Source organism: Nitrospirota bacterium, from assembly GCA_040757335.1.
Lineage (GTDB): Bacteria > Nitrospirota > Nitrospiria > 2-01-FULL-66-17 > 2-01-FULL-66-17 > JBFLXB01.
Window position 1 is genome coordinate 1 of sequence record JBFLXB010000005.1, and the last position, 57,671, is coordinate 57,671.

51 protein-coding genes and 1 pseudogene (1 of these 52 running past the window's edge) are annotated in these 57,671 nt (G+C 61.1%); 44 read left to right on the forward strand and 8 right to left on the reverse strand.

Features of this window, described 5'->3' with window-relative positions:
- Positions 1-185: 185 nt before the first annotated feature.
- The 14 genes from AB1451_04310 to AB1451_04375 all read left to right on the forward strand — a co-directional run bounded on the left by AB1451_04310 (position 186) and on the right by AB1451_04375 (position 17,795).
- Positions 186-1,499, forward strand: a complete 1,314-nt coding sequence (locus AB1451_04310) for a hypothetical protein (protein ID MEW6682135.1) — start codon at positions 186-188, stop codon at positions 1,497-1,499.
- Complete coding sequence (locus tag AB1451_04315) at positions 1,496-3,274, forward strand: carbamoyltransferase C-terminal domain-containing protein (protein ID MEW6682136.1); 1,779 nt, start codon at positions 1,496-1,498, stop codon at positions 3,272-3,274. Before AB1451_04310 ends, AB1451_04315 begins: the two co-directional genes overlap by 4 nt.
- A gap of 486 nt (positions 3,275-3,760) precedes the next feature.
- The gene (locus AB1451_04320; protein MEW6682137.1) at positions 3,761-4,984 is read left to right on the forward strand and encodes a hypothetical protein; all 1,224 of its coding nucleotides are present in this window, start codon (positions 3,761-3,763) and stop codon (positions 4,982-4,984) included.
- 176 nt (positions 4,985-5,160) lie between these two features.
- Positions 5,161-6,084, forward strand: coding sequence for a glycosyltransferase family 4 protein (locus AB1451_04325; protein ID MEW6682138.1), 924 nt, complete (start codon positions 5,161-5,163; stop codon positions 6,082-6,084).
- Positions 6,081-7,022: a glycosyltransferase family A protein gene (locus AB1451_04330; GenBank protein ID MEW6682139.1), complete on the forward strand. Its 942-nt coding sequence runs from the start codon at positions 6,081-6,083 to the stop codon at positions 7,020-7,022. Before AB1451_04325 ends, AB1451_04330 begins: the two co-directional genes overlap by 4 nt.
- A gap of 233 nt (positions 7,023-7,255) precedes the next feature.
- Positions 7,256-8,089, forward strand: a complete 834-nt coding sequence (locus tag AB1451_04335) for a class I SAM-dependent methyltransferase (GenBank protein MEW6682140.1) — start codon at positions 7,256-7,258, stop codon at positions 8,087-8,089.
- Positions 8,052-9,155: a glycosyltransferase gene (locus tag AB1451_04340; protein MEW6682141.1), complete on the forward strand. Its 1,104-nt coding sequence runs from the start codon at positions 8,052-8,054 to the stop codon at positions 9,153-9,155. The genes AB1451_04335 and AB1451_04340 overlap by 38 nt, the downstream gene beginning before the upstream one ends.
- A 426-nt stretch (positions 9,156-9,581) precedes the next feature.
- Complete coding sequence (asnB, locus tag AB1451_04345; GenBank protein MEW6682142.1) at positions 9,582-11,546, forward strand: asparagine synthase (glutamine-hydrolyzing); 1,965 nt, start codon at positions 9,582-9,584, stop codon at positions 11,544-11,546.
- Positions 11,525-12,679, forward strand: coding sequence for a glycosyltransferase family 4 protein (locus AB1451_04350; protein MEW6682143.1), 1,155 nt, complete (start codon positions 11,525-11,527; stop codon positions 12,677-12,679). Before asnB ends, AB1451_04350 begins: the two co-directional genes overlap by 22 nt.
- Positions 12,680-12,706: 27 nt before the next feature.
- Entirely contained in the window at positions 12,707-13,702 is a 996-nt protein-coding gene (locus AB1451_04355; GenBank protein MEW6682144.1) for an NAD-dependent epimerase/dehydratase family protein, read from the forward strand.
- Positions 13,703-13,911: 209 nt separating this feature from the next.
- On the forward strand, positions 13,912-14,709 hold the full coding sequence (locus AB1451_04360; protein MEW6682145.1) for a glycosyltransferase family 4 protein: 798 nt from the start codon (positions 13,912-13,914) through the stop codon (positions 14,707-14,709).
- Between the two features lie 49 nt (positions 14,710-14,758).
- Positions 14,759-16,786 (forward strand): nucleoside-diphosphate sugar epimerase/dehydratase, encoded by a 2,028-nt coding sequence (locus AB1451_04365; GenBank protein MEW6682146.1) that lies wholly within the window; start codon positions 14,759-14,761, stop codon positions 16,784-16,786.
- Between the two features lie 117 nt (positions 16,787-16,903).
- Entirely contained in the window at positions 16,904-17,335 is a 432-nt protein-coding gene (locus AB1451_04370) for a nucleotidyltransferase domain-containing protein (protein MEW6682147.1), read from the forward strand.
- Between the two features lie 187 nt (positions 17,336-17,522).
- Positions 17,523-17,795: a prevent-host-death protein gene (locus AB1451_04375; GenBank protein ID MEW6682148.1), complete on the forward strand. Its 273-nt coding sequence runs from the start codon at positions 17,523-17,525 to the stop codon at positions 17,793-17,795.
- 191 nt (positions 17,796-17,986) lie between these two features.
- Here AB1451_04375 and AB1451_04380 read toward each other — a convergent pair whose 3' ends face one another.
- Both AB1451_04380 and AB1451_04385 read right to left on the reverse strand, forming a co-directional pair.
- Entirely contained in the window at positions 17,987-18,418 is a 432-nt protein-coding gene (locus tag AB1451_04380; protein ID MEW6682149.1) for a type II toxin-antitoxin system VapC family toxin, read from the reverse strand.
- Positions 18,415-18,675, reverse strand: coding sequence for a type II toxin-antitoxin system prevent-host-death family antitoxin (locus tag AB1451_04385; protein ID MEW6682150.1), 261 nt, complete (start codon positions 18,673-18,675; stop codon positions 18,415-18,417). Before AB1451_04385 ends, AB1451_04380 begins: the two co-directional genes overlap by 4 nt.
- Before the next feature lie 266 nt (positions 18,676-18,941).
- On the opposite strand from AB1451_04385, the gene AB1451_04390 reads away from it, so the two are divergent.
- From AB1451_04390 to AB1451_04445, 12 genes are all read left to right on the forward strand, one after another.
- Positions 18,942-19,172: a type II toxin-antitoxin system VapB family antitoxin gene (locus AB1451_04390; protein MEW6682151.1), complete on the forward strand. Its 231-nt coding sequence runs from the start codon at positions 18,942-18,944 to the stop codon at positions 19,170-19,172.
- A complete protein-coding gene (locus AB1451_04395) occupies positions 19,159-19,587 on the forward strand; it encodes a PIN domain-containing protein (protein ID MEW6682152.1) in 429 nt (142 codons plus the stop codon). Before AB1451_04390 ends, AB1451_04395 begins: the two co-directional genes overlap by 14 nt.
- 480 nt (positions 19,588-20,067) lie before the next feature.
- Positions 20,068-20,301 (forward strand): type II toxin-antitoxin system Phd/YefM family antitoxin, encoded by a 234-nt coding sequence (locus tag AB1451_04400; protein ID MEW6682153.1) that lies wholly within the window; start codon positions 20,068-20,070, stop codon positions 20,299-20,301.
- On the forward strand, positions 20,298-20,693 hold the full coding sequence (locus AB1451_04405) for a type II toxin-antitoxin system VapC family toxin (protein MEW6682154.1): 396 nt from the start codon (positions 20,298-20,300) through the stop codon (positions 20,691-20,693). Before AB1451_04400 ends, AB1451_04405 begins: the two co-directional genes overlap by 4 nt.
- A gap of 173 nt (positions 20,694-20,866) precedes the next feature.
- Positions 20,867-21,502: a carbon monoxide dehydrogenase beta subunit family protein gene (locus AB1451_04410; protein ID MEW6682155.1), complete on the forward strand. Its 636-nt coding sequence runs from the start codon at positions 20,867-20,869 to the stop codon at positions 21,500-21,502.
- 507 nt (positions 21,503-22,009) lie between these two features.
- Complete coding sequence (locus tag AB1451_04415) at positions 22,010-22,408, forward strand: hypothetical protein (GenBank protein ID MEW6682156.1); 399 nt, start codon at positions 22,010-22,012, stop codon at positions 22,406-22,408.
- Positions 22,405-23,151 (forward strand): hypothetical protein, encoded by a 747-nt coding sequence (locus AB1451_04420; protein ID MEW6682157.1) that lies wholly within the window; start codon positions 22,405-22,407, stop codon positions 23,149-23,151. The genes AB1451_04415 and AB1451_04420 overlap by 4 nt, the downstream gene beginning before the upstream one ends.
- A 34-nt stretch (positions 23,152-23,185) precedes the next feature.
- Positions 23,186-23,626, forward strand: a complete 441-nt coding sequence (locus tag AB1451_04425; GenBank protein ID MEW6682158.1) for a hypothetical protein — start codon at positions 23,186-23,188, stop codon at positions 23,624-23,626.
- A 334-nt stretch (positions 23,627-23,960) separates the two neighbouring features.
- Positions 23,961-25,163: an ATP citrate lyase citrate-binding domain-containing protein gene (locus AB1451_04430; GenBank protein MEW6682159.1), complete on the forward strand. Its 1,203-nt coding sequence runs from the start codon at positions 23,961-23,963 to the stop codon at positions 25,161-25,163.
- Positions 25,160-26,986: a citrate/2-methylcitrate synthase gene (locus AB1451_04435; GenBank protein ID MEW6682160.1), complete on the forward strand. Its 1,827-nt coding sequence runs from the start codon at positions 25,160-25,162 to the stop codon at positions 26,984-26,986. Before AB1451_04430 ends, AB1451_04435 begins: the two co-directional genes overlap by 4 nt.
- A gap of 177 nt (positions 26,987-27,163) precedes the next feature.
- Positions 27,164-27,832, forward strand: coding sequence for a 2Fe-2S iron-sulfur cluster-binding protein (locus tag AB1451_04440; GenBank protein MEW6682161.1), 669 nt, complete (start codon positions 27,164-27,166; stop codon positions 27,830-27,832).
- Between the two features lie 4 nt (positions 27,833-27,836).
- Entirely contained in the window at positions 27,837-29,447 is a 1,611-nt protein-coding gene (locus AB1451_04445) for an FAD-binding protein (protein MEW6682162.1), read from the forward strand.
- 205 nt (positions 29,448-29,652) lie between these two features.
- Here AB1451_04445 and AB1451_04450 read toward each other — a convergent pair whose 3' ends face one another.
- From AB1451_04450 to AB1451_04465, 4 genes are read right to left on the reverse strand one after another with little or no spacing between them, the layout of a single operon-like run.
- Positions 29,653-30,399 carry a proteasome-type protease gene (locus tag AB1451_04450; protein MEW6682163.1) on the reverse strand — a complete coding sequence of 249 codons (747 nt, stop codon included), beginning with the start codon at positions 30,397-30,399 and terminating at the stop codon, positions 29,653-29,655.
- A gap of 19 nt (positions 30,400-30,418) precedes the next feature.
- Complete coding sequence (locus tag AB1451_04455; GenBank protein MEW6682164.1) at positions 30,419-31,231, reverse strand: transglutaminase family protein; 813 nt, start codon at positions 31,229-31,231, stop codon at positions 30,419-30,421.
- Positions 31,222-32,169, reverse strand: coding sequence for an alpha-E domain-containing protein (locus AB1451_04460; GenBank protein ID MEW6682165.1), 948 nt, complete (start codon positions 32,167-32,169; stop codon positions 31,222-31,224). Before AB1451_04460 ends, AB1451_04455 begins: the two co-directional genes overlap by 10 nt.
- A gap of 2 nt (positions 32,170-32,171) precedes the next feature.
- The gene (locus AB1451_04465; protein MEW6682166.1) at positions 32,172-33,560 is read right to left on the reverse strand and encodes a circularly permuted type 2 ATP-grasp protein; all 1,389 of its coding nucleotides are present in this window, start codon (positions 33,558-33,560) and stop codon (positions 32,172-32,174) included.
- A 207-nt stretch (positions 33,561-33,767) separates the two neighbouring features.
- Here AB1451_04465 and sucC point away from each other — a divergent pair, with 207 nt between their 5' ends.
- The 14 genes from sucC (at position 33,768) to AB1451_04535 (ending at position 51,506) form a co-directional block, all read left to right on the forward strand.
- Positions 33,768-34,940, forward strand: a complete 1,173-nt coding sequence (sucC, locus tag AB1451_04470) for an ADP-forming succinate--CoA ligase subunit beta (GenBank protein MEW6682167.1) — start codon at positions 33,768-33,770, stop codon at positions 34,938-34,940.
- The gene (gene sucD, locus AB1451_04475; protein ID MEW6682168.1) at positions 34,937-35,947 is read left to right on the forward strand and encodes a succinate--CoA ligase subunit alpha; all 1,011 of its coding nucleotides are present in this window, start codon (positions 34,937-34,939) and stop codon (positions 35,945-35,947) included. Before sucC ends, sucD begins: the two co-directional genes overlap by 4 nt.
- Positions 35,944-36,513, forward strand: a complete 570-nt coding sequence (locus AB1451_04480; protein ID MEW6682169.1) for a peroxiredoxin — start codon at positions 35,944-35,946, stop codon at positions 36,511-36,513. Before sucD ends, AB1451_04480 begins: the two co-directional genes overlap by 4 nt.
- 268 nt (positions 36,514-36,781) lie before the next feature.
- Positions 36,782-37,948 carry an anhydro-N-acetylmuramic acid kinase gene (locus AB1451_04485; GenBank protein MEW6682170.1) on the forward strand — a complete coding sequence of 389 codons (1,167 nt, stop codon included), beginning with the start codon at positions 36,782-36,784 and terminating at the stop codon, positions 37,946-37,948.
- Between the two features lie 117 nt (positions 37,949-38,065).
- A complete protein-coding gene (locus AB1451_04490) occupies positions 38,066-40,495 on the forward strand; it encodes an ATP-dependent Clp protease ATP-binding subunit (GenBank protein ID MEW6682171.1) in 2,430 nt (809 codons plus the stop codon).
- A gap of 69 nt (positions 40,496-40,564) precedes the next feature.
- Positions 40,565-41,578, forward strand: coding sequence for a tRNA (adenosine(37)-N6)-threonylcarbamoyltransferase complex transferase subunit TsaD (gene tsaD, locus AB1451_04495; GenBank protein MEW6682172.1), 1,014 nt, complete (start codon positions 40,565-40,567; stop codon positions 41,576-41,578).
- A 12-nt stretch (positions 41,579-41,590) separates the two neighbouring features.
- Complete coding sequence (locus AB1451_04500) at positions 41,591-42,379, forward strand: SDR family oxidoreductase (protein ID MEW6682173.1); 789 nt, start codon at positions 41,591-41,593, stop codon at positions 42,377-42,379.
- Between the two features lie 114 nt (positions 42,380-42,493).
- Positions 42,494-43,666 (forward strand): hypothetical protein, encoded by a 1,173-nt coding sequence (locus tag AB1451_04505; GenBank protein ID MEW6682174.1) that lies wholly within the window; start codon positions 42,494-42,496, stop codon positions 43,664-43,666.
- A gap of 18 nt (positions 43,667-43,684) precedes the next feature.
- Positions 43,685-44,125, forward strand: coding sequence for a hypothetical protein (locus tag AB1451_04510; GenBank protein ID MEW6682175.1), 441 nt, complete (start codon positions 43,685-43,687; stop codon positions 44,123-44,125).
- 24 nt (positions 44,126-44,149) lie between these two features.
- Positions 44,150-45,658: a hypothetical protein gene (locus AB1451_04515; protein ID MEW6682176.1), complete on the forward strand. Its 1,509-nt coding sequence runs from the start codon at positions 44,150-44,152 to the stop codon at positions 45,656-45,658.
- Between the two features lie 130 nt (positions 45,659-45,788).
- A complete protein-coding gene (locus tag AB1451_04520) occupies positions 45,789-47,783 on the forward strand; it encodes a hypothetical protein (protein MEW6682177.1) in 1,995 nt (664 codons plus the stop codon).
- Positions 47,784-47,837: 54 nt separating this feature from the next.
- Positions 47,838-48,764: a hypothetical protein gene (locus tag AB1451_04525; protein ID MEW6682178.1), complete on the forward strand. Its 927-nt coding sequence runs from the start codon at positions 47,838-47,840 to the stop codon at positions 48,762-48,764.
- Between the two features lie 130 nt (positions 48,765-48,894).
- Positions 48,895-51,126: an NADP-dependent isocitrate dehydrogenase gene (locus AB1451_04530; GenBank protein ID MEW6682179.1), complete on the forward strand. Its 2,232-nt coding sequence runs from the start codon at positions 48,895-48,897 to the stop codon at positions 51,124-51,126.
- A gap of 257 nt (positions 51,127-51,383) precedes the next feature.
- A complete protein-coding gene (locus AB1451_04535; protein ID MEW6682180.1) occupies positions 51,384-51,506 on the forward strand; it encodes a hypothetical protein in 123 nt (40 codons plus the stop codon).
- Positions 51,507-51,683: 177 nt separating this feature from the next.
- Here the strand turns inward: AB1451_04535 and AB1451_04540 are convergent.
- Positions 51,684-51,875: pseudogene (locus AB1451_04540) on the reverse strand (alkaline phosphatase PhoX).
- A 158-nt stretch (positions 51,876-52,033) separates the two neighbouring features.
- On the opposite strand from AB1451_04540, the gene typA reads away from it, so the two are divergent.
- From typA to guaA, 3 genes are all read left to right on the forward strand, one after another.
- Positions 52,034-53,893 carry a translational GTPase TypA gene (gene typA / locus AB1451_04545; GenBank protein ID MEW6682181.1) on the forward strand — a complete coding sequence of 620 codons (1,860 nt, stop codon included), beginning with the start codon at positions 52,034-52,036 and terminating at the stop codon, positions 53,891-53,893.
- 61 nt (positions 53,894-53,954) lie between these two features.
- Complete coding sequence (guaB, locus tag AB1451_04550; GenBank protein MEW6682182.1) at positions 53,955-55,427, forward strand: IMP dehydrogenase; 1,473 nt, start codon at positions 53,955-53,957, stop codon at positions 55,425-55,427.
- Positions 55,415-57,082, forward strand: a complete 1,668-nt coding sequence (gene guaA, locus AB1451_04555; GenBank protein ID MEW6682183.1) for a glutamine-hydrolyzing GMP synthase — start codon at positions 55,415-55,417, stop codon at positions 57,080-57,082. Before guaB ends, guaA begins: the two co-directional genes overlap by 13 nt.
- Before the next feature lie 45 nt (positions 57,083-57,127).
- Here the strand turns inward: guaA and AB1451_04560 are convergent, their stop codons facing one another.
- On the reverse strand, positions 57,128-57,328 hold the full coding sequence (locus AB1451_04560) for a cold-shock protein (GenBank protein MEW6682184.1): 201 nt from the start codon (positions 57,326-57,328) through the stop codon (positions 57,128-57,130).
- A 259-nt stretch (positions 57,329-57,587) separates the two neighbouring features.
- Here AB1451_04560 and AB1451_04565 point away from each other — a divergent pair, with 259 nt between their 5' ends.
- Positions 57,588-57,671 carry the beginning of an HD domain-containing phosphohydrolase gene (locus tag AB1451_04565; protein MEW6682185.1) on the forward strand. The gene runs 1,101 nt beyond the window's last position, so 84 of the gene's 1,185 nt are visible here — the first part of the coding sequence; the start codon lies at positions 57,588-57,590; its stop codon lies off the right edge, out of view.

Consider the following 57,671-nt stretch of genomic DNA (forward strand, 5'->3'; position numbering starts at 1 on the left):
AAGATCCAAACCATCAAGAAACGGGCGTATGGCTTTCGCAACCCCGAGCACTTCAAGACCGCCATCTACTTCCACTGCGGAGGCCTCGACCTCTACCCCGTGACCCACGGAATTCCCGGATGAACCATTAAACATGGCAAGTGATTGTTCCCTGCTGCAGATGACTCATGAAGTAAGGACTTCACATGAGGCGTGACATTCTTGGTGCCATAGGCAGCGGCTACGGCCTGATGGCACTGACCATTGCCATCCAGTTTGTACTGGTGCCGCTATACCTTCACCATCTCGGAAAAGAGACATTTGGTGTTCTAACGATGATTCTTGCCGCAATCAACTATGGGGGCATTGGCATTACATGGGTTTCAGGGGGAATGGCTCGTATCCTCGGTGAGCGCGGCGCGGTGGGGGACACCGCTGGGTTCGCCGATGCTTATTCGCTTTCGAAACTTGTTTACACAGGCTACGCGGCAATAACAATCACTGTATTTTGGATGGTTTCGACTTGGATTTTGGCTGGTACTTTGGACAACCCCGAGAATCTGCAAGCTGTGATCCTCGCCAGTCTCTATTTCCTGGTTATGTACGAATACAACACAGATCGCCTAGCTTTCATCGCACTCTGTCGCCAAACCACGGGGAATATCATCGATGCGGCAGGACAGATTGTATTTGCTTGTGGCGCGGTGGCAGGGCTCTACTGGGGTGGAGGGCTCGCCTCGATCATGGCCTCGCAAATTGGCGGCGTTTTAGTTACTCGTAGTCTGGCATGGCTTTATTGGCACCATGAAGGCATGGCCCTGCGCTGGAACTGGCCGTTGGCCGATCCTGGCCCCATGTGGCAACGGATGAGTGGCAAAATGGGTCAGCATTACGTTGTATACGGAGCGCTACTGCTCACCCTTCAGGCCGATGTGTTGATCATTGGGTGGATCGCCGGTCCGGCGGTTGCTGCGACCTTCTACTTGCTGTGGCGTATCCCCGAAGTGTGCATCCTTTTGCTGGGGCGTATTCCCGGCGCCGTTGCGCCCCACCTTATCCAGATGGACACGCGTGGAGATATGGAGCGAATTCAACGCACCTACCGCAAGGGTTCGCGCATCATGCTGGGACTAGCCGCTCTTGCAGGAGGGGCTTATGCGGTAGCAGGAAGGTGGTTTGTTGAGCTTTGGGTGGGTAACAATGCTCCTGACGGATACATACCCTATGTGCTCGCTGGGGCTGCTCTGTTTTTTCTCGGGGCGTCTTGGTGGCCAGCAGGCGTTGCCTACGCTCTGGTGAAGACTGGACCGTTGGTCAAGGTGACGGCGTTGCATCTGACAGCCAAGCTAGTATTGATTGCGCTGTTGTTTGGCCGAATGGACTATTTGGCTCCGCTAACTGCAATCATCATAACTCACGTGCTTGGAGTCTTCTTTTTGTATATAAAAATAGGTGAAGATGCCTGTAGAGCGCCACAGATGGCGGTTGGGCAGAAATATACGGAGAGTAGAGTTGTATGATCATTTTGTCGATACACCCCGGGCATAATTCCACCGTTGGTTTGCTTGAGCAGGGCCGACTGGTAGGCTTGCTAAGTCAAGAGAAGATAGACAACATCAAGAATTCCGCCGCCTTTCCAAAGGATGCAATAGCCGTTCTGCTCGACGAATGTGGAATAGAGCCGAGGCAAATCGAAGCTATTGCCATCGCTGGTAATGATGTGTTCCCGTCCTATTGCTATGAATATCTCTTCGACCCGAAAAACAGAGTTAAGGAAAGCTCTGCGCTTCGCAAGGCTGCTAAGAGTATGGAACGAGGTGTGTTAGGTAGCATTATGCCCGGAATCTTTAAGATTGCACGGCGAAACCGCAAAGCAGATCTTGTGGCTGAGGGACGCCTGGAACTTGCGGAGAGGCTTTCGAAAACTCCATTGAGCGGCAAGCCTGTGACACACATTGACCACCATCAATGCCACGCGTACTCCGCTTACTACGGATTGGCTCAAGACGATGAGCCAGCGCTCGTTTTCACGGCCGACGGTAGCGGCGATGAAGCATGTGCAACGGTTTGGGTAGCTCGTAATAGGAAGCTCGAAAGAATTGCTAGGACGCCGCCGAATGCCTCTCTCGGCGGCATTTACTCCAACACAACACGTTTCCTTGGCATGAAAATTCTTGAGCACGAATATAAGGTGATGGGGTTGGCGGCATACTGCAAGGGATATCAGAAGGAAACTTACGAGCGCATCTTTGCGCCGGTAATTGATCTTGACCCAGCAAATCAGTTGGTCTTCCGCTCCAGTGTCGACGCGTCCACCTTTTATGACTATCTCGTCCGCCATGCTGTCGGGGAACGATTCGACAACATCGCTGGCGCTGTCCAACAGCTGCTCGAAGAGCGTATTACCGCATGGATACTTGCCGCCATCAAGCAGACCGGTATCCGAAATATTTATACTGGAGGCGGTGTGTTCATGAATGTGAAGCTCAACATGCGTATTCAGGAGATGGAAGAAGTCGAGCGCGTTCACTTTCTGCCCTCCTGTGGCGACGAATCGAACCCGATTGGTGCCGCGTATACCCTCGCGATTCAACGAGGGCTTTCAGTGAAGCCCCTCGACAGTCTTTACTTGGGCATCTCCTTCGAACGGGATGAGTTGAAACGGTTTATCTCGGATAACCGACTGGCGGACCGCTATTCCGTGACCGAGCCATCAGATGTAGAAGAGGCCATTGCCGACTTGCTCGCGCTGCGTGAGGTGGTGGCGCGTTTTTCCGGGCGATGCGAATGGGGCGCTCGCTCACTCGGTAACCGGGCAATCCTCGCCCACCCCAGCCATCTGGAAAGCTTTTACACGGTCAATGACCTGATCAAATCCCGGGACTTTTGGATGCCATTCGCGCCGACGGTTTTGGATACCCATGCCCACAAGTATTTTGAAAACTACAACCCTTCCAAGGTCAAGGCACCCTATATGATTACCGCCTTTAAGGCGTCACCATTGGGTGTCGAGAACCTGCGTGCCGGGATGCACCAAGGGGATCGCACCATTCGGCCACAGGTATTGACGGAACAGGCTAATCGGGCCTACTACCATCTTCTGAATGTCTTTCACGCCAAGACAGGTGTAGGTGCCGTCATGAACACCAGCTTCAATTTGCATGGTTCTCCTTTGGTGGCGACGCCCGAGCAAGCACTGATGACCTTCGAGAAGTCTGGCCTATGCTATTTGGCGCTCGGGCCATTCCTGATTGCGAAGAAAAATCGACGTCCGGTTCGTATTGGGCAAGAGTAGCGGCGGAGACAATTGAGCTTTCCGATTCGAAAGCATTGAGCAAGAAGTTGTGTCGTGAAGGGAGTTGCTCCGAAACAACTAGCGCCAAAGAGGATTGGCGATGTCGTAAGGGTTGGCGCTGCCGCTGTTGTGACTCGAGGTGTCCGAGTCCGTGACGAGTAGATTCGTAAGGAGCATATGCTTGTGGGATTGACCCGTGGTTGATAGGAGACTGCATTGAGCGCGCACTCGGGCCCGGAAGACCAGACTCCGCGTTTATCGCGTAGTGCGGAGTGCTGCGACAATCACCTATAGAAGTGAGCCTTTTAAAGGCGATTGGTAATGGTTCTCATAATTCTTCTAACAACTGCTGCCGTCATTTGCTGTGGATGGGCAAATGAGCTAATCCGCAAAGGGACTCTTCGTGGAACATTGAACCACTTCTGGTACTTCTCATTCTTGTGGGTGGTGTTTTTCCCCTTACGAGGATACCTGATAGCGGAGGATATGATTGATCTACAGGTTGATAGATCATGGGAAGAACACCAATTGGTCACATCCTTGTTGATAGCTTTTTGTTTCTGGTTAGTGGCTTTTGTAGGCTATTTGTCGTTCAGCGACAGGTCTAACGAGCGTGAAATGAGAACAGTCGTTACGGTCGATCATAGAACTGGAGCGGCAGTTGTGGCTTTGTGCGTTGGGCTTGCATGGGTATTTCTATTAAGTACCGTGTTTGCGGGCGAAGGGTTTCGCCCGTTTCTCGGCAATCAGCAGAATGAGGCGCGTTTCGGAGCTGGGCATTTCTTTATCTTACAAGACCTTTACATGTATGCATTTGTTGCTTATGCAGGTGCCATGTCTTCGCAAAGACCATCGGGCAGTATGGGGCTGTCGTTCAAAGTGACTGTGGTCGCAATTGTAGCGACGGCTCTTATTATGACTATTGCGGCTTCTTCGCGGAGACATGCTTCAACAGCCATCTTCGTATTAGTGTGTTTATTCTTATTGCGCCGGAGGCGTGGTGGGGCATTGGCTATTCTGGCTATTGTCGGAACCATATTTGCAGCACCGTTGCTAGACGCTTTTCGTTACATCGACATTTCCCAGGTAGACGGCAGCTTGTTGTCTATCGCAAACGTGTTTTCGCCCGTTCTTGAGGCAAGGCGGTTTTGGACGAGTTTGTCCTCGTCATTTGAAGGCGTAGACCACCTCGGGGCCTTCATGGAAACCGCCGGAATGGGAGGCCTGTTGATCGGAGTAGACGGCGGAGTGGCATGGAGTTTTAATACTGTTTTGGCGCTTGTTCCTCGGTTCCTTTGGGAATCGAAGCCGGAACTTTATGGAAGTGTGGCGGAGCAGTTCTATCTATATCCCTGGATGTATTCCTCCGGGCCAGCCACAACGACTTTGCCGCCAAGCTTCGTTGTCGATCTTAGTTATGGGTTCGGTATAATCGTCGGATTAATGTTGGCATTCATTCTCGGTCGTGCGTTAAGAGTTCTATCAGTGCAGCTCTGGAGCCTGAATCGGAATGTTGCTGTTCGTGCAATCCCATTGTTCGTCTTTGTGAACACATTTAATGTTGTCAGGGGCGGGACCGGTTTTCTACAGTCCGTGGTTATATTCGTGATCGTTGCTTGTTTCGTAATCGGGTTCAGGCCGATGGGCGGAGAAGTAGCTCGCTTAGTTCGCTTGGTGGTGCTCCCGATGAGAGCGAGAGAGCGAAAGTGAAAGTGTTCTTTTACCCCCATAGCTATCTCCGCGACAGGCAACTGGATACAATCCGTCGTTGGCCTGCGAACGAGGCTATCAATCGCGAGCTGCTTCAGGTTCGCACGGGGGCACAGGTAAGCGCAGTTGACGCGACTGCACCTAAGCTAGGGCGGTCATGGAAGCAGAAGCTCCCCTTGGTCAATGTCAAGGTGCGGCCCAAGGGGACGCCGAGGGATGCAGTGGTCTATGTATGGGGCGGGATTATCGCCACTGGAGATTTCATCGTCGACCTGGACAGTCCGTGGGCACTTGTCGGCTATAACCTCCTGGCAATGCCGATATATCGACGATTCCTTAAACGCGTTCTTCTCTCGGACCGATGCCGTCAAATTCGATGCATGAGTGAGGCCTGTAGGAAAAGCTTGAGGAGCCTGTTTGGAGAGCGCGTCTACCAAAAGGCGAGCGTTCATTATCCCTGTATTCCACAAGTGGTTCAATCGGTAGATGGTTTGGCTCAAGATGGATGTCGCTTTCTTTTCGTTGGTACTCAGTTTGATATCAAGGGCGGTGTGGCGCTACTTAAAGCATTTCAGCGGGTGTATGAACGAGCACCGACGGCGACATTGGACGTCGTCACGCACCTCCCGTCACAACACGTCGAACTTGCTTCGCGCTGTCCAGGAAGTCGGGTACACCGTGCGCAGTTTACCAGGGAACAGATCCACGAACAGTTCATGCGCAAGGCCGATGTGCTGGTACTGCCAAGTTATGTAGAGTCCTTTGGGATGGTGGTGCTTGAAGCGTTGGCTTACGGCCTAGGGGTGATTGCTACTGATGTCTATGCATTGGGGGAGATGGTCATAGATGGTCGGAATGGAAGTCTTATTAAGCCTCCTATATCGGTCTGGGATGATGTAATGCCTTCCCCCTACTTTTATGATCTAGAGAATATCAAGGCGCACATAGTGAAGACCGACACCTCGGCCTTTGAAGATACCCTTGTGAGTGCCATGCTTCGGTTCGCGATTGACGCTGACTGGCGTGCCTCAGCTCGAAGGGAGAGCGTCCGTCTTATGAAGACTCGGTTTGATTGTAGGCCACAAGGCATCTTACGATGAAGAACGTTTCAACTGAACTAACCGAACTAGATGAGGGGAAATGTGCCCCGGTGTTCTCTATCATAATTCCGGTTCTTAACCGGGTCCGCTATTTGCCGGGCTGCCTAAAGAGTGTTCAATCGCAAACTTATAGCGATTATGAAATAGTTGTTATCGACAATGGCAGCACGGACGGCAGCTATGAGCTCGCAATGTCGTTGGCTCAAGAAGACGCGCGTATTAAGTTGGTGAGAGAGCCGCGAAGAGGACTTGCATTTGCCAGAAATCGTGGAATCGTGTCCGCAGGGGGTAAATGGTTAATCCTGTTGGATTCGGACAATCAGCTTTTCGATAAATTTACGCTCTCGAGAATATCTAGCATTATCGCAGATAGGCCGGAGGCTATTGGGTTGCTGACAAATTCTGTTGACCAGAACGGTGTTGTGATAAGTGGTGGTAAGTTCTCTGAAGAAGCAGTGTCGCTCAAGGATTATCTGTCACATTTCGGTGAAATGGCGCATGTTGTGTCAGGGTCGTGGTTTAGAAAGAACCTTTATCCGGAAGTTGAAGGTGCGGTCACCGAGTTCCCGTGGTTGGTGTGGATACCGATGGTTCTAACTAAGAAGGTCTATGCGGAATCGGTGTCGCTTATTCGGTATTCTACGGCTACGGAGGGGTCAATAGGTAATAGTCGGACGTCGGTCAAATGGGCAAGGGATATGACCAGATACTACTCTGAGATTCTCAAGAGACATGGTAAACAGATACTGCTCGCGAAACCAAGTGTGGCCATCAAGTGCTTACTAAAGCTACTCTTGTATGCCCGCGCGGCCGGAGCGAAGGCTGAGGGTGGCGTCGTACTCTCCCCCGCCGAGAATGTATTATCGAAGGTCGTTTTCGTTGTCCCGCCTCAGGTGGCAATAGGGATTATTGATAGATGGAGAGGGGTAGCCGCTTGAAGAGGGCCGTTTCCAAAAACACGGGACCTGAGCGCCATACCGGAGTGCCGTTTCTGAGGGCGAGTCAAAACTCGATACGGGAGGACTGGCTTTAAAGCGATGTGGGAAATGGCCGCTTGAAAAGGTAAGGCAGGGGCGCCTTTCAATCCGAAACGCGAGTATCGCCGGTGTGTAAGCCGATCTAGATTTTCTACAGATGCTTGAGCAAACCGCACTGGTTGTGAGAGAGGGAAATGGCACATAGGGAGGAAATCGAGCGTGGTGACAGATTCGGATTCGGCGCCAATTGGTCTAAATTTGTAGGTTTATTGAGTCAGGATAGGATCAATGCCGCAGAAAAGTCGCTATGCGAACTGCTCAATGTGAACACGTTGAGAGGTAAATCGCTACTGGATATTGGCTCTGGAAGCGGGTTGTTCAGTCTAGCTGCCAAGCGGCTTGGTGCGAAGGTCCATTCGTTTGACTATGATTGTCAATCTGTTAGATGCACACAAGAGCTGAAGTGGCGATTCTTTAAGGAAGACCGCGAATGGGCGATTGAGGAAGGTTCTGTTCTAGACGTGGAGTTCTTGGAACGGTTGGGCAGCTTTGACGTTGTTTACTCATGGGGAGTTCTGCACCATACGGGGGAAATGTGGCGCGCTCTCGATAATGTCGTGCGAAGCGTTCGATTAGATGGTGCTTTGTGCTTGGCGATATATAACGATCAGGGATGGATTAGTAAATACTGGCTGGTTGTTAAGCGCATATATAATCGGAGTACGGTTGGTCGTACGGCAATTATTATGTTGCATGCGCCATATCTCTTTGGACTACGTTATCTGATCCGAGCCTTGACAGGTCGCCTTTCTGGTGAGAGAGGAATGTCTCTCTGGTATGACATGATTGACTGGCTTGGCGGATATCCATTTGAGGTGGCTAAGCCGGAGGCAATTTATAAGTTTGTCGAAGGGAAGGGGTTTGTTCTGGAAAAACTGAAAACATGTCGCGGCCGTCATGGATGTAACGAATTTGTATTCAGGAAGAGTAATGCATCGGCGTGTTCTACTTCTCTTCTCCAGCAGTGAACTTGGTGGCGCCGAGCGCAGCCTAACGCGCATGGCCGTGGTGCCTTCAAGCGTAGAGTATCACCTCTCGACGCTGGACGGCGAGGGGCCATGGTGCGAGTGGGTGCGGGGCATGGGGCGAGAGCCTGTTGTCTTTGGGCGTCGTCAAGGCGCGGGCGGGCACGGCAAATTCGGCTGGCGGGCGCTTGTTGCCCTGTGGCGTTACGTTCGGCGCGAGCGAATCGCAGTGATTTACGTTTGCGGCATCCGTGCCGCATTCATGCTTAGGTGGCTGAAGACTGTTATGCCGGGGGTGCGGCTCATTCAAGGTGTGCGCTGGAACCCGGATTCTGATTCTCGACTCGACCGGGGATTCAGACTTGCGGAGCGATGGCTTCATGGGTTGGTGGATGGTTATATCACGAACTCGAAAATTGCCGCCGATACGCTGATCAGGAGGTGCAAGGTTCCTGCGGGGCGGGTTCGGGTAATTTACAACGGACTTGCAGGTCTGCCGGAAGCGATTTGCCCAATGGCCGAGCGCCCCCTGGAAGTGCTGACGGTGGCGAACTTCAGTCCGCGTAAGGGCCATCGAGAGTATCTGGAAGCCGTTCGGTTGGTGCTTGATGCCGTACCTGATGCCCGGTTTGTGTTCGTTGGCCGTGATGACATGAACGGGGCGATTCAGCGTGCTATTGAGGTAGCCGGACTGTCCTATGCGGTTCGGTGTGAAGGTTTTCAGGTCGATGTTTCTGCTTATTTCCTGCGAGCCAGGGTGTTTGTGCTGCCATCCCTTTGGGATGAAGGGTGCCCAACGGCATTGCTTGAGAGTTTTGCATGGAGCTGCCCGGTTGTAGCCTACGGGATCGATGGTATTCCCGAATTAGTCAACAACGCTGAAGATGGGTTCATAGTGCCGGTGCGAGATGCGCATGGACTAGCGTCGCGCATCGTTGACCTTCTCAAGAACACGAAGTCTGCAGAACTGTATGGTCTGTCAGGTAGAGAAAAGGTGGCCAAAGCATTTAGTTTGGCTACTAGCGCGAAATTACATGGAGAAGTGTTTTCGCAAGTGACGCAAGGTTGAACCTGGAAGGTTCTCATGAAGAAGGCGGATCCGAAGCCTAAAGTAGTTGGGGATAGTGTAGTTAATGCTCTGTGCGGGTGTCGCTGCGACATCGGGTCGGGCTTGGCGGAGGCGCATCTGACGATACTCACGGCGGCGGTGGCGATGGTTGAACCATCTTGGTCCGCGGACAATCAGGATGTGCCCACGGAGATATGGTCATCGGATATGTCCGATTACGGCGACACCCGAGTGACTCCAGGGGTCGGAGTGGGGTTGGGCAGAGTCTTTGCGAGGAGCTGCGGACCTGGAGGCGGTGGGATTGAGCCGTGGCGTGGTAACGATCGCGGGACACGAGCACTTGGTAGGGTGGGATAGCCTTCCTCGGCTGTTAATAGGTCTTAGGTATCTCGAGTGGCGGCAAAACTGGGATAAAGGGCGCAAGACATGTGTGGCCTAGCCGGTATGTTGGGGCTCAAAGCACTTGACAAGCCGAATGTCTCGTCAGTGACGAGACAGATGATTGGTCAATTGCACCACCGAGGCCCGGACGATCAGGGGGTATGGTGCGACACAGACGCCGGCATTGCTTTGGGCCATCGGCGGCTTTCTATCCTCGATCTTTCCCCTGAAGGGCATCAGCCGATGCATTCCGCCTGTGGGCGGTATGTGATTGCGTTCAACGGCGAGGTCTATAACTTTGGGGAAATCAAGGCGGCCCTGGAGAAGCAAGGCGCTGATCCCAAATGGCGCGGGCACTCAGATACCGAGGTGGTACTGGCCGCAATCAGTGCATGGGGGCTGAAGCAGGCGCTGGCGCGGTTCGTCGGCATGTTCGCGTTCGCCATCTGGGATCGGCTCGAACACTGTCTGTATCTCAGCCGCGATCGTTTGGGCGAAAAGCCGATTTACTATGGGTGGTGCGGAAATGTGTTTCTCTTCGGTTCTGAGCTCAAGGCCCTCCGCGCTCATCCTGCTTGGCGGGGAGAAATCGACCGCGATGCCCTGGCCCTCTATTTCCGGCACAATTACGTTCCCACCCCTTATTCCATCTATCGGGGCGTCTTCAAACTTGTGCCGGGAACGTATCTTCAGTTGACTGCAGAAGACGCGCTCAAACAGGATCTGCCGCAGCCAGTGACCTACTGGTCAGCGAAGCATGTGGCCGAAGAGGGCACGCGCCGTCTCTTCCAAGGCGACGAACGTGAGGCGATTTCGCAGCTTGAGCATCTCTTGCGTGAAGTGGTGGCGGGGAAGATGGTGGCGGATGTGCCGCTCGGTGCGTTCCTCTCAGGCGGGATCGACTCCTCGACTGTTGTGGCTCTGATGCAGGCGCAGAGCCGTCGGCCCGTCAAAACCTTTACGATTGGTTTTTATGAGCAAGGCTATAACGAAGCCGAATACGCCCGAGAGGTGGCCAAACATCTGGGGACCGATCACACCGAACTCTATGTGACTCCGGAAGAGGTGATGGATGTGATCCTGAGGTTGCCCGACCTTTACGATGAACCATTTTCGGATTCGTCCCAGATTCCGACGTTTCTGATTTCTCAACTGGCCCGCCGGCACGTGACCGTGAGCCTTTCAGGAGATGGCGGCGATGAGCTGTTCGCCGGTTACAACCGGTATTTCTGGGGACGGAATATCTGGAAGACGGTTGGGTGGATGCCGCGGGGGATGCGTGAGATGGCGGCCCGAGCCGTAACAGCGGTCTCGCCACAAGGCTGGGATCGGCTTTTCGATTCCTTGGGACCGCTCTTGCCTTCTAGGATCAAGCAACAAGCCCCGGGCGATAAGCTTCACAAACTGGCCGACATCCTATCCGTCGATTCTCCGGAAGCGATGTACCACGGTTTGGTATCCCATTGGAGGAACCCAGCCTCGGTCGTGTTATGTGCCGGCGAGCCGCCGACGATCTTGACGGACAAGGCGCAGTGGGCCAATTTGTCGGACTTTACGCAACGCATGATGTATCTGGACACCGTGAGCTATTTGCCGGATGACATCCTCGTCAAAGTAGATCGGGCCAGTATGGCCGTGAGCCTGGAGGCGCGTGTGCCGTTTTTGGATCATCGCGTCGTGGAGTTTGCGTGGAGGATTCCCTTGTCGATGAAAATCCGCCAGGGCCAAGGGAAGTGGCTCTTGCGGCAGGTGCTCTATTGCTACGTTCCGAAGGCGCTGATTGAGCGGCCCAAGACGGGTTTCGGGATTCCGCTTGATCGTTGGTTACGCGGGCCGTTGCGGGAGTGGGCGGAAGAGTTGCTGGATGAAAAACGGCTAAAGGATGAAGGGTTCTTCAATCCCGCGCCCATCCGGGAGAAATGGTTGGAACACCTGTCTGGAAAGCGGAGTTGGCAATACCATCTTTGGGATGTCTTGATGTTTCAGGCGTGGAAAGAACGCTGGTGTTAGAGCGGCCTCGTTTACTTTTTCTGATCAACGAAGACTTTTACTTCTGGTCACACCGTTTGGATCTTGCTCGAGCCGCGCGAGATTCCGGATTCGAAGTTCTCGTTGCGACTCGCGTTTGTGACCACGGTCAGCGCATTCAAGACGAGGGATTTAGGCTGTTACCGATTCGCTTTCGGCGAGGGACCCAAAATCCACTCCGGGAGTTGGCGGCAATCGCGGAGTTGGTCCGTATTTATCGCCGTGAGCGCCCCGACATCGTCCACCATGTTGCGTTGAAGCACGTATTGTATGGTTCGTTGGCAGCGCGTCTTTCAGGGATTCCTGCAATGGTCAATGCATTTACGGGCTTGGGATACGTCTTTATTGCGAGCGGACCCTGGACAAGGCTGCTTCGATCATCTGTCTCGGGGTTGCTACGCTGGGCGCTTGCGGTACCAAATTGTCGAGTGATTTTTCAGAATCGGGAAGACCTCGAGCATCTGGTCGAGTCCGGGATTGTGAAACGAGATCGGTCCGTGATCATTCGGGGGGCGGGCGTCGATTTGTCTCGGTTCGTAGCGCTTCCCGAAGCGACTGGCGAGCTGGTCATTGTCCTCGCTGCTCGGATGCTTTGGGACAAGGGAATTGGGGAGTTTGTCAAAGCAGCTAGATTGTTGAAAGAATCAGGTGCGCGTGCAAGGTATGTCCTGGTTGGGATGTTGGATGAGGCAAATCCAGCGAATATCTCGAAGAGCCAACTTTTGGGATGGGAAGAAGAAGGGGTGATTGAGTGGTGGGGGCATAGAGAGGATATGCCTCAGATATTGGCTTCTGCTCACATTGTCGTTCTTCCCTCATACAGAGAAGGGCTCCCCAAGGTCCTGCTAGAGGCGGCGGCTTGTGGCCGGCCTATCGTGTCCACGGATGTTCCAGGCTGTCGAGAAATCGTTAAACATGGTCACAATGGATTTTTGGTGGCTCCCAGGGATTGCTTTGCACTGGCCAAGGCCATTGGAGAGCTCATAGGAGACCCCGCATTGCGAACTCGGATGGGAGCGCGAGGGCGAGATATGGTTGTCTCCGAGTTTTCTTCGGAGAAGGTCGCCAGAGAGACGATTGCGCTCTATCGGACACTCCTTAGAAACCGATCGTAGTTGCAGATAAGATATGCGGCCTTAGCGATGAAACATGTTCTGGTTACTGGGGCTGGTGGGTTCGTTGGGGACCATCTGGCGAACCAGCTTCGTGAGCGGGGGTGTTCTGTGCGGATGCTGATACACCGGCGTCCGGATCGCTGTGCGGAAGTAAACGGTGAGCTAGTCTACGGAGACATTCGGGACGCACGTATCGTTCGCCTCGCTACAGCCGGTGCAGACACCGTAATTCACTTGGCCAGTAAAGTGCATGATTTAAAGGAGCTTAAGGATGGGGGCGAACACGACGACGTCACAGTCGGTGGAACAAGAGGTTTGATGGCTGCGGTCCGCAGCGAGGGGACTAAGTCGTTTGTGTTCTTGAGCAGTCTGTCCGTGTATGGCACAGATACGGATTGCCGAAGGGATGAAGAGGCGACTTGTGTCCCGACTTCGGCATACGGCCGCGCAAAGCTTCGGGCGGAAGGAATCGTCTTTGAGGAAGGGAGAAAGATCGGAATCCATATCTGTTGTTTAAGACCGGCGATGATTTATGGTCCGGGGTGCAAAGGCAACCTCCCTCGAATGATCGAAATGATTGATCGTGGATTTTTCCCTCCGTTGCCAGAGGTGAAGAATCGTCGGAGCATGGTCCACGTTTCGGATGTAGTGGAAGCGGCGATCCTGGCGGCCACCCACCCGGCGGCGAATGGCCAATGCTACATTGTGACGGATGGACGGTCCTATTCGGCTCGGGAGCTGTACGAGATGATCTGCCGTGCGTTGGGGAAGTCGATTCGGCGATGGCACGTCCCGCTTGGCGCATTCAAGGCGTTGGCGGGTGCTGGCGATGTCATCGGGCGTCTTCGGGGACGGCGATTTGTCTTTGATTCTGATGCGCTCGACAAGCTTACGGGCAATGCATGGTTTAGCTCCGAAAAAATTTCCCGTGAGCTTGGCTATCGGCCTCGCATGACCTTTGAGGACGCGCTGCCGGAGATGATCGCCTGGTACAGAGGGACACAGGCCCGACCGACTTGTTGACGATTCTGCTTGTCGTCGGCTCGTTTCTGATTTCTCTCTCAGTTACCACCGTTGTCCGTCGGTACGCTCTTCGCCATTCGTTGATCGACATTCCCAACACCCGGAGCTCGCATTCCGAGCCGACCCCACGGGGTGGCGGACTCGCCATTGTTCTGACCTGGTTCCTGGCCCTCGCAATTTTGCTTGTCCTTGGACGGCTCGATCCATGGGTGGGGGCCGCGTTGCTGGCCGGCGGTGCGCTGGTTGCAGGTGTCGGGTGGCTGGATGATCGGCGTGGAGTGTCGGCAGGCTTGAGAGCTTCCATACATGTGATTGCCGCTGTCTGGGCCGTGTGGTGCTTGGGCGGATTTCAATCGTTTGATTTCGGCGTGACGGTGTTGCCACTGGGCATGGCTGGCGACTTCCTGGCGGTTGTCGGTATCGCGTGGTTGGTCAATCTCTATAATTTCATGGACGGCATTGACGGACTCGCCGGCGGCGAGGCGGTCAGTGTTGCATTGGTCGGGTCGGGGCTCCTCGCATTCGCAGGTGGAGGCGGGATGGGGTTGGCCGTCCTCTCGCTGGCTGCTGCTGCAGGCGGATTCTTAGTGGTGAACTGGCCTCCGGCGAAGATTTTTATGGGCGATGTGGGAAGCGGTCTCCTCGGATACGCGTTCGGCGTGTTGGCCTTGGCTTCCGAACGAGCGGGAACAGTCCCTCTCATAGTTTGGATCATTCTGCTCGGAGTGTTTATCGTGGATGCGACCGCCACGTTGATCTTTCGGGTGATGAAGGGCGAGCGGTGGTACGAGGCTCACCGATCTCACGCATATCAGCGCGCTGTCCAGGCGGGCTACTCACATCGGACCGTCACGCTCGCCGTGCTCGGATTAAACGCTGTGTTGGCACTTGCGGCCGTTGGAGCAAGCGTGGAGCCGACCCTGCTTCCAGTGGCGCTCGCCGCGACCGTCGGCGGCCTCTCCCTGATCTGGTTTGGCGTCTTTCGCCTCGCGCCGCGCCCGGATTGACTTTGACAGCGTAGCTCATTATAGTCAGCCCCGACCTTCGGAGGCTTCTATGGGACAGGGACGGTCTCCTCGTACCGGTCGCTCCTCGCGCGTTCTCGATTCGTTCCTCCACCTTCCGAGTAGTTTCCGCCGCCTCCTCGTTACCGGTGTATTCCTTTTCGAGCTTGCGATTGCCACCTTCCTGGCGTTTTACGTGCGGTTCGACGGGGCTGTCGGGGAGCCGCTGGCTCAGGTGGGCACGCGGGCGTTGATCGCGGCCGGGGCTCCGTTTTTCTTGTTCTATTTCCTATTTGGCGCGCACCGGGGACTCTGGGCGTTTTCCAGTATTCACGACTTCATCAAGATTTCAGCCGTGGCATTGGCCGGCGGTACGGGCTCTTACGCGGTGGTCCATCACGCCATTGGGTGGTTTTACCCGCGGTCGATTTTCATTTTGACGGCCTCATTCTTGTTCATCTTGATGTCCCTCAACCGCGGTGGAATCCGGCTTTTCCAGCAGTGGGCCCGGAGTCGCGGGAAAGAGCGGATTCCGGTGGTGATCGTGGGCGCGGGACGCGCCGGGGAGATGCTGGTTCGCGACATGCAGCACAGCGCGGACTACGCGTACCGGCCGGTCGCGTTCATTGACCGCGACCTGTCCAAGGCGGGCTCGACCATCCACGGGATTCCGGTGGTGGGTGATCACCGGGCGTGGCCCAAGGTGATCAAGCGCTACGGCCCCCAGGAATTGATCATTGCGATTCCGTCGGCGTCTCCCGCCGCGATGCGAAATATCGTCAAGGAATGCGAGCCCAGCGGGTTGCCGATCAAGGTGCTGCCGAGCGTCCGCGCCATTCTGCACGGTCACGTCACCGTCAACAGCATCCGGCCGCTCGCGCTCGTGGACCTCTTGTCTCGGGAGCCGGTGCCCTCCGACGGCAATGGTCTGGAATCGCTGATCCGCGGCAAACGCGTCTTGGTCACCGGCGCCGGCGGCTCGATCGGGTCTGAGTTGTGTCGGCAGATCGCGGTCCATGCTCCGGACCGGTTGGTGCTGGTCGAACGCTACGAGAACAACCTGCATGCGGTCAGCAACGCGCTTGCCGACCTCAAGCTGGTTGAGCCGATCAATGTCCGGGCATGTCTTGCGGACGTGCTGGACGGCGAACGCATGGAGCAGATTTTTGCCGAGCATCGACCGGATCTGGTCTTTCACGCTGCCGCGCACAAACACGTGCCGATCGTGGAAGAGAACCCGTGCGAGGGCGCGCTGAACAACGTGATCGGGACGCACCGCATCGCCACGTTGGCCAAGGCTTTCGCGGTGGAGCGGATGATCCTGATTTCCACGGACAAGGCGGTCAATCCCACCAATGTCATGGGAGCGACCAAACGGTTTGCGGAGTACATTGTCCGGTCGTTCAGCGGGGAGGACCGGACCCGCTTCATCACGGTGCGGTTCGGCAATGTGCTGGGCAGCAACGGCAGCGTGGTCCCGCGATTTCAAGAGCAGATTCATCGCGGTGGACCCGTGACCGTCACGCATCCCCAGATCGAGCGCTACTTCATGCTCATTCCCGAAGCCGTCAATCTGGTGCTGGAGGCGGCGCGGCGGGGAGAGGGCGGCGAGGTGTTTGTGTTGGACATGGGGGATCCGATCAAGATCGTGGACCTGGCCCACAACATGATCCGGTTGGCCGGGTACGTGCCGAACGAAGACATTGCGGTCACGTTCAGCGGGCTGCGTCCGGGTGAAAAGCTGTTCGAGGAACTGTTCGACAAGGAAGAGCGCGTCGAACCCACCTCGCATCCCAAGCTCAGAAAAGCGGTGCTCAGCTCGGTGTGGGCTGAGCACGAAGTCGAGGAGGCGATGAACGCTCTTTCGAGCGCCATCCGATCTCGGGACGGCTCCACACTCAAGGAGACGTTCCAACACCTCATCCCGTCCTACCGGCCCGACAACGCCACGGTTTCCGAACCCGCCCGCAACGGCGCTGCCAATGGTGCGGTCCGCGAGATCGACACCGAGGTCCTGCCCCCGCTCGTGGTCTCCAACGGTTCGGTCGACGAGACCCGCCGGGCTCGTTCTGGCTCATAGCTGATCGTTTATAGCTACCGGGAAATCGAACGCAGCGTGACGGCCTGAGACGTCGCACGCCATTTCCTTTGTGCAGGCGCCTTGCGTCCCACGCGGGGATTCTGCTACGGTGGCCTTGTGTCTCGATCGCTGCAAGCCGCTCTCGCCGACCTTGCTGGTCGGCATGGCCTCGACGCCGTGTACGCGTTCGGCAGTCGATCCCAGGAGGTTGCGGCGCTCGTTCGAGGTGAGCCGGCCGTGTCGAAGTCTCCACGGTCGGACGTGGACATTGGTGTCTTGCCAAAGCCCGGGATCGAGCTATCGGCCCGCGACCGTGTCCGGTTGATGGCCGCGTTCGAAGATCGCTTTCATGCCCCCCGGGTCGATCTTGTCGTCCTGCCGGAGGCCTCGGCATTTCTGGCTGCGGAAGTGGTTGACGGGGCGTTGCTCTACGACGCCTCCCCGGACCGCACCGCCGAGTTCGAACTGTATGTACTCCGACGGGCCGGCGATCTCGTCGGTTTCGAGCGGGAGCGCCAGCAGTTGATTCTACGAGCGGGCGGGCGGTGACGCTGGGTCGGATTCGCGCCAAGGTTGTCGCTGATCGGGCGTCATGGGTCCGTCGCATGCTCGACGGGCAATTGGCCTGGATGCAGGTGCATTCGGACGCGATCGACCAGTCGTAGTCTTGTCTATGGCACGCACCAAAACTCGGAGGTTCCTTGACGCCGCTCAGGGATACGGAAAGGCGGAGGCCATGGAAAAGACCATCAGTGCGACGGAGGCGGTCAGGACATTCTCGGAGATCTTGAATTCGATTAAGTACCGGGGGGATCGGTACACGGTCGTGCGGGGCGGCAAACCGGTCGCGCTCATCGGTCCGGTGGAGACGGCGGTTCGGGAACGAACCCTGGGCGAACTGGACGCGCTGCTCCGCCACGTGCCTCGACTCGGAGCGGAAGCGGAGCGGTTTGATAAGGACCTCCGGGAAATCATCACCCATCAACTCGCCCTGCCGGAGCCGGCATAGTCTACGCCAGCCTCTGGGCCGGCTTGGCCAAGCGCGGCGTCCAGATGGGGGCCCACGACCTCATCATCGGCTCGACGGCGATCTCGCTCGGGTTTTCGGTCCTGACCACGGATCTCCGAGACTACCGCAAAATCAAGGGGCTCACCGTCGAGACCATCGGGTGACCAGCCCCGGGAAGGCTTCCGCGGACGTTATTCAGCGTGGGCGTCGAGCACCGGGAGGCCTTCTGCGGCGGCAGCTTGGTTGAGCCGCACATCGAAGGACGAAAAGGCGACCCTGGCGTCGGGTGACGCGTGCCGCAAGTCCAACGCGGCGGCGAGGGGGATCGCATCGAGGCCGCGCAGCCCGTGCTTGATCGCCAAGTCTCCTGCGTGTATTTCGGCGAGGTCGAGCACGGCAACGTCCGGCCACTGCTGCTTGAGTGCCCGCAACACCCGTTGGAATGCGTCGGCGTCCAGGTCGCCCTCTCGGCGTCGGCGCGCCAATGCCGCCACCGCTTCCGGATAAGCCACCCGCGAGGTCGCCAAGACCTCGGCGTTCTGCGCCCAGCGGCGGACTGAGTCCGCGTGGGGTTCGTCAAGGTACAGTTTGACGAAACCGCTGGTGTCGAGGTACAGGATCACCGGCGCTCTTCAAGCACGGTTTCGCTCAGGGGTTTGCCGTGCACCGCGACCCCGTCCAGTCCCGCGGGTTTGCCTCCGGACCACGTGAGTTTGCCCTGCGAGGCGAGCCGCAACACGCCCTCTCGCTCCGAGCTTAACGGGACGAGTTCCGCGATCTCCTTGCCCCGTTCGGTAATGATGACTCGCTCACCCCGCTGCGCTTTTCGTACGTAGCGACTCAGATGCGCCTTGAGCTGCTTGATGCCCACCGTTGTCATGACAGACCCCTTCTGATTGTCGAAAGTAGTTACTTTGACAGTATAATCGTGGTCTCTATGAAATACAACAGTGTGTCAGGTGCTGCAAGACTTCTATCTCGGAAAATTGTTGGCTCGTTCGCCAGTGTGCCGGTTCGCCGGTTGACCACAACTCCGCAGTACACGATTTGCCGTGGCTTGGGTCCGCCGCATGCTCGACGGGATCCGCGGCTTGCCCGCTGGTTGCATTCTTTACGCGCACCAAAAGTCATGTTAAAGTGGTGCCTATGGGAGACACCATCATACGGCTCTCGGTTACACTGGACCGCGACACCCTTGACGAGGCCATGCGTCTGACGGGTTCGCGGACCAAGCGTGAGACGATCGCGCGAGCGCTGGACGAGTTGGTCCGTGCCGAGCGTCGCCGCACCCTTGCGGACGCCGTCGGGACCGGCGTCTTCGGGCTGACGGAGCGTCAGCTTCGTCGGATGCGCTCGCGCACACATGCCCGAGTCTGATCGGACGCTGCGGCTCGTCGATACGAGCGTCTGGATCAGAGCGGACCGGCCCGGGCACGAGTCGGTCCGCTCTCGCTTGCGGCGTCTGTTGGGGGAGGGGCGCGTCGCGATCTGCTGGCCCATCCGGGTGGAGTTGCTCGTCGGCGTCAAAATCAGAGAACGATGGGTGGCCTTGGACGAGCAGTTGTCCGCTCTCGACCATCTTCCGGTCACCGATGCAACGTGGCATCAAGCGGCCCGTATTGGGCATGACCTGGCACGGCGGGGTCAAACCGTTCCCCTCCCAGATCTCGTGATCGGAGCTGCTGCGATCGAACACGGGGTTGCGCTCTGGACCGTCGATGGCGACTTCCGGCGGATCGCCAAGGTGGCGTCGCTGACCCTCGACGGATGGGAAGCCGAAGGGACGGCGTGAGTGCGGTGGGAGGTCGTGGTCTCCAACAGCTCGGTCAGCAACCCCGCCAGGCTCGTTCTAGCTCATAGCTGATCGCTCAGAGGGCACGGCGGCTCCGACAACAGTGGGTCGGTTTGCGAGAGGAACCGCACGCGTCCTCGCCTCGGCAAAAGCCGACTTTATTTTTGGGCGATAAAGATAAACCGACATTGTCTCTGGATGTGAGCCGTGTACGTGTATAGCCGCTGTGCTCAGGCAATGCGACGTCGTCTCTGCGGGCGCTTGAGCGCGCGGCGCAGGGGCGAGTGGAGGAGAAAATGATCGTGTGCCGGACGAACGCCGCCTACAAGCTGGCGGATGGCACCTGGGTAGTGAACGTCGCGCACGCGTTGGAGCGCCTGGCCTCGCGATGAAGGAGGTTGTCCGTTCGCCGTCGCTCCATTGACACGCTGTTTGTGACCGTGGTACCGTGACCATGGTCATAATAAAGGAGCGTGTCCCATGGCTCGTGTCGTCTCCAAAGCCCAGTTTAAGCCGCGATCACTCCAGTACTTTCGAGAAATTGAGAAGAGCGGAAAAGAGTTGATCATCACGGATCGCGGCCGGCCCGTGTTGAAGATCGTTCCGTACTCGGTCGATCCGCGTGAAGCGCTTCGCCCGCTTCATGGTTCCGTTGTGAAGTATGATCGGCCGCTGGAACCGGTCGGCGTCGAGGACTGGGAATCCCTCCGGTGATTGTTCTGGATACCCATTGCTGGCTCTGGTGGGCCAGCGATCCGGAGCGTCTTTCTTCACGGGCACGCGCGACCATCGATCAAGCCGTGGAAGATGGGACGGTGTACATCTCGGCGATCAGTACGTGGGAGATCGCGATGTTGGTGTCGGTCGGGCGGCTCGAGCTCACGATGGAGGTCGCCGACTGGGTTGCAAAATTCGACGCGCTCCCCTTTGTCCATTTCGTTCCCGTCGACAACCACGTGGCGATCCGATCCGTCCACCTTCCCAGGCCGTTTCACAGCGATCCCGCCGATCGAATCATCGTGGCCACGGCCGTGATCGTCGGTGCGACTCTGATCACGAAGGACGAAAAGATCCGTGGCTACCGAGGCGTCAAGTCGGTCTGGTGAGCGAGCCGGCAGGTCCTCGTTACTCGCTGGTTCCCTGGTTCGTCGGGCTCATGTGTGCGGACGTTCTATAGGTCTTTCGCGGAGGATACTGAGTCCTCCGGCTCGATTGACGCCTCCTGCGCTTGCGTGGTACAGTCTGGCGTTTTCCTTCCACCCGTGTCGAGGAGCGTCACATGAGCACAACGTATCGGGTCCGTCCCGGACCAGAAGCCTTTCTCCCCCCGGCGGCGGCGTGTATGGGCGTGACGCTGCCTGATCCGGGGCAAGCGCACATCGAAGGCGTCATCGTCGACGAGGCCACGGCCTACGAGGAAGCCGCGCGCCGGTTCCTCACCGCCAAGGTGCCCACGATCTTCCCCGGCCCGCTCGTGCTCTGGCGATGGAACGAGAACTCCAAGAAGAAGGCCACGGCCATCAAGCGGCTGTTCGACACCCTGAAGGAGTGCGCGCCGCCTGGCAGCACCCCGATGCTGATTCCCATGGCCGATTACCGGCCCAAGTACCCCAAGATCAACCCCGAGATCGAGATCAACCCCAACCACCCGAACCTGACCATTTGGCACAATCGCATCGACGTGTGCATGTTCGTGGGGGTGCACTGCCATCAGGCCAATCTCGCGCTCAAGATCATCCGCGGCGGGACGAACTGTTTCACGATCGCGATGTGCGCGCAGGCCGGGCACGAGGACGCGAACCTGTCGTTCCGCGACGCGAGCCCGGAGAAGATCAGCCGGTTGGCTGACACGGTGAAGCGGTTGGCGGGGCAGGGGGTTGGTCAGCCGGCTGGGGGCAACGGCGGCCCTCCTTAGCTGGTTGCTGAAAAAGTCCATCCGCTGCGTTCTCGCTCGTCGGAAATCCTCACGTACGACCCAGTACGCTCCGGTTTCCTCCTCGCTGCGGCCTTGCGGCTGGAGCTTTTTGAGCAACCAGCGAATTCGTAGGGGCGTATTGCAAGACGCTTCGACAGGGCGGTCGCGCGCACGTAGTACGTAGTACGCGCGGACTCGCGGGCTTCGCCCAGCGAATAAAAAAAACCCCTCTCGCTCTCGATTCTCATGGCCCTGTTACCTTTCTCCCGTTCTCCCCATCTCCCAGCCGCCCCCTCGTCCCACCACCCCATCTCCGCGTACCCGGCCGCCTCACCGTCTCGGCGGCGCTCGTAGCCCGGCGCTCCTTCTTCGTCGCGCCACTCGCCCCCTCGTCTTGAGTATTGCTCGCGCTTATTCGTCTGAGCGAGGCGCGGTAGTTCCTTCGGTGCATTGATATTCAGCGGGGGGGCGTGGTTCAATTCGGCTGTTCACTGGCGAGCCTCGAACATGAAGATGAGCGTGTGGTCGCGCTGGGTATTGGCGGGAGTGGTGGTTGGGTTGACGAGCATGGGATGCGCGCCGTCGCCGCCCATGATGGAGCGGGAGCGGCCGGCGGATGTGATTGATTTGCGCCTCGCGTATCCCGAGGCGTTCGACCGGGTCGTCAAAGCGTTGGAGGGCGCGGGGTACAAGATCGACGTGGCGGATGAGCGGGTGGGCTTGATCCGGACCGCGCCCAAGGCGCATGAAGGGACGGGCGGCGGGGTGACCTACGAAACCGTGGTCATCGTCCGCATGGGCGGGACGGATCGCGAGAGTTGGCTGGCGATGGATCACCTGGCGATTCCGTCGTTTCCCGACGAAGAGCGCAAGACCCGAGAGCTGTTGAAGGGGCTCGCGCCGTGAAGCGACTCGCGGGCGCGGTGCTGCTGGTGTTGGGCTTGGCGGCTCCCGCGGCCGCGGCGCCCCCTGCGTCATTCGGGGTCGAGTTGGACCTGGCGTCGCGAGACATCCGCGAGGAAGACGGGAACATTGAGGAAGTGAAAGGCACGGCGGATACCACCAGCATCGTGGGCCAGTTCGCGGTCGGGATCGTCCGGGGCGTGTCGGTGTACGGCGAGGTGGGCGCGGTGGACGTGTCGGTCGATGAGTTCGACGGCTACCAATCGGCGTTTAACCCGTTATACGGCGGAGGCATCCGGCTCTCGGCCCCGGCCAACCGCTACGCCGGCAGCGTGGTATTTTTCTCCGACCTTCGCGCACGCCACGTGTCCAGCAGCGACCGGGTGACCACGCTGGTCTGCACCGCGAATTGCGGCGACCCCCTGACCGAGGTCGTGGTGTCGGACACGGTGGACGAAGACCTGAAGTGGTGGGAGTACACGCTCAAGTTCGGAGCGAGCGGGCGCTACACCGATGTCCGTCCCTTCGGGGGGATCGAGTTGTCCAAGCTCGACGGCACGGATACGGTTCGGTCGGTCTCGTCCGGCCTGCTCGATCAAGAGTTGGACGTGCGCGAGGAAAACAGCATCGGATTTTTCTTTGGGGCGGACTTTCTGCTCGACCCGCAGGGACAGTCGGCGGTCACGGTCGAGCTGGACGCCATTGACCGATATGCGTTCAAAGTCGGCTTCACGGTCGGTTTCTAGCGCCCCGCGGTCCGGGCGCCTGTGCGCACTGGCAGTGGCAGCCGCGTTGGCTGCGCTGTCGGCCGGCTGCCAGTACGGGTACAGTCGCAGCGCGCTGCAAGGCGAGGCCTATGCGCCGTCCTCGAGTTACGTGGGAATCGGCTACGGGATGGGTTGGGGCGCGCCGGGCTCGTACGTCTCATTCTCGTATCGCTACTCGTATCCCTATGGCTATCCCTATTACCCGTACCCGTATTATTCCCCGTACGACCCCTGGTGGTACCCGCCGCCCTACGTCTACTATTACGATCCCTGGTGGTATTACCCGAGCTTTTACTACCACTATCCGTACTATCCCTATTACCCCTACTACCCGTACGTGGGATCGGCTCCGCGACGAACCTTCCGGGTCAACTCCGGGTCCAGTACGTCGACACCGCCGCCGTCTTCGTCCACCGCCCCCAAGTCGTCGGGCCGTCAGTTCAGAACGCCGTAGCCTCCCAGGTTTGCTTTGGAGTGCTTTCCGAAGTAGTTGCCGGGGCCGAAGTGCCTAGGGGCGCTTAGGCCCATTTTCCCTCCGAGTTTCGGGGCCTTTCGGGGCTTGCGCGCCCGAATCGATCTTCATATAATGAAGCTCTTTTTTCTTCAGACCCAACAGGTTAAACCGTCGGAAAATAGTGGGCCGCTACGCGCTGGCCGTCGAGAAGGCGGCGGATGCAAGGCGGAGCGAGTTTTCACCCCGGAGCGTACTCGGTGCGTACGTGAGGAGCGAAAACGAGACGACAACGCAGCAAACGCCGCCTTCTCGGCGGATCAGCGAGGAGTGGGATATGGCGAAGGTACTCGAAGGCCCGGGGATGGATTTGTTTAAGAAGTGGGGCATGGCCGTGCCCAACCACGTGGTGCTCACGTCGCTCGATCAGTTCGACGCCCTGGCCCAGGCCAACGCGTGGATGCGCGAGAGCAAGCTGGTGGTCAAGGCGCACGAGGCGATCGGATCGCGGATGAAGCTGGGCCTGGTCAAGGTCGATCTGGACTTGGCGGGCGCGAAGAAGGCCGTGACCGACATGCTGGGCAAAGACGTGGGGTCCGGGCTCACCGTGAGTCAGGTGATCGTCTCGGAGATGGTGCCCCACAGCGCCGAGTACTACCTGGCGGTCAAGTCGGTTCGCGAGGGCGCGGACCTGATGATGGCCAGCGTGGGTGGCATCGAGATCGAGTCGCAGTGGGACAAGGTGCAGCACGTCCCGATCGAGGTCGGTGAGCCGGCGTCGGCCCCAGCGCTCGAAGCCGCGGCCAAGAAGGCCGGATTTTCCAAGGACCTCGTCCCCAAGGTCGTGGAGTTCGCCCGGAAGCTCCATCAGTGCTACGACCAGGAAGACGCGCAGTACCTGGAGATCAATCCGCTCGTGCTCGACAAGCAGGGCGAGCTGGTGGCGCTCGACGCCGTGACGCTGCTGGACGGCGACGCGCGCTTCCGGCATCCGGACTGGAACTTCACGTTCGCGTCCGAGTTCGGCCGGCCCTACACCAGCGACGAGCGCGCGATCATGGAGATCGACAGCCGCGTCAAGGGATCGGTCAAGTTCATTGAGATTCCGGGCGGTGATACCGCGTTGCTGCCGGCGGGCGGCGGGGCGAGCGTGTTCTACTCCGACGCGGTGGTGGCGCGCGGCGGCAAGATCGCCAACTACGCCGAATACTCGGGCGACCCGCCGGACTGGGCGGTCGAAGCCTTGACCGACAAGATCTGCAGCCTGCCCGGCATCAAACGCATCATCGTGGGCGGGGCCATCGCCAATTTCACCGACGTGAAGAAGACCTTCACCGGCATCATCGCCGGATTCCGTCGCGCCAAGGCCGACGGCAAACTGGACAACGTGCAGATCTGGGTGCGCCGCGGCGGGCCCAAGGAGGCCGAGGGGCTGGCTGCGATGCGGGCGCTGGCGGACGAGGGCTTCAACATCCAGGTCTATGATCGGTACACGCCGCTGACCGACATCGTGGACTTCGCGTTGAAAGGAAAGTCATGAGTATCGTTGCCAACGCCGACACTCGGGTAGTCATCATGGGCGGCCCCGCGGGCGTGAACGCCGCCCGACGAATGGGGGAGTTCTGCCACCTCGTCAAAAAACCGCTGAACGTGGTCGCGTTCGTGTTTCCGCCGGACGCGGGCAAGACCGTTGAGGTCCCGTACGGCAGCCAGCTCATATCGCTGCCCGTGTACCGCACGGTGGCGGAAGCCACCGCGGCGCACCCCGAGATCAACGCGACGCTGATCTACGTGGGCGCGGACCGCGCGACCAAGGCCGCGCAGGACGCGTTGGCCGACCCCAAGATCATGCTGGTCTCCATGATTACCGAGGGCGTGCCGGAAAAAGACGCGAAGCTGCTGGCCAAAGAAGCCAAGAAGCGCGGCAAAACCTTCAACGGCCCGTCGTCGATCGGCATTCTCTCGGCCGGCGAGGCGCGGCTCGGCGTGATCGGCGGCGAGTTCAACAACCTGGTGCTCAGCAAGCTCTACCGGCCGGGCTCGTTCGGGGTGATCACCAAGTCCGGCGGGCTGTCCAACGAGATCATGTGGATTTGCAGCCAGTTCGCGGACGGCGTGACCACCGCGATCGGCATCGGCGGGGACGCGTATCCGGGAACGGACTTCGTGTCGTACCTGGAGATGTTCGAGCAGGACCCGCAGACCAAGGCGGTGGTCATCGTCGGGGAGATGGGCGGGAATCTCGAAGAGCAGGCCGCGGCGTGGTACGGCGCCAAGAAGCGGCGGATCAAGCTGATCGGCGTCATTTCAGGGTTCTGTCAAGAACACCTGCCGAAAGGCATGAAGTTCGGCCACGCCGGCGCCAAGGAAGGCTTGCGCGGCGAGGGCAGCGCTCGGTCCAAGACCGACGCGCTGCGCAAGGCCGGCGCGATCGTGCCGGACACGTTCGGCGCGCTGGGGCCCGCGATCGAAAAGGTCTACCGAGAGATGGTCGAGTCCAAAGCCATCTCGCCCATACCGGAAGCGGATGCCGCGGCGCTGCCCAAGCTGCCCAAGAGCGTGGACCAGGCGATCAAGAGCGGCGATGTGATGATCGAGCCCTTGATCAAGACCACGATCTCGGACGACCGCGGCGACGAGCCGTGTTACGACGGGTATCCCGCGTCCGAGTTGATCAAGAAGGGCTACCAGATCCCGCACGTGATCGGCCTCTTGTGGAACAAGAAGCTGATGTCCGCGCAGGAAGCCGAGATCATCAAGCGCATCATCATGCTGTCTGCCGATCACGGGCCGTGCGTGTCGGGCGCACTGGTCACGATCATCGCGGCCGGCGCCGGGATCAACATGGCCCAGGCGGTGGCGGCGGGCATGATGATGATCGGCCCGCGCTTCGGCGGCGCGGTCACGGACGCGGGCAAGTGGTTCAAATACGCGATCGATCAGAAACTGACGCCCGAGGCGTTTCTGGACTACATGAAGGCGAACGTGGGGCCGGTCCCGGGCATCGGCCATCGCGTGAAGAGCGTGAAGAACCCGGACAAACGCGTGGCCGAGCTGGTCTCGTACGTGAAGAGCCTGGCAATTGCGACCCCGCACCTGGACTTCGCCCTGCAGGTCGAGAAGATCACCACCGCCAAGAAGGACACCCTGATCCTCAACGTGGACGGCACGATCGCGGCGATCCTCGTTGATCTCGGGTATCCGGTCGAGAGCCTCAACGGGTTCTTCATCCTGGCGCGCACCATCGGATTCATCGGTCACTGGATCGACCAGAAGCGTCAGGGCAGCCGGTTGATTCGGCTGTTCGATTATCTCGTTAATTATGCGACGCCGAAGCGGCGCGAGGTGCCCCCGCTGGGGTAAAAAAAGATTTTGACCCGGCTGGCGCAGTAAGATGGAAGGGCTCCCCCCACCCTCCCCTCCCCCTCAAGGGGGGAGGGCAAGGGAGGGGGTGTCTTTTCGGATGTGCTGAACGGCGATGAGCTAAGGAATCTAATGAACGAGTCAAGTCTCATACAATCTCCCCAGGAAACCGGCCAGATGCCGCGCTTCGTGACCGTCGAAGTCATGGGCAAGAAATACCGCGTGCCCGAGGGGGTCACCGTGATCCAGGCGCTGTGGTACACGGGGCACGAGATGATCCGCGGCATCGGCTGCCTGGGCGGGACCTGCGGCGCGTGCGCCATGGTCTATCGTATGCCGGGCCAGTACGAGTTGCTCAACGGCTTGGCGTGCCAGACCACGGTGCGGGACGGCATGTGGTTTTCCATGGTGTCGGATTACCCCGCAGCGCAGGCGCACTACCGGGTCCAGGACCTCACCAACGCCAAGGAGCAGCTCTTCGAGCTCTACCCCGAGTCCGCGCGCTGCGTGAACTGCAACGCGTGCAACCGCGTCTGCCCCCAGGGCATCGACGTGCGCAGCAGCATCTGGTATGCGGTGTTCGGCGACTTTCAGAAAGTCGCGGACCTGACCATGAGCTGCAACATGTGCGGCTTGTGCATCACGCGGTGCGTGGCCGACATGCCGCCCAACCTGGTCGGCCTGTACGCGCGCCGAACGTACGGCGCGCTCTACGCGCCGCCGGCGGAAGAGCTGACGCGACGGGTCGAGGAGTTGACCGGGGGGCGGTACCGCGACGAGCTCGCGCAGTTGCTCACGGTGGATGCCACCGAACTCAAATCGCGGGCGGCCGCGCTGAGCCGCTGACGCCGTGACCCTCGATCCCATCAGCGAATCCCGCAGCCGCGTGGACTCGACGCGGGCCGGTCGCAAGGGCCAGACGCTCCCGCTCTTGGCCCAGGCCGACAAAGACGCGCTCCTGCACAAGTTCCATCCCGACTACAAGGCGGACGCGTACCGCTTGCTCAAGGTCGGCCCCAACGCGGGACACAAGACCGTCCACGAGGTGGCGGACCTGTTGGAAGGGGACAGCGCGGTCACTGCCGCGGACGTCAAGTCCGATGCGGACTACGTGACCGACGTGTTGATCATCGGCGGCGGAGGGGCCGGATGCGCGGCCGTGCTCGCGGCGCGCGCGGCCGGGGCCAAGGTGTTGTTGGCCACCAAATTGCGGCTCGGCGACTCCAATACCGTGATGGCGGAAGGCGGCATGCAGGTGGCGGTCAAGCCCGAGGACTCGCCGGTCCGCCACTTCCTCGACACGATCAAAGGCGGGCATTTCGCCAACGACCGCGAATTGCTCAAGGTCCTGGTCGAAGAGGGGCCCGCGGCCACGCAATGGCTGCTCTCGCTCGGCGTGTTGTTCGATCGCGACGAGACCGGCAATCTCAAAGTCCGCAGCGGCGGCGCCACCAGCACGCCGCGTCTGTTGACCTGCAAGGACTACACCGGGCTCGAGTTGATGCGCGTGCTCAAAGACGCGGTGATCAACGAGGACGTGCAGATCGTCGAGTTCGCGCCCGCGGTGGAACTCTTGAGCGACGGCACGGGCCGCTGCACCGGCGCGATCCTCAAGAACCTCGACAATGATCGCTTGCTCACCGTGCACGCCAAGGCCGTGATCCTGGCAACGGGCGGCAGCGGACGGTTGCACATCCAAGGATTTCCCACCAGCAACCACTTCGGCGCGACCGGCGACGCGTTGCCGCTGGCGTACCGGATCGGGGCCGAGCTCGCGTTCATCGACACGTTCCAGTACCACCCCACCGGCGCGATTTACCCCGAACCCATGGCGGGCCTGCTCGTCACCGAGGCGACCCGCGCCGCGGGCGCGCAACTGGTCAATCGCCTGGGCGAGCGGTTCATCAACGAGACCGACACGCGCGACGTGGTGGCCGCGGCCATCATTCGCGAGTGCGTGGAAGGCCGCGGGGTCACCACGCCGTCCGGACGACGCGGGGTGTGGCTGGATGCGCCGATGGTGGACCTGGTGAACGGCGAAGGTACGCTGGACGCGCGCTTTCCCAACATGCGCAAATTGTTCTCCCGGTATCAGATCGACATCCGCGAGCAGGCGGTGTTGATCCATCCCACGCTGCACTATCAGAACGGGGGTGTGAAGATCGGCGTGGACGGCGATTCAACCGTCAAAGGGCTCTACGTGGCGGGCGAGGCGTCCGGCGGCCTGCACGGCCGCAACCGGTTGATGGGCAACTCGCTGCTCGACATCATTGTTTACGGCCGCCGCGCGGGCCAGGCCGCGGCCGCGTACAGCAAGAAGGCCGCGCTCGGCGTGGTGACCGTGGAACACCTCACCCAGTTCCGCCGCGCCCTGAAAGACGCGGGCATCGCGCCTGCAGCGGTCTCGCCGCGTCTCATTCCGGATTATGTGCGCCGCGAAGAAGCGGTCAGCCGGTCGTAACAATTGTTCGCCGATTAGAAAATCCCCCCTCGCCCCCCTTTTTCAAAGGGGGGATGGGAGAATTTACCTGGTGAACCTTGCGCCTGTTCAGGAGCGGCCAGATGCAAGGCGGCGCGAGCACCGCAGCGCAGCGTACTAAGTGCGTACGTGAGCAGCGGATGCGCAGAGCCAACGCCGCAGATGGCCGGTCATGGACAGGCGACGGTCAGCCTGGGGGCTGACCGTCCCAGGTCGGATTCGGCAAGCGTGCGAACAGTTCCCGCAGCCCATCCGACCACCGCCTCTTGATGTCCCGAAAGTACACGTCGTCCGCGTCAATACTCCGCCGGTAGTCCACCCGCAGGCTGTCGCGCACGTAGCAGAGCAGGTCGATCGGCGCGCCCACCGAGATGTTGCTGCGGATGGTGGAATCGAACGAGATCAACGTACATTTGACGGCTTCGTCGAGGCTGCTCTTGTGCGTGATCACGCGGTCGATGATGGGTTTGCCGTATTTGACCTCGCCGGATTGGAAATACGGCGTCTCGGGCGTGGCCTCGATGAAGTTGCCCGCGGCGTAGATGTTGAACAGTCGCGACGGTTCGCCGCGAATCTGCCCGCCGAGCAGGATGGAAGTGTTGAACTCGGCCTGGTGTTGTTTCATGTGCTCGGCGTCCATGTCGTGCACTTCGCGCAGGGCATTGCCCACCACGCGCGCGGCCGCGAACAGGGACGGAACGTTCAACAGGGTGGGCTCGCCGTTGTCCGCTCGAGCGTGATCGTTGAGGATGCCGACCACGCTCTGGGACACGGCCAGATTCCCCGCGGTCAACATGACGATGACCCGGTCGCCCGGCCGCTCGTAGACCGTCATCTTGCGAAACGTGGCGATATGATCGACGCCGGCGTTGGTGCGGGTATCCGAGGCGAACACCAAGCCGGCGTCCAGCGCCATGGCGACACAGTAGGTCATACGGGGAACCTCACAGTGGTCACTGCTGTTGGGTGGTCATCACGCGGACGTGCACGTCCATGGCTTCCGCGCCGCCGCCGAAGCGCACGCCCCGAATCGGGCACGCGTCCAAATAGTCGCGTCCGACCGCCAGCCGCAGGTGCGCGGTGCCGGTGGGCTGCGAATTGGCCACGTCGAAGCTGAGCCAGCCCAGGCCGTCCACCCACGCCTCGGCCCACGCGTGGCTGGCGGCTTGGAGCGCGGTGTCCGTCTCCGAATAGAGGTACCCGCTCACGTAGCGAGCCGGCACCCCCAGCGCGCGGCAGCAGGCGATGAACACGTGGCTGTGGTCCTGACACACGCCGGCGCCCTGCGCGAACACCGCGGACGCGGCGGTCCGGACGTTGGTGCTGCCTTGTTGGTAGCGCACCGCCCGGCGGATCCCGTTCATCAGATCGAACAGCCCCGCGGGCAAATCGGACGCCGCCGCGCCCGCGTACTGTCCGGCGAAGTCTCGCAGGGTCGCGTCCGCCTCGGTCAGCGGCGTCCCCCGCAAGAACACCAGGGGGCTGAGGGGTCCCTCGTTCTCGCGAGGGCCGTCCGAGTCCTCCAGCGCGTCCACCACGCCGTCCACGTCGACGGCGATCTCGTCGTGCGATCGATCCATTACCAGGACGCGCACGGTGTTGCCGTAGGCGTCCTGCGATTCGGACGTGTGGGCGGGCACGCCGAGGTGCCACGCCACCACGCGCTGGCGGTTGTCCCGCCGCGGGATCAGCCGCAGGTATTGGATGCTGTAGGCCGCCGGTTCACTGTAGCGATACACGGTGCGATGTTGGATGGCTAGCCGCACGCCGGCACCAGAAAGCTATGGGTGATCTCGCGCCCGAGGTCGTTGACGCGCGAAAGGAAGTCCTGCAGATAGTCGTGCAATCCTTGCTGCAGAATTTCTTCCATCCGCCCGTAGTGCAGTCGCGCGTGAAGATCGCCGGCCCGGCGGGCGGCTTCCCGGCCGGTTTCGTCCGGCATCCGCGCCAGCACCTCGTCGATTTCATTGAAGCACGCGTGCAGCGAGCGCGGCATGTCGGCACGCAGGATCAGCAACTCGGCCACGCGCCAGGGGACGATCACGTCGCGATAGACCTTGCGGTACGCTTCGAACGCGCTGACCGACCGGAGCAATGCGCCCCATTGATAATAGTCCACCGCGCCGGCCACGTCCGCTGGGTCCGACAACACCAGATGGTACTTCACGTCCAGGACGCGCGCGGTGTTTTCCGCCCGCTCCAAGAACGTCCCCAGACGGATGAACTGCAGGGCTTCGTCGTGCAGGATCGTGCTCAGCGTGACGCCGTCGAACAGGTGCGAGCGCTCCTTGATCCAGTCGAGTCGCGCTCCGATGTCGTCCACGTCCACCTCCGCCAGCGTGAGCTGCTGGATTTCCAACCACGTGGTATTCAAGCTCTCCCACATTTCGGTCGTGATGGTCCCGCGCACGGCGCGGGCGCTCTCGCGCGCCGTGCGCACGCACGAGACGATGCTCGACGGGTTATCGGGATCGAGGGTCATGAAGCGGATGATGGCGCGCGGGAACGCCTGATCGCCGCGCGCCGCAAACGCGTCGTCGCACGCGGTCATGGCCAGCGCGGCGCGCCACTCGCGCTCGGCCACCGCCGCGTCCTTGGGCAACAGCGACATGCGGTTGGTCACGTCCAGAATCCGCGCCGTGTTTTCGGCCCGCTGCATGTAGCGCGCCATCCAGTACAGATGATCCGCGGTTCGGCTCAACACGGTCAGTGTTCCAACACCCAGGTGTCTTTGGTGCCGCCGCCCTGGGACGAGTTGACGACCAACGAGCCTTTGCGCAGCGCCACCCGCGTGAGGCCGCCGGGCACGATGTCGATGTCGCTCCCGCTCAACACGAACGGCCGCAGATCCACGTGGCGGGGCGCAATCCCCTGATCCACGAAGGTGGGGCAGGTGGACAATGCCAAGGTGGGCTGCGCGATGTAGTTCTCGGGTGTGCGGATGATGCGCTCTCGAAACGCCTCGCGTTCCGCCGCGGTGCTGACCGGCCCCACCAGCATGCCGTACCCTCCGGAGCCGTGCACTTCCTTGACCACCAGATCGGAAAGGTGCTCCAGGACGTAGGCACGGTCATCCCGGTGGCGCAACTGATAGGTGGGCACGTTCGCCAGGATCGGGTCCTCGCCCAAGTAAAAGCGGATCATCTCCGGAACGTAGACGTACATGGCCTTGTCGTCGGCCACGCCGGTCCCCAGCGCGTTCGCCACGGCCACGCCGCGGTTGCGATAGACGGAGAGCAGGCCCGGAACGCCCAGCATCGAGTCGGGCCGGAAGGACAGCGGGTCCAGGAAATCGTCGTCGATGCGGCGGTAGATGACGTCCACGCGCACCGGACCGCGGGTAGTCCGCATGTACACCGCGTCGTCGCGCACGAACAGGTCCCGGCCCTCGACCAGCTCGATGCCCATTTGCTGGGCGAGGAACGCGTGTTCGAAATACGCGCTGTTGTAGGGGCCGGGCGTCAACAACACCACGGTCGGATTTCGCGCGCCGAGCGGCGCGACCGCGCGCAGGTTTTCGAGCAGCAGGTCGGGGTAATGATCGATCGGGGCGATGGGTTGCCGCGCGAAGAGTTCCGGGAACAACCGCATCATCATCTTGCGGTTCTCGAGCATGTAGGAGACCCCCGAGGGCGTGCGCAGATTGTCCTCCAACACGGAGAACCCGTCGTCGGTCCGCACCACGTCGACGCCCGCGATGTGCACGTAGACGTCTCCCGGCACGTCGACGCCGGACATTTCGACGCGGTATTGGGGGTTGCGAAAGACCAGGTCGGCCGGGACCAGACCCGCGCGCAGGATGTCCTGGCCGTGGTACACGTCGCGCAGGAACGCGTTGAGCGCCCGCAGGCGTTGGCGCAACCCGTCGGCCAACCGCCGCCAATCTTCGGACGGGATGATCCGGGGGATGATGTCGAACGGGATCAGGCGCTCGGTGCCCGCGCCCTCCCCGGACACGGCGAAGGTGATGCCCAGGCGATGGAACAACAGGTCCGCTTCTTTGCGTTTCTGCTCGACCCGCGACGACGGCGTGGTCTCCAGCCAGTCGGCGAACGCGCGATAGTGCGGGCGGACGTCGCCGTCGGGGGTGCGCATCTCATCGACAACGTCTCTCGGGGGCGAAGTCGGCGGGCGGGCTCCTGAAGAGTTCCCGATCATGCCGCAAGCAGTTACGGCCAATCTAATACAAGTGCGGGTCCTCTGGCAACCCATCAATTGACGCGTTTTCGCGAAGTTGCTACAATCGCGCCTCATTCTATCGAGCAGCCTGAACCCTTGCGTGACCAAGGACGGTAGCCCTTCATGAACATTCACGAGTTCCAAGCCAAACAGTTGTTCGCCAAGTTCAACGTGCCGGTGCCGCGAGGTCGGAAAACCGACGTCGTTGATGAGGCCAAGGCGATCGCCGATGAACTGGCCGCTCCGATCACGGTGGTCAAAGCCCAAATCCACGCGGGGGGACGGGGCAAGGCAGGGGGCGTCAAGCTCGCCAAGTCGCGCGACCAGGTCGAACCCCTCGCGCGCGAGATCCTCGGCAAGACCCTGGTCACGCCCCAGACCGGCCCGCAGGGCAAGGTCGTCAAAAAGCTGTTGATCGAAGAGGGCGTGAGCATCGGCCACGAGTTCTACCTGTCACTGGTGGTGGACCGCGCGTCCGCGTCCATCGCGGTGGTGGCGAGCCGAGAGGGCGGCATGGAGATCGAAGAGGTCGCGGCCCACCATCCCGAGAAGATCATCAAGGTCTTCATCGACCCCACGATCGGGTATCAGCCCTTTCACGGCCGGCGCGTGGCCTTCGCCTTGGGCCTGCCCAAAGACACGGTCAACGCCTTCATGAAGTTGCTGGGCTCGTTGTACGCGCTGTTTACGGCCAAGGACGCGTCGTTGGTGGAGATCAATCCCTTGGTCCTGACCACGGACCAGAAATTCATCGCGCTCGACGCCAAGATGAACTTCGACGACAATGGCTTGTTCCGACAGGACGACGTGCGCGCGTTTCGCGACCTCGATGAAGAGGAGCCGTTGGAAATCAAGGCGTCCGAGCACAACCTCAACTACGTCAAACTCGACGGCACGATCGGATGCATGGTGAACGGGGCCGGCCTGGCCATGGCCACGATGGACGTGGTGAAACTGGCGGGCGGCGCGCCGGCCAATTTCCTCGACGTGGGCGGCGGCGCGACCAAAGATACGGTCAAGGAGGCCTTCGGCATCTTGATGGCCGACCCCAACGTCAAAGGCGTGTTCGTGAACATCTTCGGAGGCATCGTCCGCTGCGAGCGGATCGCGGGCGGGATCATCGACGCCACGCGGGAAGTGAACTTGCGCGTGCCCTTGGTGGTGCGGTTGGACGGCACCAATGCCGACGAGGGCAAGAAGATGCTGGGCTCGTCGGGGCTGAATCTGGAGGTAGCCGGTACGATGTGGGAAGGCGCGCAGCGAATTGTCTCCTTGTCCGGGGGAGCCGCGCGATGAGCATCCTGGCCAACAAAGACTCGCGGGTCATCGTGCAGGGGCTCACCGGGCGCGAAGGGGGATTCCACGCGGACCAGTGCCTGGCGTACGGCACCAAGGTCGTGGGCGGGGTGACGCCGGGCAAGGGCGGCACGATCTGGATCGGCGAAACCTCGGGCAAAAAAGCGCCGGTCTACGACACGGTGCGCCAGGCGGTCGAGGATACCGGGGCGAACGTCTCGCTCATCTTCGTGCCGCCCGCGTTCGCGGCCGACGCGATCTTGGAAGCGGCCGACGCCGAGATGCCGCTCATCATCTGTATCACCGAAGGCATCCCGGTGTTGGACATGATGCGCGTGAAACGCGCGCTCGCAGGGAAGGCCTCGCGGCTGATCGGTCCGAATTGTCCGGGGGTCATCACGCCGGGCGAGGCCAAGATCGGCATCATGCCGGGCTTCATCCATCGCCCGGGCGCGGTCGGCGTGGTCTCGCGCAGCGGCACGTTGACGTACGAAGCGGTGTGGCAGGTCACGCAACGCGGTCTGGGCCAGAGCACCTGCGTCGGCATCGGCGGCGACCCCCTCAACGGCACGAACTTCATCGATTGCCTGCAGATGTTCGAACGGGATCCCGACACCGAAGCCATCGTGATGATCGGCGAGATCGGCGGCGACGCGGAGGAGCAGGCTGCGTCGTACATCTCCCGGTTCGTCAAGAAACCCGTGGTGGGATTCATCGCCGGTATCACCGCGCCGCCGGGCCGGCGCATGGGCCACGCGGGCGCGATCATCTCCGGCGGGGTGGGGAGCGCGGCGGACAAGATGGCCGCGCTCGAGAACGCGGGGGTGACCGTGGTCAGGAATCCGGCCTTGATCGGTGACGCGGTCGAGACGTTGGTCGGAAGGGGCGCGCGACGGGTTTCCACCAAGGCGCGGCCTCGGCGCCCGGTTGCGGCGCGCGCGACCCGCGCGAGGGTCGCAACGTCCGGGCGATCGCGGGGACGCGGGCGAGGGAGGAGCGGTCGATGAAGGTCCATGTCCTGGTCGCGATGACCGCCGTGCTCCTGGCGGGGTGGGGCTGGCTCTGGCCGTCCAAGGGAGGAGCCGAAAGCGCGCGCCCGATCAGCGTGGGCCAGGAGGCCCCCGACTTCACGCTGAACGATCAGAACGGAGTGCCCGTGACGCTGAGTGAGTTCCGCGGAGAACAGACCGTGGTGTTGTATTTCTATCCCAAAGACGACACGCCGGGATGCACCAAACAGGCGTGCAGCTTCCGCGACGACCTGGCGCGATTCCAGGCGCTCAACGCCCGCGTGTTGGGCGTGAGCGTGGACGGGTTGGACGCGCACCGCGCGTTCGCAGAAAAATACAAGCTCACCTTCCCGATCCTCAGCGACGAGGATCATCGCGTCAGCCGCGCGTACGGGGTCTTGAGCGGGTTCGCGGGATTTACCTACGCAAAACGCACCACGTTCGTGATCGACCCGAACGGCGTGATTCGCCGTATCTTCACCGACGTCGACCCCAACGACCACGCCGCGGAACTCCTTCAGTATCTGAAGACCACGCTCGCCTCGAATCCCACCGAAGGTTAGTCGGATGTCCCGAGCGTTGGGCTGCAGAGCCTGTCAGACGCCCCGCGAAAGCGGAGGCTGTTCAGGAATGCGTCAGATGCCAGGCGGCGCGAGAACCGGAGGGAGTCAAGCTACCGCCGCCGGTGGTGTCGGCAGACTGCGTCTGATGACGCACCGGAAAGCGCACCGCGCAGATTTACCGCGCTGGGAATGGTCCCTTCCGCACGCTTGGCGAAGCAAGCGCAGCGCCAACGCAGCAGATGACCATTCCCGGACAGCCTCGTAGTTCGTGCTCGTCATTGGGTTATCGTCGGGCACCTCCGTCGATGGCATCGATGCGGCCCTCACCGACATCACCGGGACCGGTTCCCGCGTCCGCATCAAACTGGTGGCCTATCGCACCGTTCCGTACCCGCGCGGCGTTCGTGAGCGCGTGCTGGCACTCCAGTCGCCGTCCGGTCGCCCGATCGAAGAGATCTGCCGGCTCAACGCGTATCTCGGCGAGCTGTTCGCGGACGCGGCCCGCCGGATTGCCGAGGCCGCGAGGGTGCCGCTTGGCCGCGTGGCGCTGATCGGCTCGCACGGCCAAACTGTCGCGCACCAACCGGTTCCGGTTCGCGAAGGCCGGTTCCGGGTCGCCTCCACGCTCCAAATCGGGGAACCCGCGGTCATCGCGGAGCGGACCGGCGTCACGACCATCGGCGACTTTCGACCGCGCGACATCGCGGCAGGCGGGCAGGGCGCGCCGGTCACGCCGTTGATCCATCATCATTGCTTCGCGCATGCCCGCCGTAACCGGCTGGTGGTCAACCTCGGCGGGATCACGAACGTCACGTGGCTGCCCGCTGGCCCGCGCGGGGCCGGTGCCGGCCGGATCCAGGCGTTCGACACGGGTCCGGGCAACATGCTCATCGACGGTCTCATGGAACGGTTCACGCGGGGCCGCGAGGTCATGGATCGGTCCGGTCGCGCCGCCGGCGGCGGAACCGTCGCGGACGATCTGCTCCGGACCTTGCTGCGGCACCCGTTCCTGCGCCGTCGCCCGCCGAAAACCACCGGGCGCGAGACGTTCGGCGCGGATCTGATCGAACGGATCGTCCGCGACGCGGCCCGCGCGCAGATCAAGCCCCGCGACGTCCTGGCCACGGTCACCGCGTTCACGGCCCGTTCGATCGCCCAGGCGTACGAGCGGTTTCTGCGGCCCTCGGGACTCGTGCACGACGTGATCGTGGGGGGCGGCGGCGCGTACAACGCGACGCTGTTGGCCGAACTGCGACGGGCCTTTCACCCGGCGTCGGTGGGAACCATGGCCGCCCACGGCGTCGCCCCCAAAGCCATCGAGGCCATGGCGTTCGCGTTGTTGGCCTACCTCGCGGCGCGCGGTGAACCCAACAACGTCCCCTCCGCGACCGGCGCGAAACGGGCCGTGGTGATGGGAAAACTTATTCCGGGTTAGGATGTTCCGATGCCCGGAAACCCGCGCCTCTCTTGACATAGGGTTGCCCCGTCGTTAGAATGGGGTCGAACCCTCCGGCCAGGTTTTCACGGCCGGTTCCATCCGCAGGAGGCCCGAATGTTCGAACGTTTCACCGATCGAGGCAGAAAAATCATCATCCTCGCGAGGGAAGAGGCCGAACGCCACCAGAACGACTACCTGGGGACGGAGCACCTGGTCCTGGCGATCCTCCGTGAAGGTGATGGCGTTGCGCTGGCGGTGATCAAGAAGATGGGGCTGTCTCCGGAGCAGGTCCGCTTGGAGATCGAGCGCAACCTGCCGAGCGGCGGCAGCACCATGACGTTCGGCGAGATTCCGTTCACGCCCCGCGTGAAGAAAGTCATCGAGTTTTCCATCGAGGAGGCCAAACTCCTCGGACACAACTATATCGGGAGCGAACACCTCCTGCTCGGCCTGTTGCGCGAGGAGGAGGGCATGGGCGGGAAGATCCTCCGCAGCCTGGGGGCGAACCTGCTCACGGCCCGCCAGCTCACCATCAATCTGCTCAAGAAAAACGTCCCGCGCGAGAAGGACAAGAAGAGCAACACGCCCGCGCTCGACGAGTTCGGTCGCGACCTGACCCAGCTCGCCACCGAAGGCTCGCTGGACCCCGTCATCGGCCGCACCGACGAGATCGAACGCGTGCTGCAGATTCTCTGCCGTCGGACCAAGAACAACCCGGTCCTGATCGGCGAGTCCGGCGTGGGCAAGACCGCGATCGTGGAAGGCCTCGCGCAGCGGATCGTGGCGTCGGAGGTCCCGGACAACCTGCTCAACCGGCGGGTGATCGCCTTGGACCTCGGATCGCTGGTGGCGGGCACCAAGTATCGCGGGCAGTTCGAAGAGCGACTCAAGGTGGTCATGAAGGAGATCGTGAGCGCGGGCAACGTCATCATCTTTATCGACGAGTTGCACACGCTGGTGGGCGCCGGCGCGGCCGAGGGCTCGATCGACGCCTCCAACATGCTCAAACCCGCGTTGGCGCGCGGCGAGATCCAGTGCATCGGCGCCACCACGCTGGACGAGTACCGTAAGCACATCGAGCGCGACGCGGCCCTGAAGCGACGGTTCCAGCCGATCCACGTGCACCCGCCGAGCATCGATGAGACCATCAAGATCATCCGCGGCTTGAAGGACCGGTACGAGGATCACCACGGCATCACCATCACCGAAGACGCGGTGGTGGAGGCGGTACGCCTGTCCGACCGCTACATCACCGACCGGTTCTTGCCGGACAAGGCGATCGACGTGATCGACGAAGCGGGTTCGCGGGCCAAGCTGCTCAACTACGCGTTGCCCACCGAGTTGCGGGGGTTGGAGCAGGAGTACAAGCGGGTCGCGAAGGAAAAGGACGTCGCGATCAAAGCGCAGAACTTCGAGGAAGCGGTCAAGCTTCGCGAGGAGGAAGAGCGCCTCAAGAAGATGCTGGAAGACTCCAAACGCGAGTGGAAGCGAACCCAGGAGAAACAGCGGACCAACATCACGAAGGAGGAAGTGGCGTTCGTAGTGGCCAAGATGACCGGCATTCCGCTGTACAAGCTGGAAGAAGAGGAGTCCAAGAAACTGCTCCAGATGGAAGAGGCGCTGCACAAACGCGTGGTCGGGCAGGAAGAGGCGATCACCGCCGTGTCCAAGGCCATCCGCCGCGCCCGCGCGGGACTCAAAGGCGAGCGTCGCCCCATCGGGTCGTTCGTCTTCCTGGGGCCGACCGGGGTGGGGAAGACCGAGTTGGCTCGCACGCTGGCCGAGTTTCTCTTCGACGACCCGGACGCGTTGATCCGGATCGACATGTCCGAGTACATGGAGCGCTTTGCGAGCTCGCGCTTGGTCGGCGCCCCTCCGGGATACGTGGGGTACGAAGAGGGCGGCCAGTTGACCGAGAAGGTCCGGCGGCGGCCGTATTCGGTGGTGCTGTTCGATGAAATCGAAAAGGCGCACCCCGAGATCTTCAACATGTTGCTCCAGGTTTTGGACGACGGCGCGCTGACCGACAGCCTGGGGCGGAAGGTGGACTTCAAGAACACGGTGATCATCATGACCTCCAACGTGGGCGCGCGGATGATCGACAAGGGCGCGTCGCTGGGGTTCCGGAAGGCCAGCGAGCAGGGCGAGGTCGTCCGTATGAAAGACGACGTGATGACCGAGTTGAAGAAGACCTTCAACCCCGAGTTCCTGAATCGCATCGATGAGATCGTGGTGTTCCACCCGCTGTCCAAGGAACACCTCGTGAAGATCGTGGATATCTTGACCGACGAGGTCAACCACCGGTTGACGGAAAAGGGTATCCAAATCGAACTCGACGAGGACGTCAAGAAGTGGCTCATCGAAGAGGGGTACCAGCCGCTCTACGGCGCGAGGCCGATGCGTCGCTGCGTCCAGCGGCACATCGAAGATCCGTTGTCGGAGGAGTTGTTGCGCGGCCGGTTCAAGGAACAGAAGAGGATCAAAGTCGTGCTCCGCGACAACGCGCCGACGTTTACCGAAGAAGAGGCCATGGCCGGCGTCTGACGACGCGCGGTGGCTCGATGGTGACGACGGAGGGGCGGGGTTGACCCGCCCCTCCGCATTTTTGGGGCGATGCTGATTCTTGGAATTGAAACGTCGTGCGACGAAACCGCGGCGGCGCTGGTTCGAGACGGGGCCATCATCGTGTCCGAGGAACTGGCGAGCCAGACCGGCATCCACGGCCCGTTCGGCGGGGTGGTGCCGGAGCTGGCCTGCCGCGCGCACGTCGAGGTGATCGACGAGCTCGTGGCGCGGACGCTCGACAAGGCCGGGGTGTCGGGAAGCGATGTGGACGCGGTCGCGGTCACGCAAGGCCCGGGCCTGGTGGGCGCGTTGCTAGTCGGCGTGTGTTTCGCCAAGGGGTTTGCCTACGGGGCGGGCCTTCCGCTGGTGGGCGTCAACCATCTGGAAGGGCATATCGTGGCGCCGTTGTTGTCGGGCCAACCGATCCAGTACCCCGCGATCGCCCTGATCGTGTCGGGCGGCCACACGCACCTCTACTACGTCGAATCCTTCGGGAAATACCGGCTGGTGGGTCGCACCATCGACGATGCGGCCGGCGAGGCGTTCGACAAAGGCGCGTCGTGCCTCGGCCTGGGGTTTCCCGGCGGCCCCGCCATCGACCGTCTTGCACGAACCGGCGATCCCGCCCGGTTCCGGTTTCCGCGTCCGTTGACCGGACGTACGACGCCGCGAGGGGAGCAGGCTTTCGACGTGAGCTTCAGCGGGCTCAAGACCGCGTTCGTGCAGGCGGTGCGGCGCGCCGGACCCGGGGATGCGGCCTACCCGGACCTTGCGGCCGGCCTCCAGGAAGCCGTGGTCGACGTGCTGGTGGAAAAGACGCTCGCCGCAGCCACAACCTACCGCGTGCCGGGGATCATCGTGGGGGGCGGCGTGGCCGCCAACTCGCGGCTGCGGACCGTGATGAGCGAGCGGGCCGCGGCCGAGGGGTTTGCCCTGGCCATGGCCGAGCCGCGCCATTGCACGGACAACGCCGCCATGATCGCGCTGGCCGCGCTCCAACGGGCGCCCTTCGATCAGCCCTCCGGCTGGGACCTCAACGCCGACCCATCCCTGGCGTTGTAGTAACCACTCACCATGAAGTCGATCTTTATCACCGGAGCGTCCTCGGGCATCGGCGAGGCGCTCGCAGTGCGTTTCGCGGCCCCGGACCGCACCTTGGGTTTGGTGGCCCGGCGAAAGGCCGAGCTCGACCGGGTCGCGGAACAGTGCCGGGCGCGCGGCGCTACGGTCTCGGTCTTTCCCGCTGATGTCCGGGACGCGGCAGCGGTTGACGCCGCGGCCCGGACGTTCCTCCGGGCTGCGGGCTCGGTGGACGTGGTGATCGCGAACGCCGGAGTCAGCCGCCGCGACAACGAAGCACGCAGCGGAGCCGACCTTTCCCGCGAAATCATCGAGACGAATCTGCTGGGCGTCATCTACACGTTCACACCATTTATCGCCGGCATGGACCAAGCGGGATCCGGCTCCCTAGTGGCGATTTCCAGCGTGGCGGGATTTCGCGGTCTCCCCAACGCCGGCGCGTATTCAGCTTCCAAGGCCGCGGTCAACACCTGGATGGAAAGCCTTCGCGTGCGGCTACGCGGCTGCGTGCACGTCATGACCGTGTGTCCCGGGTTTGTCGCCACCCCGATGACCGCCTCCAACCGCTTTCGCATGCCCTGGCTCCTGACCGCGGAGGACGCCGCGGCGCGGATCGAACGTGGCATTCAACGAAAGCAAGCCGTGCTGACATTTCCCGCGCCCATGGCTGGCCTCGTCGCCATCGCCCACCTGCTGCCGCGGCCGCTGTACGAGGTCGTGGCCGCCTGGGCGATGCGTTACCGCGCGGAACTCCTGAAAAAACAACCGCCCACGAATCGTTAGGTAGAGCGACACGATTCACAAACTGCTCTGGAGGTCGTGGCGGCACAGCGGTTGAATGCCGCAGAACGTTTGGTATAGACTAGCTTTGCGCACCCCTTCCCTCGGAGGTGTCCTGTGGCACCACGAGATGTGTCGCTGGCCCTTCTGCTGTTGTCTGTCGCCCTGTTCGTTCTCGCCACGTATGCTGCGCGCGCACGTCTGATCTTTTCGAGTGCCGGGACGGTGGTGTTCTTGACCGCCGTCTTGGCGTTCTTTTCGAACTGGCCCCCTCTGCAAGTCCGCGGCGAAGTCCCTGCGTCAGGATTCCCGCGCCTCGGCCAGAAGCCGGCCGAAGCCTACACGACGGAGGAACTGGCCTATTTCGGGGAGCTCATCATTTTCGGAGAAGTAGGCACGCTCCGCGGCCAGGGCAAAGGGCAGTGTCCCTTGTGTCACGCGTTTCGGCCGGAGGATGTCCCGCAACGGGCGCCAAACTTAGCGGGTATCACCAGACGCGCGGCGGAGCGGATCAAAGAGTCTCGGTATCTGAACCCAGATACGGTCCAGACCGAGTCGTTCAAGGGGAGCGGTCGGGCGCGCACGGCGGATGAATACATCGCCGAGTCCCATATCTGTACGAACTGTTATGTCGCGGAAGGGTACGGCGTCAAAGGCTCGAACGACCGCGAGAGCCCAATGGCAATGGATCACGTGCCGCCGATCGGCCTGAACGTCGACGAGATGATCGCGGTCCACACGTTTCTATATGTCCACGACGGGGAGGTTCCACCGTCTCCCGCGCAGATTCGAGCGGATCACCAGCGCTTTCTCCCGCCTGGGTGGCGCGCGGCGGATGGCTCGACAGCCTCCCTCGGGGCACCTCCGAGTCCTGTCGTCGTGACTGGAACGGACACTCCAGAGCGCATAATCGCCAATCTGGGCTGCGGAGACTGTCATACCATTCCCACGACTGCCTATCGGAATGGCTCTTCCGGGCCGGTGTTGATTGCCAAGACCACGGCCCCCGCACGCATCGCGTCTGCGGAGTACCAGACGAGTGTAAAGACGGGCAAGGCGCATGCGACGACGCCCAAGGAATACATTATTGAGTCGATCATGCATCCCAGCGCGTATATCCCCTCGGCGTTCGTCGACATGAAGAATGCCGACATGTCGATCATGCCGGGTTATTCGGGCAAGCTGACCTTCGAGGCCGCCGACAAATTGGCTGATTTTCTGCTGTCCATCGACGAGGGAGCGGCGGCGAGAGACGGCATCGTGGTTGATCATGAGGGGAGGAAGGGCTGAGCCCCTGGGGAGGGTACGATGCCGCTGAGAAACGTGCCTCCGGTCATCTCGCTGGTGATGGCAGCTGTTGCCTGGTACCGCTACTACATTGTTTCCGGCCTCATTCTTGTCGGCATGGTGCTCCTCGTGTTGCCGGCTTTTTGGGCCGTTGATGCGCCTCCTGCGGGTGCCACAGATCAGACATCGATGCGCGAACAGCAGCCCGATCCAATATCCGCCACAGGGAAGGATGTCTACTTCAAGATTGAGGGGCCGATCTCGGGTTTCCCAGCCCCACATCTGACCGCTCGCGACTATCCTCAAATCCCTCTGCCGTGGCCCCTTAGCGAGAGTCGGATCGTGATGTGGGTGCTCGGCCAACAGCATCTGTATTTCGGGGCGTTCGTGCTGGGGGCTTTGTTCTGGATCATGGGCCTGGAATTGCGTGGCGTGCTCGCACGGAAGGCGGATGCGGCTTAACGATACGACGGTGCGGCCCAAGATGTGTTGGGCCTCGTGGTCCTGGCGGTTTCCGGGGCCGCGATCTCGGGGGCGGTCTTGTTGTTGGCGTTCGTGTCCTTGTACCCGGACTTCGCGAAATATCTGATCGGGGTGTTCCGGCCGTTTGTCTGGATCTATGGGCTGTTGTTCATCGCGTTCAGCCTGGCGATCTATCTCTACTACTACTTGTGGCAGCGGATGGCAGCAGGATCCGCGAAATGGATCCACGCGACGTTGGGCGTTGTCGTTAACGTAATGGGCAACGCGATCATGATGATCGGCAACTCCTGGGGGACCTTTATGATGTCGCCAGCCGGCGTGGATACGCACGGCCGGTCTTTGGGGAATTATGCAGGTGTCTTGCACAATGCGCTGTGGAATCCATTGAATGTGCACCGATTTGCGAGTCACCTCATCTTTGGCGCCATTGTTATCGCGGCCTATGCGGGTTATCGTGCGTTGAAGGCCAAGAGCGCTGATCAGGGGGACTTCTATAACTGGATGAGTCAGACGGCGTTTCTCGCTCTGCTCCTTGTCCTGTTTACGGTTCCTTTTGGCGGCTACTGGTTGCTGCGAGAAATCTATTTGTACAGACAGCAAATGTGGATTACGTTGACCGGCGGGCTATTGGCTTGGCTCATCGTGATTCTGGTCCTGCTGATGGCCATATTGTTCCTGGCCATCAATTACTATCTCTGGCGGAGAATCGGGTCTTCCCCTGGCGGCGTCTCGTACCAGCCCCATGCGAAATGGATCTTCTTGATCCTCGCGCTATGTGCCATGGTCTATATCAGCCCACATACGCTGGTGATGCGGGCCGCCGAGCTCGTTGCGATCGGAGGCCAGCAGCATCCGGTGGTCGGAAACTATGGCACCGAGGCATCCAAGCAGGCTGCCGTGAATGTCATGATGGCGGTCACGATATGGTCGTTGCTGATGTGGTGGCGAAGTCGGTACGAGCTAAAGCCTGGCCGATCCTCGCTGGACGTGATTCTGATTGCTCTGTTCGTGGCCGGTGCGGCCAATATCATCTGGCTGTCAATCATCGGGTACTTCATTCCCGCAAACGTCCGGGTCGGGCAGTCGGTTCCCATATTCATGACGACCCTTCACCTCATCGTCGTGGGATCGCTCTTAACGTTCGCGAGGGTTTATGGGGCCAAAGCGCTGGGCCCCAGAGCATCGGGACCCCTGACGTGGAAGGGCTATCTCGCGGTGCTCACGATGGCTGCGGCGATCACCTGGCTCATGGGCCTCGGGGGGTACCTACGATCGTCGGTGCGTCTATTCTGGCACGCGATGGAGATATTTCGTGATGCCTCGCCGTGGGCCTTTACCCACACGATAGGAGTCATGGGGAATGTGATCACCTTCAACGCATTGCTCTTCTGGGGCATTCTGATCGTCATCATCTGGCTGAAACAGTGGGAGCCAAGCGCCGCGCAGAACCGCAATGTCCGATACCGGCAGAGATCGAGTGCGACCGACACACCGTCTTCAGCGGTCACTTGACGGCGTGGTGAGCCGCCGCTCGGAGAAATTGGAGATTCGCTGGTGGTTAGCGGTGCCCAGTCGGGCATCGCTCAACGCCGAAGTGTTTGGTTGAACGCGTCGTGCTGACCGCTTTCCTTGGAGGTGTCCCATGACACCACGGGATGCGCCGCTGGTCCTTCTGCTGGCAGATGAAGTCCTGCTGCTGGTGTCGGCTGTTGTCCTGCTCGTCATCGCCGCGTGGGGCCCTCGCGCGCGCAGGCGAAAATACCTGTACATCGCTTCCGGTCTCGTCGTTGCCGGCTTAGTGCTCTTCATGTTGGCGGCGTTACCACCTCCGTCTGATTATGGGTACCCTCCAGGCTCCAGCAGCGGTCAGGCAGGAACGGATGTCTATTTCAAAATCGAGGGTCCGATCTCGGGTCCACCAGCCCCCCGCCTGACTGATCGCGACTATCCTCAAATCCCTCTCCCATGGCCACTTGGCGAGAGTCGGGTTGTGATGTGGGTTCTCGGCCAACAGCATCTCTATTTCGGGGCATTCGTGCTGGGGGCCTTGTTCTGGATCATGGGCCTGGAGTTGCGGGGGTTGCTGGCGCGAAAGCCGGATGCGGCTCAACGCTACGACAGGGCGGCCCAGGACGTGCTGGGCCTCGTTGTGTTAGCGGTATCCGGGGTCGCGATCTCTGGCGCGGTGTTGCTGTTGGCGTTCGTGTCCTTGTACCCGGACCTCGCCAAGTATCTGATCGGGGTGTTCCGGCCATTTGTCTGGCTCTATGGGCTCCTGTTCATCGCCTTCAGCGTGGCGATCTATCTCTACTACTACATGTGGCGGCGAATGGCGGCAGGCTTCTCCAAGTGGATCCACGCGACTCTTGGCGTGGTCGTCAATGTGGTAGGGAACGTGATCATGATGATCGGCAGCTCCTGGGGGACCTTTATGATGTCGCCGGCCGGGGTTGATGAACGCGGCCAATTCTTGGGGAGCTACATCAACCTGTTGCATCACGCGTTGTGGAACCCCTTCAATGTGCACCGGTTTGCGAGCCATCTCATCTTCGGCGCAGCCGTCATCGCGGCTTATGCGGGTTATCGCACGCTCAAGGCCGAGACCGAGGATCAAAGGACTCTGTATAACGGGATGTGCCAATCAGCAGTCCTGGCCCTGTTCTTCGTCCTGGTGACGGTGCCATTCGGCGGCTATTGGCTGCTGCGCGAAATCTATGCGTACCGGCAGCAGATGGGCATCACTCTGCTCGGCGGCCTATTGGCCTGGATCAGCATTGTCCGAGTCCTCCTTGTGGGCATTCTGTTTCTTGTCGTCAATTACTTTCTTTGGCGGACAATTGAGTCCACCCCGGGAGGGGCACGGTACCGACCCCATGCGAAGTGGATTTTCGTAATTCTTACAATTGCCTTCATTGTCTACATGACCCCCCATACGTTGGTCATGAGGGCGGCCGAACTGAAAGCCATAGGAGGTCAGCAGCATCCCATCATCGGGAACTACGGCGTCGAGTCGTCCAAGCAGCCGGCCGTGAACATCATGATCGTTGCCTCGATGTGGTCCGTGCTGATCCTGCGGCGGAGTCGGTACGAGCTGAATCCTGGCCGATCGGCGATCGACGCGGCGCTGATCGGCCTCTTCGTGGTCGGTAGTGCGAACATTATCTGGCTTGGAATCATCGGGTATTTCATCCCGGCGAACGTGCGGGTCGGGCTGTCGGTTCCGATGGTGCTAACAACGCTCCACGTCGTGATCGCGGGCGCGCTCTTAACGCATGCACGGGTTTATCACGCCAAACCGCTGAGCCAGCGGGCGGCCTGGGGACCACTGTCATGGAAGGGCTATCTCGCGGTGCTCGCGACAGCTGCGGTGGTCACCTGGCTCGTGGCAATCGGGGGCTATCAGCGATCTACCGTGCGGCTGTTCTGGCATGCGATGGAGATCGTTCGTGACAACTCGCCGTGGGCCTTTACCCACACGATTGGCTTGATGGGAAATGTGATCGCCTTCAACGCATTGCTCTTCTGGTCGATTCTCTTCTTCCTCGTGTGGCTGAGTAGGGCGGGAGAAGGTCCTTCAGCAGTTGGTTCTGAAGAGCTTGTGTCCGCGAACAAGGGGCTGGTCGCTGTGAAGCGCTAAGGGCGCGCTCCAGTGACCCGAGCGTTCCAACCTCGTTGGTCCGAGGAACACCCAATGCCGATCTGGGAATCATTCTGGATTCGGGGATTCATCCCGGTTCAATTCCTCCTTGTACTGTTGTTCGCGTTCTTGGTATTCGTTGCCGCGAAGCCGATTCTCCGACGTTTCAATATGCACATCACGGCCTTTTGGCAGGCGCTTCTAGTCTGGTTCACCGGCTACGCAATCTTCAAGTTCGTGGTCGTCCCGCCGCTGCCGTCGCACATGTTTTACCAGTACATGGGCGTCATCGCCGCGGCGACGTTTCTGTGGGTGTCGGCGACCGACGACTCGTGGAACGAGTGCAAACACACGGTGCTGTCGCTGTTGGGCGGGCGAACGCCAGGGTGGAGGGTAGCCCGAGCGCTCCTGTTCACATCGGCGCCGGTTCTGGTCGCGATGAATCTCCATGATTCACTGACGCCGAAGTTTCCGGAGCCGGTCGAGCTGCGCACCTGGGGCGGCGCCCCGCCGAACAGCATTCTCGTGGACGATGCGTGGTTTACGCTGAGTGAGGAACGAAACCCCTTCCGTGTCGATGAACTTGGCAGGTATTCCGATACGGTGCAGAGTCAGCGCAGCGATGCGGACCCTTGGAATTCGAACGCAATCCCGTACCTGCGCTACGTCCGTGAGGGAGGGGTGCTCTATTTTCAAGAGTGCCACTATTGCCGCGGAGCCGCCCTGGATGGTCGGGGGATTTTCAGCAACACGATGATGCCCTTACCGGGTAACTTTTCCGATTCCGGGTTAATTGCCCAGCGCCAGGAATCCTACCTATTTTGGCAAATCTACGCTGGTGGGATTGGAATGCCCATCGAGACTTTTCCGTGGGCGCAGACTATGCCCGCTTATCGAGAAGTGCTGAGTCCGCACGACGCCTGGAAGGTCATCCTGTTCCTATACTGGGCTACCGGATACGAGCCTCGGACCTGGAATTGAGCGACGCCTAGCGGACTAGGCCGTTCGGCCATAGGTCTCCCGGGTCATTGACAGGGATACGGGCAATACATTAGAAAGCGGGCTCTACTTTCCTGTTCCGGAGCCCCACAATGTCGCGTGAGGACTGACTATGGCCGCTAAAACCGCAAAAATCCTCTACACACATACCGACGAAGCACCAATGCTGGCGACGTATTCGTTTCTGCCGATCGTCAACGCGTTTACCAAGGCCGCGGGCGTGGCGGTTGAAAAACGCGACATCTCGCTGGCGGGCAGAATCATCGCGAGTTTCCCCGAGTATCTGACCGACAGCCAGAAGCAGTCGGATGATCTGGCCGAGCTGGGCAAGCTGGCCCAGACGCCCGAGGCCAATATCATCAAGCTGCCCAACATCAGCGCGTCGATCCCGCAGATGAAGGCGGCGATCAAGGAATTGCAGGCGCAGGGCTACAAGTTGCCGGAGTATCCTGAAGATCCCAAGAACGACAAAGAGAAAGACATCAAGGCGCGCTACGACAAGATCAAGGGCAGCGCGGTCAACCCGGTGTTGCGGGAAGGGAACTCGGACCGCCGGGCTCCGCTCTCGGTCAAGCAATACGCCAGGAAGCACCCGCACAAGATGGGGCCGTGGACCCCGGACTCCAAGACCCACGTGACGCATATGACCAAGGGCGATTTCCGCTCCAACGAGAAATCGACCACCCTCACCGAGGCCACGGACGCGCGCATCGAGTTCGTGGATCAAAGCGGCAAGGTCACGGTGCTCAAGGCCAAGACGCCGTTGCAGGCCGGCGAAGTGATCGACACCACGTTCATGAGCCGCCGCGCGTTGCGCGAGTTCCTTGAGGCGCAGATCGAAGACGCCAAGCAGCAGGGCGTGCTGTTCTCGATCCACCTCAAAGCCACCATGATGAAGGTCTCGGACCCCAAGATCTTCGGGCACGCGGTGTCCGTGTTTTTCAAGGACGTGTTCGACAAACACGCGGCCGTGTTCCAGAAATTGGGCGTGGACCCGGACAACGGCCTGGGCGATCTTTACGCCAAGATCAAGACCTTGCCGGATGCCGAGCGCGCCGCTATCGAAGCCGACATCAAAGCCGTGTATGCGAAGCGGCCCGCCATGGCCATGGTCAACTCGGACAAGGGCATCACCAACTTGCACGTGCCCAGCGACATCATCATCGATGCCTCTATTCCGCCGGTGATTCGCGACTCGGGGAAAATGTGGGGGCCAGACGGCAAGCTGCACGACACCAAGGTGGTGATCCCCGACAGCAGCTACGCCGGTGTGTATCGGGAAGTCGTGGAGTTTTGCAAAAAGCACGGAGCGTTTGACCCACGCACCATGGGCAGCGTGCCCAACGTGGGCCTGATGGCGCAAGCCGCGGAGGAATACGGCTCGCACGACAAGACCTTCAAATCTCCCGGCAACGGCACGATCCGCGTGGTCAGCGCGTCCGGGCAGACCTTGCTGGAACACCAGGTCGAAGAAGGGGACATCTGGCGGATGTGCCAGGTCAAGGACGCGCCGATCCAGGATTGGGTCAAGCTGGCCGTCAATCGCGCCAAGGCCACGGGCGCGCCCGCCGTGTTCTGGCTGGACAAGAACCGGGCGCACGACGCGGAGCTGATCAAGAAGGTCAACAAGTATTTGCCGAATCACGACACCAAGGGCCTGGACATCAAGATCATGTCGCCGGCCGAGGCCACGCGGTTCTCGCTGGAGCGGATGAAAGAGGGGAAAGACACGATTTCCGTGACTGGGAACGTGCTGCGCGACTACCTCACCGACCTGTTTCCGATCTTGGAGATCGGCACCAGCGCCAAGATGCTCTCGATCGTCCCGCTGTTGAACGGCGGCGGCCTCTTCGAGACCGGGGCCGGCGGTTCAGCGCCCAAACACGTGCAGCAGTTTCAGGAAGAGGGGTACTTGCGGTGGGATTCGCTCGGCGAATTTTTGGCGCTGGCCGCGTCACTCGAACATCTGAGCAAAGTGTCGAATAACCCGACCGCGAAGATCTTGGCGGACACGCTCGATAAAGCCAACGCCAAGTTCCTGGAAAGCAACAAGTCGCCGGCGCGCAAAGTGGGAGAGATCGACAACCGCGGGAGCCACTTTTACCTCGCGATGTACTGGGCGCAGGCCCTGGCCGAGCAGACTGACGATAAGAACCTGCAAGCCACGTTCGCCAAAGTCGCCAAACAGCTCCAGGAGAACGAAGCCAAGATCAACGCAGAACTGCTTGGCGCCCAAGGCAAGCCGGTGGACATTGGCGGGTACTACCACCCCGATTCGCAGAAGACTTCCAAAGCCATGCGCCCGAGCCCGACGCTGAACGCGATCGTGGACGCGATTGCGTAACGGGGCAGCGCCCAAGACGTCGACGGACGTCCAATAGCCTTCGATAAGAGCCTGAGCCGGGATGACATCCGGGCTCAGGCTCTTTGTTTCCGGCTTCCCAGGCCCCCCCAAGATCCTGGTTAATTAATTAGTTAAGAACGTCCCCGATCTAGAACCTTATGCAATCTTTACCGGAGGTTTATCGCCGCATGATCCGATCCCGGTAGTTTTGGTGTGAGGGCAACAAGAAATCTTGCCTCAAGCCTGGAGGTGACTTCATGGATACCGGGTTCTTCGAGTACGGCTTGGCAGCACTGCTGGGGGGACTGGTCGCAGTGGCGCTCACGATCTGGACCTTTGTCGCCGACGGGATGTCCGGCGGTCTTCGAAAGGGGGAATAGTCGGAAGCAATCGCGCCGTTCGGCCGCTGATGGCCATTCCCTCAAGCCACGCCCACGGCGCCTCAGCCCTTCAAATCTGGAGTCGGCAGCGGCTTGGCTTTCTTCTCTCCGTCTCCGAGGGGATCGACTTCGGACACGGCCTTTCTGAACCCGCGAATCGCCCGTCCCAGGCCTGAGCCGGCCGCCTTGGCCCTCGGCCACGGCCGCGCCTTCGTGCTTGAAGCGCCCGAGCGCGGTGCGCTTGACCGGCTTTTGGCTTGCGTCGAACGGATCGATCTCCACCACCCACCCGAACCGGTTCTCCTCGTTGGCATAGTCGGGGTCCGACAGATCGAAGCGTCGATCGAACAGATGCCAGCCGTAGCCGAATCGGCGGAGATCGCCCACACGTAACTCCCTCCCGAGCCCCGATGTCGCCTTGACCACCTTCCCAACGGTGTGATACTTTGGACCAAGCTTGTTCGGGTGGTGCAGCATGAAGCCCCGGGACTGCGTCTTGGGGCTTTGTCGTATCTAAAGGGGGAATTGTGGGAAACAGTCCGGTCGCTGTGGTTCGAGAGGATATTCGCAACATCGCCATCATTGCTCATGTCGACCACGGGAAAACCACCCTGGTGGATCGCATGCTGCAGCAGGGGGGCGCGTTCGCGGCGCACGAGACCATGGGCGAGCGCGTCATGGACTCCAATGCATTGGAGCGCGAGCGCGGGATCACCATTCTCGCCAAGAACACCGCGGTGCGGTACCAGGCGCCGGGCCAGGCCAAGTCGATTCTGATCAACATCGTGGATACGCCGGGGCACGCGGATTTTTCCGGAGAGGTCGAGCGGGTGTTGACCATGGTGGACGGCGTGCTGTTGGTGGTCGACGCCGTGGATGGGCCCATGCCGCAGACCCGATTCGTGCTCAAGAAGGCGCTGGAACTGCGGCTGCAGCCGGTGGTGGTGATCAACAAGATCGATCGTACCGATGCGCGGCCGGTGGAGGTGGTCAACGAAGTGTTCGATCTATTCGTCGAACTCAACGCGAGCGACGAGCAGTTGGATTTCCCGGTGGTGTACGCGTCGGCCAAGACGGGCGTGGCCTCGCGCGATGTGCATGAGCCGGGGCGCGATTTGATGCCGTTGTTCGAGACCATCATCGACCGCATTCCTCCGCCGCCGGGTGATGACGCGGCGCCGTTGCAGTTGCAAATCACCACCTTGGACTACGATTCCTACGTCGGCCGGATCGGCCTCGGACGCATTGCGCGCGGCACCATTCGGGTCAACGCACCGGTGGCGCGGGTGCGCGGCGATGGCGGGGTCGAGCCGGGGAAAATCACGAAGCTCTTCCTGTTCCACGGGTTGCGTCGCTCCGAAGCCGCCGAGGCGAAGGCCGGGGACATCGTGGGGGTCGCGGGGCTGGAGGAACTGACCATCGGCGACACCTTGACCGCCCCGGAAACTCCGGAGGCGTTGCGGCCGCTCGCCATCGGCGAGCCCACGATCTCCATGGCGTTCATGGTCAATACGTCTCCCTTGGCGGGCAAAGAAGGCAAGTTCGTGACCTCGCGGCATTTGCGCGAGCGCTTGCTCCGCGAGCTGCGGACCAACGTGGCGCTGCGCGTGGAAGAAACCGGGACCACCGACGAATTCTTGGTGTCGGGCCGCGGCGAGTTGCACCTCGCGATCCTGATCGAAACCATGCGGCGCGAGGGGTACGAGTTCGCGGTATCGCGGCCGCAGGTGATTTTCAAGACCATCGACGGTGCGTTGTGCGAGCCCATGGAATCGCTGTATCTCGACGTGCCGGAGCCCTTCGTGGGCGTGGTGATGGAAGGCCTGGGCCCCCGGCGCGCGGAGCTGGAGAACATGGTCAACAGCGGCGACGGGTGGGTGCATCTCGCCTTCGTCATTCCCGCGCGGGGCTTGTTCGGATACCGCAGCGAGTTTTTGACCTCGACCAAGGGCGAGGGGCTGATCAACCATGCGTTCGCCGGGTACCGGCCGTCCAAGGGCGATGTGCCCACGCGCAATCGCGGCGTGTTGGTGGCGCTCGAGCCCGGGGAGTCGGTGACGTACGCGCTGCACAACATCCAGGAACGGGGCGCGCTCTTCATCGGTCCGGGCGAAGCGGTGTATGAGGGCATGGTCATCGGCGAGCACTCGCGTCCCGGCGATCTCATCGTCAATCCGTGCAAGAAGAAGCACCTCACCAACATTCGTTCCTCCACGGCCGAAGACGCGCTGGTGCTGACCCCGCCGCGTCGGCTGTCGCTGGAACAGGCAATCGAGTTCATCGAGGACGACGAGCTGGTGGAAATCACCCCGGAGTCGGTAAGGCTCCGGAAACGGTATTTGAGCGGCGACGAAAGAAAACGCCGGCGGAACGCGGCCTCGGCTTGACCGCTTTGCGCCGGGTGTGTTACACAGACCGATACTTGGCTGACGCACGGGTGACACGACGATGTTGAACGGGGATCTTGAAGAGGGCCTGACGTTCGACGATGTGGTTCTGATCCCTGCGCACTCGACCGTCCTGCCCAAAGACGTCGACACCAGCACCCGCCTCACCAAACGCATCCGCCTCAATATCCCCCTCGTCAGCGCCGCGATGGATACGGTCACCGAAGCGCCGCTCGCGATCGCCCTGGCGCGGGTCGGGGGCATCGGCATCATCCACCGCGTGTTGTCCCCCGAAGCGCAGGCCGCTGAAGTGGGGAAGGTCAAGAAGTCCGAAAGCGGCATCATCACGGATCCCATCACGATCTCGCCCGAGGCGACCATCGGCGAAGCCGTGGCGCTGATGGAGCGGCACGAAATTTCGGGCATTCCGGTCACGGATGAGCGTCGCCTGGTGGGGATCGTCACGCGGCGCGATCTGCAGTTTGAGAAGCGGATGGAGCTCAAGGTCGCTGACGTGATGACCAAAGGCAAGGACCTGGTGACCACGCCCGAAGGCACCACGCTCGAGAGCGCCAGCGCGATCATGCAGAAACACCGGATCGAGAAGCTCCCCATCGTCAACGCGAAGTTCGAGCTCCAGGGTCTGATCACGGTCAAAGACCTCAAGATGACCATCGAGTATCCCAACGCGGCCAAAGACGAACGCGGGCGGCTGCGGGTGGGCGCGGCGGTGGGCGTGGGCCGCGAGGCGCACCAGCGCGTGGACGCGCTGGTGGCGGCGGGCGTGGACGTCGTGGTGGTCGACACCGCGCACGGCCACTCGCAGGACGTGCTCGACATGGTGCAGGCGGTCAAGGCCAAACATCCCCGGTTGGACGTGATCGCGGGCAACATCGCCACCGCGCAGGCGGTGGAAGATCTGGTCAAAGCCGGGGCCGACGCGGTGAAGGTCGGCATCGGTCCCGGCTCGATCTGCACCACGCGCGTGATCGCGGGCGCGGGGGTGCCGCAACTGACCGCGATCGCCAACTGTGCGGCGGTGGCCGACCGACTCGGCGTGCCCGTGATCGGCGACGGCGGGATCAAGTTTTCGGGTGACATTACCAAGGCCATTTCCGCCGGAGCCAGCACCGTGATGATCGGTAGCCTGCTCGCAGGCACCGAAGAGAGTCCGGGAGAGAAGATCCTCTATCAAGGGCGGACGTACAAGCTCTACCGCGGCATGGGGTCGCTGGGTGCGATGGTCAAGGGCGGCAGGGACCGTTACTTCCAGGAAGGCCGGCCCGATGCCAAGTTGGTCCCCGAAGGCATCGAAGGCCGCGTGCCGTACAAGGGCCTGCTTGCGGACATCGCGTACCAATTGGTCGGCGGCCTCCGGTCGGGCATGGGGTATTGCGGGTGCCGCACGATCGATGACTTGCGGCGCAACGGCCGGTTCATCCGCGTGACCGCGGCGGGCCTGCGCGAAAGCCACGTCCACGACGTGATCGTCACGCAGGAGGCTCCCAACTACCGACGCGAATGGGAGCTGTAACCCGGCGCCGTTCATCGCGGCAGATCACTCGTTCCTCGCGTTCCGTTTCACCGCCCACGTCCACCTCCACGTCGCCGGACCAAGCCGTTTCGGCGCCGGCTGATCGCATCCTCATTCTCGATTTCGGGTCCCAGTACACCCAGTTGATCGCGCGCCGGGTCCGGGAAAGCCGCGTGTATTCGGAGATCATGCCGCATCACGCGCCGTTCGCCAGAATCGAGGCGTTCCGGCCCAAAGGCATCATCCTCTCGGGCGGGCCCGCGAGCGTCTATGCTCGCCACGCCCCGTCCATCGACCCGCGCGTGTTGGATTTGGGCGTTCCCATCCTCGGAATTTGCTACGGGATGCAGTTGCTCACGGCCATGCTCGGTGGGCGCGTGGGCCGGGCCGCGCGTCGCGAATACGGGCACGCCGAGGTCGTCATCGACCAACGCGAGGGGTTGCTCGAGCGGGTTCAAGGCGAGCGCGCGATCGACGGCCAGGAGGCGTTCCGGGTGTGGATGAGCCACGGCGATCGCATCGACGCGCTGCCTCCGGGGTTTCACGCAATCGGGCACAGCGCGAATTCTCCGATCGCCGCGATGGCTGATCCGCAGCGGCGAATCTGGGCCCTGCAGTTTCATCCCGAGGTGGAACACACCCCGCAAGGCCGCGCGATCCTCAATCAATTCGTCCACGGGTTGTGCGGCTGCGGGATGACCTGGACCATGGGGTCGTTCCGGAAAGAAGCGGTGGCCGCGATCGAACAAGCGCTCGCGGGGCAGCGGGCCATCTGCGCCTTGAGCGGCGGGGTGGACTCCGCGGTCGCGGCCGCCCTGGTCCACGAAGCGATCGGGGACCGGTTGACCTGCCTCTTCGTGGACAATGGACTCTTGCGCAAGGGCGAGGCCCAACAAGTGATCGCGACGTTCCGGGAGACCATGCACCTCAAGGTGCGTCGCGTGGACGCGAGCGCGCGGTTTCTCGGGAAATTGAAGGGGGTGGTGGATCCCGAGGCCAAGCGACGGATCATCGGCCGCGAGTTCATCCGGGTCTTCGAGGCCGAGGCGGCCAAGATGCGTCGGGCCGACTGGTTGGTCCAAGGCACGTTGTACCCCGACGTGATCGAAAGCGTGTCGGTGCGCGGTCCGTCCGCCACGATCAAGACGCACCACAACGTCGGGGGCTTGCCCACGCGCATGAAATTTCGACTGATCGAGCCGCTGCGAGAGTTGTTCAAGGACGAAGTCCGCCTGTTGGGGGCGGAGCTCGGGGTTCCCGACGGCATTTTGCAGCGCCATCCGTTCCCCGGTCCGGGGCTGGCGGTCCGCATCCTCGGAGCCATCACCCCGGATCGGCTCACGATCCTTCGCGAGGCCGACGCCATCGTGATCGAAGAGATCAAGCGAGCGGGGCTCTACCGGTCGATCTGGCAGGCGTTTGCCGTACTGTTGCCGGTTCGGACCGTGGGAGTCATGGGTGACGAACGCACGTACGACTACGTGGTCGCCATTCGCGCGGTGTCGAGTCTGGACGGCATGACCGCGGACTGGATTCGCCTGCCCCATGACGTGCTGGGGGCGATCTCGGCCCGCATCGTCAACGAAGTGAAGGGCGTGAATCGAGTCGTCTACGACGTCTCTACCAAGCCGCCCAGCACGATCGAGTGGGAATAAAAAGGCCCGGGCAATGCCCGGGCCTTTTGAGTTTACGAGTGTAGGTTAGACCTTAACGACGTTCGCCGCCTGCAGCCCTTTCGGACCATTCACGATTTCGAACTCGACCTCTTGACCTTCGTCCAAAGTCTTGAATCCGTCACCTTGAATGGCTGAAAAGTGCACGAAGACATCGCTGCCTTGGTCCTGCGCGATGAAGCCGTAACCCTTGCTGCTGTTGAACCACTTCACTTTTCCTCTCGCCACTTTCCGTCACCTCCCTTCCATCAGACTGACGCGGTGTTCTGGTACCGAGGCAACGGGAAAAAAAATGCCGCAGCGATTGGAGTGAAGAACCGCTGCGGCTAACCCTTACCCTCGTCCGACCAACAACCCCCTCAAACGTCTGGCAATTCTTATCATGGCGCGGACGGTGGTGTCAAGCGCTCCGGCGCGAGGGATCCCGCCGAACGTCGTGCGGCGTAGGGGCCGCCCACGCGTTGAGGCGCGCGATCCCGCGGGATGCATGGACGAAGATCCCGCGCTCGGGTATGCTGAGTCGCACGATTCCCGGGAGGCGCTCGCGATGGGCAAGCCGAACATCTTGGTG

Bases quoted from the DNA above. Each gene is read 5' to 3' on its own strand.
- sucC (MEW6682167.1), top strand. From the start codon at position 33,768: ATGAACATTCACGAGTTCCAAGCCAAACAGTTGTTCGCCAAGTTCAAC.
- AB1451_04535 (MEW6682180.1), top strand. From the start codon at position 51,384: ATGGATACCGGGTTCTTCGAGTACGGCTTGGCAGCACTGCTGGGGGGA.
- AB1451_04435 (MEW6682160.1), top strand. From the start codon at position 25,160: ATGAGTATCGTTGCCAACGCCGACACTCGGGTAGTCATCATGGGCGGC.
- AB1451_04480 (MEW6682169.1), top strand. From the start codon at position 35,944: ATGAAGGTCCATGTCCTGGTCGCGATGACCGCCGTGCTCCTGGCGGGG.
- AB1451_04430 (MEW6682159.1), top strand. From the start codon at position 23,961: ATGGCGAAGGTACTCGAAGGCCCGGGGATGGATTTGTTTAAGAAGTGG.
- guaB (MEW6682182.1), top strand. From the start codon at position 53,955: ATGTTGAACGGGGATCTTGAAGAGGGCCTGACGTTCGACGATGTGGTT.
- AB1451_04335 (MEW6682140.1), top strand. From the start codon at position 7,256: ATGGCACATAGGGAGGAAATCGAGCGTGGTGACAGATTCGGATTCGGC.
- AB1451_04390 (MEW6682151.1), top strand. From the start codon at position 18,942: ATGGGAGACACCATCATACGGCTCTCGGTTACACTGGACCGCGACACC.
- AB1451_04340 (MEW6682141.1), top strand. From the start codon at position 8,052: ATGCATCGGCGTGTTCTACTTCTCTTCTCCAGCAGTGAACTTGGTGGC.
- tsaD (MEW6682172.1), top strand. From the start codon at position 40,565: ATGCTGATTCTTGGAATTGAAACGTCGTGCGACGAAACCGCGGCGGCG.
- AB1451_04355 (MEW6682144.1), top strand. From the start codon at position 12,707: ATGAAACATGTTCTGGTTACTGGGGCTGGTGGGTTCGTTGGGGACCAT.
- AB1451_04415 (MEW6682156.1), top strand. From the start codon at position 22,010: ATGAAGATGAGCGTGTGGTCGCGCTGGGTATTGGCGGGAGTGGTGGTT.
- AB1451_04400 (MEW6682153.1), top strand. From the start codon at position 20,068: ATGGCTCGTGTCGTCTCCAAAGCCCAGTTTAAGCCGCGATCACTCCAG.
- AB1451_04320 (MEW6682137.1), top strand. From the start codon at position 3,761: ATGATTGATCTACAGGTTGATAGATCATGGGAAGAACACCAATTGGTC.
- sucD (MEW6682168.1), top strand. From the start codon at position 34,937: ATGAGCATCCTGGCCAACAAAGACTCGCGGGTCATCGTGCAGGGGCTC.
- AB1451_04410 (MEW6682155.1), top strand. From the start codon at position 20,867: ATGAGCACAACGTATCGGGTCCGTCCCGGACCAGAAGCCTTTCTCCCC.
- AB1451_04330 (MEW6682139.1), top strand. From the start codon at position 6,081: ATGAAGAACGTTTCAACTGAACTAACCGAACTAGATGAGGGGAAATGT.
- AB1451_04315 (MEW6682136.1), top strand. From the start codon at position 1,496: ATGATCATTTTGTCGATACACCCCGGGCATAATTCCACCGTTGGTTTG.
- guaA (MEW6682183.1), top strand. From the start codon at position 55,415: ATGGGAGCTGTAACCCGGCGCCGTTCATCGCGGCAGATCACTCGTTCC.
- AB1451_04500 (MEW6682173.1), top strand. From the start codon at position 41,591: ATGAAGTCGATCTTTATCACCGGAGCGTCCTCGGGCATCGGCGAGGCG.
- asnB (MEW6682142.1), top strand. From the start codon at position 9,582: ATGTGTGGCCTAGCCGGTATGTTGGGGCTCAAAGCACTTGACAAGCCG.
- AB1451_04395 (MEW6682152.1), top strand. From the start codon at position 19,159: ATGCCCGAGTCTGATCGGACGCTGCGGCTCGTCGATACGAGCGTCTGG.
- AB1451_04465 (MEW6682166.1), bottom strand. From the start codon at position 33,560: ATGCGCACCCCCGACGGCGACGTCCGCCCGCACTATCGCGCGTTCGCC.
- AB1451_04520 (MEW6682177.1), top strand. From the start codon at position 45,789: ATGACACCACGGGATGCGCCGCTGGTCCTTCTGCTGGCAGATGAAGTC.
- AB1451_04490 (MEW6682171.1), top strand. From the start codon at position 38,066: ATGTTCGAACGTTTCACCGATCGAGGCAGAAAAATCATCATCCTCGCG.
- AB1451_04525 (MEW6682178.1), top strand. From the start codon at position 47,838: ATGCCGATCTGGGAATCATTCTGGATTCGGGGATTCATCCCGGTTCAA.
- AB1451_04365 (MEW6682146.1), top strand. From the start codon at position 14,759: ATGGGACAGGGACGGTCTCCTCGTACCGGTCGCTCCTCGCGCGTTCTC.
- AB1451_04440 (MEW6682161.1), top strand. From the start codon at position 27,164: ATGCCGCGCTTCGTGACCGTCGAAGTCATGGGCAAGAAATACCGCGTG.
- AB1451_04385 (MEW6682150.1), bottom strand. From the start codon at position 18,675: ATGACAACGGTGGGCATCAAGCAGCTCAAGGCGCATCTGAGTCGCTAC.
- AB1451_04530 (MEW6682179.1), top strand. From the start codon at position 48,895: ATGGCCGCTAAAACCGCAAAAATCCTCTACACACATACCGACGAAGCA.
- AB1451_04310 (MEW6682135.1), top strand. From the start codon at position 186: ATGAGGCGTGACATTCTTGGTGCCATAGGCAGCGGCTACGGCCTGATG.
- AB1451_04375 (MEW6682148.1), top strand. From the start codon at position 17,523: ATGGAAAAGACCATCAGTGCGACGGAGGCGGTCAGGACATTCTCGGAG.
- AB1451_04450 (MEW6682163.1), bottom strand. From the start codon at position 30,399: ATGACCTACTGTGTCGCCATGGCGCTGGACGCCGGCTTGGTGTTCGCC.
- AB1451_04510 (MEW6682175.1), top strand. From the start codon at position 43,685: ATGCCGCTGAGAAACGTGCCTCCGGTCATCTCGCTGGTGATGGCAGCT.